This window comes from Stenotrophomonas sp. JAI102 (genome assembly GCF_013409105.1).
GTDB lineage: Bacteria > Pseudomonadota > Gammaproteobacteria > Xanthomonadales > Xanthomonadaceae > Stenotrophomonas > Stenotrophomonas maltophilia_AA.
On sequence record NZ_JACCCI010000001.1, the window covers coordinates 1,765,364 to 1,822,244 of the forward strand.

Annotated in this window: 53 protein-coding genes and 1 tRNA gene (2 of these 54 cut by a window edge); 30 read left to right on the plus strand and 24 right to left on the minus strand. The window is 66.6% G+C overall.

Features of this window, described 5'->3' with window-relative positions; translation table 11 throughout:
• On the minus strand, nt 1-453 hold the beginning of the coding sequence (locus HDC96_RS08175; RefSeq protein WP_179459478.1) for a 2-hydroxyacid dehydrogenase. 552 nt of this gene lie to the left of the window's left edge; the window shows 453 of its 1,005 coding nt (coding positions 1-453); it begins with the start codon at nt 451-453; its stop codon lies beyond the left edge, outside the window.
• A gap of 70 nt (nt 454-523) precedes the next feature.
• Between HDC96_RS08175 and HDC96_RS08180 the strand changes: the two genes are divergently transcribed.
• The 7 genes from HDC96_RS08180 to HDC96_RS08210 all read left to right on the plus strand — a co-directional run bounded on the left by HDC96_RS08180 (nt 524) and on the right by HDC96_RS08210 (nt 9,190).
• Nucleotides 524-856, plus strand: a complete 333-nt coding sequence (locus tag HDC96_RS08180) for a hypothetical protein (protein WP_179459655.1) — start codon at nt 524-526, stop codon at nt 854-856.
• Nucleotides 857-891: 35 nt separating this feature from the next.
• On the plus strand, nt 892-1,698 hold the full coding sequence (locus tag HDC96_RS08185) for an alpha/beta hydrolase (protein WP_179459479.1): 807 nt from the start codon (nt 892-894) through the stop codon (nt 1,696-1,698).
• The gene (locus tag HDC96_RS08190) at nt 1,695-3,029 is read left to right on the plus strand and encodes a sensor domain-containing diguanylate cyclase (RefSeq protein ID WP_179459480.1); all 1,335 of its coding nucleotides are present in this window, start codon (nt 1,695-1,697) and stop codon (nt 3,027-3,029) included. Before HDC96_RS08185 ends, HDC96_RS08190 begins: the two co-directional genes overlap by 4 nt.
• Before the next feature lie 77 nt (nt 3,030-3,106).
• A complete protein-coding gene (locus tag HDC96_RS08195; RefSeq protein WP_176990047.1) occupies nt 3,107-3,739 on the plus strand; it encodes a TetR/AcrR family transcriptional regulator C-terminal domain-containing protein in 633 nt (210 codons plus the stop codon).
• A 48-nt stretch (nt 3,740-3,787) separates the two neighbouring features.
• The gene (locus HDC96_RS08200) at nt 3,788-4,888 is read left to right on the plus strand and encodes an efflux RND transporter periplasmic adaptor subunit (protein WP_179459481.1); all 1,101 of its coding nucleotides are present in this window, start codon (nt 3,788-3,790) and stop codon (nt 4,886-4,888) included.
• The gene (locus HDC96_RS08205) at nt 4,885-7,962 is read left to right on the plus strand and encodes an efflux RND transporter permease subunit (protein WP_179459482.1); all 3,078 of its coding nucleotides are present in this window, start codon (nt 4,885-4,887) and stop codon (nt 7,960-7,962) included. Before HDC96_RS08200 ends, HDC96_RS08205 begins: the two co-directional genes overlap by 4 nt.
• Before the next feature lie 688 nt (nt 7,963-8,650).
• On the plus strand, nt 8,651-9,190 hold the full coding sequence (locus tag HDC96_RS08210) for a hypothetical protein (RefSeq protein WP_179459483.1): 540 nt from the start codon (nt 8,651-8,653) through the stop codon (nt 9,188-9,190).
• Nucleotides 9,191-9,754: 564 nt separating this feature from the next.
• Here the strand turns inward: HDC96_RS08210 and HDC96_RS18370 are convergent.
• Nucleotides 9,755-10,750, minus strand: a complete 996-nt coding sequence (locus tag HDC96_RS18370) for an RHS repeat-associated core domain-containing protein (protein ID WP_257018614.1) — start codon at nt 10,748-10,750, stop codon at nt 9,755-9,757.
• Between the two features lie 303 nt (nt 10,751-11,053).
• Nucleotides 11,054-11,129 (minus strand) — tRNA-Thr (locus HDC96_RS08220).
• Nucleotides 11,130-11,291: 162 nt separating this feature from the next.
• On the opposite strand from HDC96_RS08220, the gene treA reads away from it, so the two are divergent.
• Nucleotides 11,292-12,920 carry an alpha,alpha-trehalase TreA gene (treA, locus tag HDC96_RS08225; protein ID WP_179459484.1) on the plus strand — a complete coding sequence of 543 codons (1,629 nt, stop codon included), beginning with the start codon at nt 11,292-11,294 and terminating at the stop codon, nt 12,918-12,920.
• Nucleotides 12,921-12,953: 33 nt separating this feature from the next.
• Here treA and HDC96_RS08230 read toward each other — a convergent pair whose 3' ends face one another.
• From HDC96_RS08230 to murJ, 7 genes are all read right to left on the minus strand, one after another.
• Nucleotides 12,954-13,940, minus strand: a complete 987-nt coding sequence (locus HDC96_RS08230) for a sel1 repeat family protein (protein WP_179459485.1) — start codon at nt 13,938-13,940, stop codon at nt 12,954-12,956.
• A 4-nt stretch (nt 13,941-13,944) separates the two neighbouring features.
• Entirely contained in the window at nt 13,945-15,825 is a 1,881-nt protein-coding gene (locus HDC96_RS08235; RefSeq protein ID WP_179459486.1) for a M61 family metallopeptidase, read from the minus strand.
• A 218-nt stretch (nt 15,826-16,043) separates the two neighbouring features.
• Nucleotides 16,044-16,994, minus strand: a complete 951-nt coding sequence (gene ispH, locus HDC96_RS08240) for a 4-hydroxy-3-methylbut-2-enyl diphosphate reductase (protein WP_019184510.1) — start codon at nt 16,992-16,994, stop codon at nt 16,044-16,046.
• A gap of 53 nt (nt 16,995-17,047) precedes the next feature.
• Nucleotides 17,048-17,554 (minus strand): signal peptidase II, encoded by a 507-nt coding sequence (lspA, locus tag HDC96_RS08245; RefSeq protein ID WP_179459487.1) that lies wholly within the window; start codon nt 17,552-17,554, stop codon nt 17,048-17,050.
• The gene (gene ileS, locus HDC96_RS08250) at nt 17,554-20,385 is read right to left on the minus strand and encodes an isoleucine--tRNA ligase (protein ID WP_179459488.1); all 2,832 of its coding nucleotides are present in this window, start codon (nt 20,383-20,385) and stop codon (nt 17,554-17,556) included. Before ileS ends, lspA begins: the two co-directional genes overlap by 1 nt.
• Complete coding sequence (locus HDC96_RS08255; RefSeq protein WP_179459489.1) at nt 20,382-21,329, minus strand: bifunctional riboflavin kinase/FAD synthetase; 948 nt, start codon at nt 21,327-21,329, stop codon at nt 20,382-20,384. The genes ileS and HDC96_RS08255 overlap by 4 nt, the downstream gene beginning before the upstream one ends.
• A 75-nt stretch (nt 21,330-21,404) precedes the next feature.
• Nucleotides 21,405-23,009 (minus strand): murein biosynthesis integral membrane protein MurJ, encoded by a 1,605-nt coding sequence (gene murJ, locus HDC96_RS08260; RefSeq protein WP_179459656.1) that lies wholly within the window; start codon nt 23,007-23,009, stop codon nt 21,405-21,407.
• A gap of 116 nt (nt 23,010-23,125) precedes the next feature.
• Between murJ and rpsT the strand changes: the two genes are divergently transcribed.
• Entirely contained in the window at nt 23,126-23,395 is a 270-nt protein-coding gene (gene rpsT, locus HDC96_RS08265; RefSeq protein ID WP_019184515.1) for a 30S ribosomal protein S20, read from the plus strand.
• A gap of 184 nt (nt 23,396-23,579) precedes the next feature.
• On the opposite strand, the gene obgE is transcribed toward rpsT, so the two are convergent.
• The 3 genes from obgE to rplU all read right to left on the minus strand — a co-directional run bounded on the left by obgE (nt 23,580) and on the right by rplU (nt 25,422).
• Nucleotides 23,580-24,632, minus strand: a complete 1,053-nt coding sequence (gene obgE, locus HDC96_RS08270; RefSeq protein ID WP_176990057.1) for a GTPase ObgE — start codon at nt 24,630-24,632, stop codon at nt 23,580-23,582.
• 196 nt (nt 24,633-24,828) lie between these two features.
• Entirely contained in the window at nt 24,829-25,089 is a 261-nt protein-coding gene (gene rpmA / locus HDC96_RS08275; RefSeq protein ID WP_019184517.1) for a 50S ribosomal protein L27, read from the minus strand.
• A 15-nt stretch (nt 25,090-25,104) separates the two neighbouring features.
• The gene (rplU, locus tag HDC96_RS08280) at nt 25,105-25,422 is read right to left on the minus strand and encodes a 50S ribosomal protein L21 (protein ID WP_019184518.1); all 318 of its coding nucleotides are present in this window, start codon (nt 25,420-25,422) and stop codon (nt 25,105-25,107) included.
• A gap of 295 nt (nt 25,423-25,717) precedes the next feature.
• On the opposite strand from rplU, the gene uvrA reads away from it, so the two are divergent.
• Together uvrA and HDC96_RS08290 are read left to right on the plus strand one after the other, a co-directional pair.
• Nucleotides 25,718-28,723: an excinuclease ABC subunit UvrA gene (gene uvrA, locus HDC96_RS08285; protein ID WP_179459490.1), complete on the plus strand. Its 3,006-nt coding sequence runs from the start codon at nt 25,718-25,720 to the stop codon at nt 28,721-28,723.
• Nucleotides 28,723-29,130: a thioesterase family protein gene (locus HDC96_RS08290; protein WP_179459491.1), complete on the plus strand. Its 408-nt coding sequence runs from the start codon at nt 28,723-28,725 to the stop codon at nt 29,128-29,130. The genes uvrA and HDC96_RS08290 overlap by 1 nt, the downstream gene beginning before the upstream one ends.
• A gap of 138 nt (nt 29,131-29,268) precedes the next feature.
• Here HDC96_RS08290 and HDC96_RS08295 read toward each other — a convergent pair whose 3' ends face one another.
• Nucleotides 29,269-29,718: a copper chaperone PCu(A)C gene (locus HDC96_RS08295; protein ID WP_179459657.1), complete on the minus strand. Its 450-nt coding sequence runs from the start codon at nt 29,716-29,718 to the stop codon at nt 29,269-29,271.
• 34 nt (nt 29,719-29,752) lie between these two features.
• Here HDC96_RS08295 and HDC96_RS08300 point away from each other — a divergent pair, with 34 nt between their 5' ends.
• The 4 genes from HDC96_RS08300 to HDC96_RS08315 all read left to right on the plus strand — a co-directional run bounded on the left by HDC96_RS08300 (nt 29,753) and on the right by HDC96_RS08315 (nt 33,478).
• A complete protein-coding gene (locus HDC96_RS08300) occupies nt 29,753-30,532 on the plus strand; it encodes an enoyl-CoA hydratase/isomerase family protein (protein ID WP_179459492.1) in 780 nt (259 codons plus the stop codon).
• A gap of 190 nt (nt 30,533-30,722) precedes the next feature.
• Nucleotides 30,723-31,631, plus strand: coding sequence for an acyl-CoA thioesterase II (tesB, locus tag HDC96_RS08305; RefSeq protein WP_176990062.1), 909 nt, complete (start codon nt 30,723-30,725; stop codon nt 31,629-31,631).
• Nucleotide 31,632: 1 nt separating this feature from the next.
• Nucleotides 31,633-32,142 carry a DUF2007 domain-containing protein gene (locus HDC96_RS08310; protein WP_179459493.1) on the plus strand — a complete coding sequence of 170 codons (510 nt, stop codon included), beginning with the start codon at nt 31,633-31,635 and terminating at the stop codon, nt 32,140-32,142.
• Between the two features lie 130 nt (nt 32,143-32,272).
• Nucleotides 32,273-33,478: an RNA polymerase sigma factor gene (locus HDC96_RS08315; protein ID WP_179459494.1), complete on the plus strand. Its 1,206-nt coding sequence runs from the start codon at nt 32,273-32,275 to the stop codon at nt 33,476-33,478.
• A 57-nt stretch (nt 33,479-33,535) separates the two neighbouring features.
• Here the strand turns inward: HDC96_RS08315 and HDC96_RS08320 are convergent, their stop codons facing one another.
• Nucleotides 33,536-34,141 carry an EF-hand domain-containing protein gene (locus HDC96_RS08320; protein WP_179459495.1) on the minus strand — a complete coding sequence of 202 codons (606 nt, stop codon included), beginning with the start codon at nt 34,139-34,141 and terminating at the stop codon, nt 33,536-33,538.
• 154 nt (nt 34,142-34,295) lie between these two features.
• On the opposite strand from HDC96_RS08320, the gene HDC96_RS08325 reads away from it, so the two are divergent.
• Together HDC96_RS08325 and HDC96_RS08330 are read left to right on the plus strand one after the other, a co-directional pair.
• Nucleotides 34,296-35,051: an arginyltransferase gene (locus HDC96_RS08325; RefSeq protein ID WP_179459496.1), complete on the plus strand. Its 756-nt coding sequence runs from the start codon at nt 34,296-34,298 to the stop codon at nt 35,049-35,051.
• A 37-nt stretch (nt 35,052-35,088) separates the two neighbouring features.
• Nucleotides 35,089-36,294, plus strand: coding sequence for an endonuclease/exonuclease/phosphatase family protein (locus HDC96_RS08330; protein ID WP_179459497.1), 1,206 nt, complete (start codon nt 35,089-35,091; stop codon nt 36,292-36,294).
• A 256-nt stretch (nt 36,295-36,550) separates the two neighbouring features.
• Here HDC96_RS08330 and purT read toward each other — a convergent pair whose 3' ends face one another.
• A complete protein-coding gene (gene purT / locus HDC96_RS08335; protein WP_179459498.1) occupies nt 36,551-37,738 on the minus strand; it encodes a formate-dependent phosphoribosylglycinamide formyltransferase in 1,188 nt (395 codons plus the stop codon).
• Between the two features lie 131 nt (nt 37,739-37,869).
• Here purT and HDC96_RS08340 point away from each other — a divergent pair, with 131 nt between their 5' ends.
• The 6 genes from HDC96_RS08340 to HDC96_RS08365 all read left to right on the plus strand — a co-directional run bounded on the left by HDC96_RS08340 (nt 37,870) and on the right by HDC96_RS08365 (nt 41,855).
• Complete coding sequence (locus tag HDC96_RS08340) at nt 37,870-38,739, plus strand: SPFH domain-containing protein (protein WP_179459499.1); 870 nt, start codon at nt 37,870-37,872, stop codon at nt 38,737-38,739.
• Between the two features lie 87 nt (nt 38,740-38,826).
• Nucleotides 38,827-39,006, plus strand: a complete 180-nt coding sequence (locus tag HDC96_RS08345; RefSeq protein WP_046272204.1) for a hypothetical protein — start codon at nt 38,827-38,829, stop codon at nt 39,004-39,006.
• Nucleotides 39,003-39,182 carry a DUF4177 domain-containing protein gene (locus HDC96_RS08350; protein ID WP_179459500.1) on the plus strand — a complete coding sequence of 60 codons (180 nt, stop codon included), beginning with the start codon at nt 39,003-39,005 and terminating at the stop codon, nt 39,180-39,182. The genes HDC96_RS08345 and HDC96_RS08350 overlap by 4 nt, the downstream gene beginning before the upstream one ends.
• Nucleotide 39,183: 1 nt before the next feature.
• The gene (locus tag HDC96_RS08355; protein ID WP_343203001.1) at nt 39,184-40,482 is read left to right on the plus strand and encodes an alpha/beta fold hydrolase; all 1,299 of its coding nucleotides are present in this window, start codon (nt 39,184-39,186) and stop codon (nt 40,480-40,482) included.
• Nucleotides 40,483-40,490: 8 nt separating this feature from the next.
• Complete coding sequence (locus HDC96_RS08360; protein WP_257018615.1) at nt 40,491-41,036, plus strand: PH domain-containing protein; 546 nt, start codon at nt 40,491-40,493, stop codon at nt 41,034-41,036.
• 9 nt (nt 41,037-41,045) lie between these two features.
• Nucleotides 41,046-41,855, plus strand: coding sequence for a M15 family metallopeptidase (locus HDC96_RS08365; protein ID WP_179459502.1), 810 nt, complete (start codon nt 41,046-41,048; stop codon nt 41,853-41,855).
• 12 nt (nt 41,856-41,867) lie between these two features.
• On the opposite strand, the gene HDC96_RS08370 is transcribed toward HDC96_RS08365, so the two are convergent.
• The 5 genes from HDC96_RS08370 to HDC96_RS08390 all read right to left on the minus strand — a co-directional run bounded on the left by HDC96_RS08370 (nt 41,868) and on the right by HDC96_RS08390 (nt 46,248).
• A complete protein-coding gene (locus HDC96_RS08370) occupies nt 41,868-42,542 on the minus strand; it encodes a DNA-3-methyladenine glycosylase (protein ID WP_179459503.1) in 675 nt (224 codons plus the stop codon).
• Nucleotide 42,543: 1 nt separating this feature from the next.
• Nucleotides 42,544-42,915 carry a DUF423 domain-containing protein gene (locus tag HDC96_RS08375; RefSeq protein WP_019184537.1) on the minus strand — a complete coding sequence of 124 codons (372 nt, stop codon included), beginning with the start codon at nt 42,913-42,915 and terminating at the stop codon, nt 42,544-42,546.
• A gap of 103 nt (nt 42,916-43,018) precedes the next feature.
• Entirely contained in the window at nt 43,019-44,098 is a 1,080-nt protein-coding gene (locus tag HDC96_RS08380) for an SRPBCC family protein (RefSeq protein ID WP_179459504.1), read from the minus strand.
• A gap of 312 nt (nt 44,099-44,410) precedes the next feature.
• Entirely contained in the window at nt 44,411-45,052 is a 642-nt protein-coding gene (locus tag HDC96_RS08385) for a response regulator transcription factor (RefSeq protein ID WP_019184539.1), read from the minus strand.
• Nucleotides 45,052-46,248 (minus strand): sensor histidine kinase, encoded by a 1,197-nt coding sequence (locus HDC96_RS08390; RefSeq protein ID WP_179459505.1) that lies wholly within the window; start codon nt 46,246-46,248, stop codon nt 45,052-45,054. The genes HDC96_RS08385 and HDC96_RS08390 overlap by 1 nt, the downstream gene beginning before the upstream one ends.
• Nucleotides 46,249-46,386: 138 nt before the next feature.
• Here HDC96_RS08390 and HDC96_RS08395 point away from each other — a divergent pair, with 138 nt between their 5' ends.
• The 5 genes from HDC96_RS08395 to HDC96_RS08415 are packed head-to-tail and all read left to right on the plus strand — an operon-like array spanning nt 46,387 to nt 49,434.
• Nucleotides 46,387-46,983: a GNAT family N-acetyltransferase gene (locus HDC96_RS08395; RefSeq protein ID WP_179459506.1), complete on the plus strand. Its 597-nt coding sequence runs from the start codon at nt 46,387-46,389 to the stop codon at nt 46,981-46,983.
• A 15-nt stretch (nt 46,984-46,998) separates the two neighbouring features.
• On the plus strand, nt 46,999-47,793 hold the full coding sequence (gene minC / locus HDC96_RS08400) for a septum site-determining protein MinC (RefSeq protein WP_179459507.1): 795 nt from the start codon (nt 46,999-47,001) through the stop codon (nt 47,791-47,793).
• Between the two features lie 35 nt (nt 47,794-47,828).
• Nucleotides 47,829-48,638 (plus strand): septum site-determining protein MinD, encoded by an 810-nt coding sequence (gene minD, locus HDC96_RS08405; RefSeq protein ID WP_088432112.1) that lies wholly within the window; start codon nt 47,829-47,831, stop codon nt 48,636-48,638.
• Between the two features lie 2 nt (nt 48,639-48,640).
• Nucleotides 48,641-48,901, plus strand: a complete 261-nt coding sequence (minE, locus tag HDC96_RS08410; RefSeq protein WP_017355894.1) for a cell division topological specificity factor MinE — start codon at nt 48,641-48,643, stop codon at nt 48,899-48,901.
• Nucleotides 48,902-48,948: 47 nt separating this feature from the next.
• Nucleotides 48,949-49,434, plus strand: coding sequence for a hypothetical protein (locus tag HDC96_RS08415; RefSeq protein WP_179459508.1), 486 nt, complete (start codon nt 48,949-48,951; stop codon nt 49,432-49,434).
• A 132-nt stretch (nt 49,435-49,566) separates the two neighbouring features.
• Here HDC96_RS08415 and HDC96_RS08420 read toward each other — a convergent pair whose 3' ends face one another.
• From HDC96_RS08420 to HDC96_RS08430, 3 genes are all read right to left on the minus strand, one after another.
• Entirely contained in the window at nt 49,567-50,811 is a 1,245-nt protein-coding gene (locus HDC96_RS08420) for a DUF819 family protein (RefSeq protein ID WP_179459509.1), read from the minus strand.
• 149 nt (nt 50,812-50,960) lie between these two features.
• Nucleotides 50,961-53,024 (minus strand): S9 family peptidase, encoded by a 2,064-nt coding sequence (locus HDC96_RS08425; RefSeq protein ID WP_179459510.1) that lies wholly within the window; start codon nt 53,022-53,024, stop codon nt 50,961-50,963.
• Nucleotides 53,025-53,170: 146 nt separating this feature from the next.
• Nucleotides 53,171-55,141: an oligopeptide transporter, OPT family gene (locus HDC96_RS08430; RefSeq protein ID WP_179459511.1), complete on the minus strand. Its 1,971-nt coding sequence runs from the start codon at nt 55,139-55,141 to the stop codon at nt 53,171-53,173.
• Nucleotides 55,142-55,364: 223 nt separating this feature from the next.
• Here HDC96_RS08430 and HDC96_RS08435 point away from each other — a divergent pair, with 223 nt between their 5' ends.
• Together HDC96_RS08435 and HDC96_RS08440 are read left to right on the plus strand one after the other, a co-directional pair.
• Nucleotides 55,365-56,516, plus strand: a complete 1,152-nt coding sequence (locus HDC96_RS08435; RefSeq protein WP_179459512.1) for a heparan-alpha-glucosaminide N-acetyltransferase domain-containing protein — start codon at nt 55,365-55,367, stop codon at nt 56,514-56,516.
• A gap of 151 nt (nt 56,517-56,667) precedes the next feature.
• Nucleotides 56,668-56,881: the start of an oligopeptide:H+ symporter gene (locus HDC96_RS08440; RefSeq protein WP_179459513.1), read on the plus strand. It continues 1,562 nt past the right edge of the window; 214 of the gene's 1,776 nt are visible here — the first part of the coding sequence; the start codon lies at nt 56,668-56,670; its stop codon lies beyond the right edge, outside the window.

Genomic DNA, 56,881 nt, shown 5'->3' on the forward strand with positions numbered 1-56,881 from the left:
CACGGTTTTGCCGAGCAGGGTGCGGCCCAGCAGGCCATCGAGCATGAAGTTGCCCTCGCGCACCCGGTTGTAGGCGCGGTGGGTGTGCCGGTTGAGCGTCATCACCAGCGCCAGCGCATGTTCGGCCACGGCCTCGGGCGAATAGGCGGGCACGCGCGCTACGAACAGGCCCAGCTGGCCGGCGGCGGCCAGGTCGACATTATTGAAGCCTGCACAACGCAGGAGCACCGCGCGCACGCCCAGTGCATGCAGCGCGTGCAGGACCGGCGCATCCAGCCGGTCATTGACGAATACGCAGACCGCCTCGCAGTCCTGCGCGAGTGCCGCGGTATGTACCTCCAGCGCGGCATCGAAATACAGAAACTCGAAGGACTGCCCTGCCCCGCGGCGTTGAATGGCTTCCTCGAGAAACCGCTGGTCATACGGGCGGGCGCTGAATACTGCGATCTTCATGAGGCGGATTCCCTGGAGTTCGAGCATGACGATACCGCAGTACACTGCGGCCAGCTGCCTGGAGACCGCCGTGTCCCTGACTACCCGCCTGCTCCGCTGGACCGCCACGCCGATGGGCCGGCGCGCCCTGTTCGTGCTTACTGCCGCGATCGTGACCCTGATGGCCTGCAACCCACTGCTGGTGCCACTGCTGCCCGTGGTGGATGCGCTGGGGCTGGATGTCCTGCTCCTGCTGATCGGTGCGCAGGCGATGGCGCTGTTGCCGTGGGTGCGGCTGCATGCCAGCCGTATCGCCCGCGTCGCCGCCCGTTTACTGCTTGGTGCGCTCGCAGGTTTCATCGGCGGCTATCTGCGGCAACTGGTCTTCGGCAATGGCGCGCGTTGGACCCGCACGCGCGCGTGACCTAGTATTCGGCACTTGCCGGACGCCATGGGTGGATGTGCGTGGAGAGTTTTGAGCGGTTCAACGGGCGCCGTAGCGGTGCAGGCAAGGACGTCGCGATCCTGTCACACGGCTTTGGTACCGATCAGACCGCATGGAACGCACTGCGTCCCTGGTGTGAAGCGCGCTTTGATGTGATTTCCTTCGATCTTGCCGGCTGCGGCCCGCACGGTGCACAGACATACGATTTCGAACGACACGGCGCGCTGTTCGGGTATGCCGACGATCTGATCGACATCCTCGACGAACTGGACGTGCGTGACTGCACCTACATCGGCCACTCGATGAGCGGCATGATCGGCGCGGCCGCTGCCGTCGCGCGGCCGGACCTGTTCGAGCGCCTGGTCATCATCGGCGCATCGCCGCGTTATCTCGACGATGACGGGTACACCGGCGGCTTCAGGCCGCAGGACCTGGACCAGTTGTTCGACAGCATGCGCGCCAACTACCAGGCCTGGATTGCCGGCTTCGCCCCGATGGTCGTCGGCGTGGAGGACAGCGCGGTCGTCGCCGATTTCTCCAATACCCTGTTCCAGATGCGCCCGGATATCGCCCTCAATACCTCGCGCACGATTTTCACCTCCGATCTGCGCAGCCTGGCCGCGCGGGTCTCAAGGCCGGTCCACCTCATCCAGACCGCACACGACGTAGCGGTACCGGTCGCGGTCGGCCACTGGCTGGCCAACGCGATCGAGGGCGCCACCCTGGATGTGATCGATGCCTCGGGTCATCTTCCGCACATGACCGCGCCCGATGACGTCATGCGCATTCTCGAACAGCGACTGGCAGGCACCGCATTGTGACGACGTCCGACAGTGACGCCCTGGCCGCGCTGTGTCAGTTCGCCCGCCTCGCCTCCCACGCCGACCTGGTAATAGCGGTGGAAGTGGACGCCGGCGGCAGGGCGACGTGGGCGGTCGCGGCGCCGGCGCTGCCCTCCTCGAGTTTCAACCTGGCGCGCAGCGGTCTCTTCGAACACACCTGGAGCGGTGAAGCCGTCGACGCAACGGGGTTCCGGCTGCCGACGGCGATCATCCATGCACTGGAAGGCCTCCCCACCCACCTGCTCTACGTCCCGGCCCCGTCGCACGGGGCGCCGCTGAGCGGCCTGCTGCTGCTGTGGCGAAGCGCGCCTGCCCCTGCAGCGTTGACGGCGCAGGTGCCGCTGCTGGCGACGAGCGTGGCCCGCCTGCTGTCCGCACGGCGGGAGGCCGCACGCGGCGCGATCGTCCGCAATCAGTTCCTCGATCTGTTTGAAAGCGTGCCGGCGGGCATCGTCCTGATCGATGGCGATGGCGTGGGCGCCGCCGTCAACGAGCACGCTGCGGAGCTGCTGGGGTGCGCGGCGGGCAATCACCGCGCGGTGGACCTCGCCGGCCCGATGCGCGCCCTGCGCCAGCGCTGCGACAACCATGCCGACCTGGAGCTCGCCTACAGCGCCCAGATGAACAACGATCAGTTCGCCGCGAAGCAGAACTGGACGCTGGGCGAGCGGACCTTCGAGGTGGATACCCATCCGGTACGCGGCAACGGCGCCCATGGGCGCATCTGGCTGTTCACCGACGTCACCGCCGATCTGCTGATGGCGGCGGAACTGCGCCGCCTCGCCTCCTCCGATCCCTTGACCGGCGTGCCCAATCGCCGTCATTTCGAGGAATGCTCTGCGCAGATCATCGCCGCCCGTGAAGCGAATGGCCGTGCGGTCGCGGTGCTGATGGTGGACGTGGATCACTTCAAGAAGATCAACGACACCTACGGCCATCCGGTCGGCGATGAAGTCCTCAAAGTGGTCGCCAGGCGTTGCCGGGATGCCCTGCGGGAACGCGATCTGTTCGCCCGCTTCGGTGGCGAGGAATTCATCGCGCTGCTGGCCGCCTCCGCCGTGGATGAGATTCCCGCAGCCGCCGAGCGACTGCGCAGCGCGGTCGCCGCCGAACCCATCCTCGTAGGCGGCGAACGTATCGCCGTCTCCGTCAGCATCGGTGGCGCGATCGGCGAGGCGTTACCGGGCGGCGACCAGAAACTGCTGGAAGAGCTGATCTCCCGCGCGGATGAGGCGCTGTATGAGGCCAAGACCAGCGGGCGGAATCGGGTCCGGATGGCCGACCTGCGGCCGGACCTGTTCGCCCCCTGAGGCACGCGGGCGGCACTTGTCCGCGCCAGCCTAACGCTGTTAGATTCGCTGCCTAACATCGTTAGGCAGGCCCAGCAGTGCGTCAACCCATCGCGCGGGAAAACATCGTCGAGGCGGCCTTCCGGATCCTCGACGAGGCCGGTCTGGAGGGGATCACCCTGCGCAAAGTCGCCTGCTCGCTGGGCATCCGCGCGCCGTCGCTGTACTGGCACTTCAAGAGCAAGCAGGCGCTGATCGATGCCATGGCCGATGCCATGATCTGCGACGTCGCCCGTGACATTCCCGTCGGGCAGCCATGGCGGCAGACCCTGCTGCAGATCGGGCGCGAGTTCCGCCTGGCGTTCAAGGCCCGCCGCGATGGTGCGCGGGTCTATGCCGGTACCTTCCTGGCCACCGAGAACGTGCTGCGGGTGGGTGAGGCGAGCATCGCCGCGCTGATCGGGGCGGGCGCCTCGGCACGCTTCGCGGCCACCACCTCGATGGACCTGGTGTATTACACGATGGGCTTCGTCATCGAGGAGCAGTCCTGGCCCGGCGACGGCAGCATGGAGGCACTGGGCGAGGCGTTCATGGCCCTGGCCGAAGCGCGTTTCCCGCATTGCTGGCAGGCCCGTGATGTGTGGAGCGAAGTCGATTTCGACGCCCGCTTCGAGCAGGGGCTGGGCCTGATGCTGGATGGCATCGCACTGCGCCTGTCCCGCGAATCCTGATTCCCCCACTCCTTTTTCTCCCGCTGTTCCGACCCGGAAAGCCCCTCAATGCGTGCACCCTCCTTCCGCAGTATTTCCCTGATCCTGGTCGCCGCGCTGCTGTCCGCGTGTGGCGGCAAGGACGACAAGGCTTCGGCCGACGCCACGGCCGCCAGTTCGGCGCTGCCGGTCTCGCTGGCGCCCGCACAGCAGCAGACCATGGCGCGCACGGTGCTGGTCTCCGGGCCGGTGACCGCCTACGAGGAAATGCAGCTGGGCGTGGAGATCAGCGGCCAGCGGGTGACCGCACTGCTGGTGGACGTGGGCCAATGGGTCAAGCAGGGCCAGGTGCTGCTGCAGGTGGACCATCGCACCCTGGACAGCGAGCTGGCGCAGGCCGACGCCTCGCTGCGGCAGGCGCAGGCCTCGCAGGAACTGGCGCGGATGAACTACGAGCGCAGCGCCAAGCTGGCCGCCCAGCAGCTGATCAGCGAAAGCAGCCTGGATGAGCTGCGTGCCTCGCGCATCAATGCCGAAGCACAGACCTCCACCGCACGCGCCGCACGCGACGCGGCCAAGCTGCGCCGCGATTTCGCCGACCTGCGCGCACCGGCCGACGGCCTGATCTCCAAACGGCTGGTGCAGCCGGGCCAGGTGGTTTCCGCCGGTACCGAGCTGCTGCGCCTGATCCGCGATGGCCGCCTGGAGTGGCGCGCGGAACTGCCGGAAAACCAGCTGGCCGATGTGGCGGTAGGCAACACCGTGGAGCTGCCGTATGCCGGCCAGGTGGTCAGCGGCCGCATCCGCGCGGTCACCCCGGGTGTCGATGGGCAGACCCGCACCGGCACGATCTACGCCGACCTGCCCACGCCCGGCCCGCTCAAGCAGGGCATCTACGTGGATGGCCGCATCGTCACCGGCGACGGCCCGGTACTGACCATCCCGACCGCGGCGATCGTGCAGCGCGATGGCCACAACTACGTGTTCACCGTGAACGACAAGCAGCAGGCCACCCGCCACCGGGTCAGCACCGGCCAGGCCGTGCAGGGCCGCACCGCGATCCTGGAAGGTCTGAAGGCCGGTGACCAGGTCGTGGTGGATGGGTCCGGCTTCCTCGGTGAGGGCGACCGCGTGCGCGTGGTAGCCGCGACCCAGGCCGCCGCACGATGAACATCTCTGCCTGGGCGATCAAACGCCCGTTGCCTGCGCTGCTGATCTTCTTTGTGCTGTGCGTGGCCGGCCTGTGGGGTTTCCATCAGCTGCCGGTGGCGCGCTTCCCGGACATCGCCTTCCCGATGACCACGGTCACCGTCACCCAGCCCGGTGCCTCGCCGAGCCAGCTGGAAGCCGAAGTGACCCGCAAGGTCGAGGACTCGGTGGCGACGGTCAACAACGTCAAGCGCGTGATCTCCTCGGTCAGCGAAGGCGTCAGCACCACCACCATCGAATTCCAGCTGGAGGCCGACCTGGCCACCGCACTGGATGACACCCGCGATGCCGTTACGCGCATTCGTACCGATCTGCCGCAGGACATCCAGGAGCCGGTGATCTCCAAGGTCGATATCGGCGGTTCGCTGATGACCTATGCGCTGGTCGCCCCGCACATGACCACCGATGAGGCCAGCTGGTTCGTCGACCGCGACATCTCGCGTGCGATGTACGGCGTGCCCGGTGTCGCGCGCGTCACCCGCGTGGGCGGCGTGCAGCGCCAGGTGCGGGTGGATCTGGATCCCAATGCGCTGATCGCGATGGGTATCACCGCTGGCGATGTCTCCCAGCGGCTGGCCCGCATCCAGGTGGAGCGTGCCGGCGGCAAGACCGAGGTCGAGGGCGCGCAGCAGACCATCCGCACGCTGGGCACCGTCGGTGACGCGCAGGCGTTGCGCGACTACTCCATCGCGCTGCCGGACGGGCGCGCGGTGCGGCTCTCCACGCTGGCCACGGTGACCGATGGCGCCGCCGACCCGACCGAAGCGGCCCTGCTGGACGGCAAGGGCGTGGTCGCCTTCTCGATGTCGCGCACCCGCGGCTCCAGCGAGGTCAAGGTCGAAGCCGGCGTGCACGACGCGCTGGACACGATCAAGGCCGAGCATCCGGGCATCGACTTCCGCCTGGTCACCACGGCGATCGATGAGACCCACCGCTCCTACGATTCCTCGATGACCATGCTCTGGGAAGGCGCGCTGCTGGCGCTGCTGGTGGTGTGGCTGTTCCTGCGCGACTGGCGGGCGACGTGGGTGTCCGCGCTGGCGCTGCCGCTGTCGATCATCCCGACGTTCGCGGTGATGTACTTCTTCGGCTTCACCCTCAACATCATCACGCTGCTGGCGCTGTCCGTGGTGGTCGGCATCCTGGTGGACGATGCGATCGTGGAGATCGAGAACATCGTGCGCCACCTGCGCATGGGCAAGCCCCCGCTGGAAGCCGCGCGCGAGGCGGCCGGCGAGATCGGCAACGCGGTGATCGCCACCTCGCTCACCCTGGCCGCCGTGTTCGTGCCGGTGGCCTTCATGCCCGGCATCGCCGGCAAGTTCTTCCGCGAGTTCGGCTGGACCGCCGCCACCGCCGTGCTGTTCTCGCTGCTGGTGGCGCGCCTGCTCACGCCGATGATGGCGGCCTACCTGCTCAAGCCGCATGGCGAGGAGAAGCCGGAATCGAAGCTGATGACCTGGTACCTGGGCTGGGTGGACGCCGCGCTGCGCCATCGCGGCCGCACGCTGTGGCTGGCCACCGGGTTGTTCGTCGCGTCGCTGGCGCTGGTGCCGTTCATCCCCGCCACCTTCATCCCGCAGTCCGATCTGGGCCGCAGCAACCTCAGCCTCGAACTGCCGCCGGGCACGCGCCTGCAGGAAACCGTGGCCGTCGCCGAGCACGCGCGTGCGCTGCTCGAGGACATGCCCGAACTCAAGCAGGTCTACACCGCGGTCGGCGCCGTGCTCGACCTCGGCGACCCCAGCGCAACCGGCGTCGGTGAGCCGCGCAAGGCCACCCTCGTGCTCGACTGGGGCAGCGCCGACGGGCGGGAGCGCGACCAGCGCGTGCTGGAGCGCGAGGCCCGCCAGCGCCTGGCCGACCTGCCCGGCGTGCGCGTCAGCTACGTCAGCTCCGAGCCGGGCAACCTGCTGCAGCTGGTGCTCTCCGGTGACGACCCGCAGCGCCTGCAGGATGCCGCCACCGCGCTGGAGCGCGACCTGCGCGGCATCCAAGGGTTGGGCAGTGTCACGTCCACCGCCTCGCTGCTGCGCCCGGAACTGCAGATCGTGCCGAACCCCGCCCGCGCGGCGGACCTGGGCGTGGCCACCGCCGATATCGCCGAGGCCGCCCGCATCGCCACGGCGGGCGATTACGAGCAGCGACTGGCCAAACTCAACCTGCCCGACCGGCAGGTGCCGATCCGGGTCGGCTTTGCCGAAGCCACGCTGGCCAACCCGGGTCTGATCAGCCAGCTGCGCGTGCCCGGCCGCAACGGCCCGGTACCGCTAGCGGCGGTCGCCGACATCCAGCAGGGCAGCGGCCCGTCGCAGATTTCGCGCTACCAGCGCCAGCGCAACGTGACCCTCACCGCCGAACTCAACGGCCGCCCGCTGGGCGACGTGATGACCGAGGTACAGGCCCTGCCGAGCGTCAAGCAGCTGCCGCCGGGCGTGACCTTCCTCAACACCGGCGATGCGGAAGTGTTCGTCGAACTGTTCATCGGCTTCATGCTGGCGATGGCGGCGGGGTTGATCTGCATCTACATGGTGCTGTTGCTGCTCTTCAACCACGCCCTGATGCCGATCACCATCCTCGCCGCGGTGCCGCTGTGCGCCGGCGGTGCGTTCGGCGCCCTGCTGATCACCCAGAACATGCTCTCGCTGCCGGCACTGATCGGCCTGCTGATGCTGATCGGCATCGCCACCAAGAACTCCATCCTGCTGGTGGATTACGCGGTGATGGCCGAAGACGAACACGGCATGAGCCAGCACGATGCGCTGATCGATGCCTGCCGCAAGCGCGCACAGCCGATCATCATGACCACCCTGGCGATGGGCGCGGGCATGATGCCGATCGCGCTGGGCTTTGCGGGGGACTCCAGCTTCCGTGCACCGATGGCGATCGCCGTGATCGGCGGATTGATCACCTCCACGCTTCTGAGCCTGATCGTGATTCCCGCGGCCTTCACCGTGGTGGATGATGCGGGCGACTGGCTGTCGCGGAAGTTCCGGCGGCGGTCTTCGCATCCCGCTGTCGGCGGTGCGGAGTGAGCTGACCCGCCACGCCGCCACAAACAAAAAGCCCCGACCAAGGCCGGGGCTTTTTGCTGTATCTGGTGCCGGAAACAGGAATCGAACCTACGACCTACGCATTACGAATGCGGCTCCAGATCAACCACTTAGAATGCGCTATGCATCAAAAGAGCTGCGGACGACATCGCGCCACTACTCCGCCCGATCTTGCCGGCTAGTGCCAGTTCGACACATCTGCCTACGTCCGGCCCCTGAGACACGTCACACGCGAACGCGATGAACGCTAGGGACAGACTCATCGGACTCATGTAAGCGCCTCTGAAGCCGGAATCTCCCAGCGTTCGGATCGCCAACCAGGATGCGGCACTCTCATACGCACTCATCACGGTGAGAAGCAGAACCAGCCCAAGGAGCACGTATGGTGTATGGAAGGCAGACACGACACACGATCCCTCCAGGATAGCTGACTAGCCGAACCATTAAGGCCGCCTAGTAGACGGCAAACCGGGAACGGCGGCTTCAAATAAACATCCTCATATCTCGAGTTTGACAGAGCCCTTGTTCAGCCTGATGATCCAGCACAAACCCTGAGCCCCGGGGAACACTTTAGTGGCAGCGCAAACGGAAGACACGATCACAGACCGTCGCTTGGTATTCCATCGTATGGCCGTGCCCCCCCAGCCCCCCTCCCCACGAGCGCACCACCGTGGCGAAGAAGACCCCTGAACAGATCGCCGACGAAGAAGAGCGCACGTCCTCCCTTGGCCTGCTGCGGTACGCCCACGAGTACCAACGTGCCGCCGAAATGGTGAAGCAGCAGGACGACCGGTCCGTGGTCCCGTATATGCTCATTGCCCATTCGTTGGAGCTTGGCTTGAAGGCATTTCTAAGAAGCCGTGGGGCCACCTTGGATGCCCTGCTAGAGCTGCGTCACGGCCTCCCCCGCATCCATGAAAGAGCGATGGGCAAGCGCCTTGACCGCCTCTGGCCGAGCGCCGCTGAGCTGTTGCCGACGCTGGAGCTACTGGAGGCGGCAAACCATCGGCAAGCCCTACGCTACATCGTCAACGGCACGAAGACTTACCCGGACTGGAATGTGGTCAACCTGTATGCACAGGGGATGATCGTGGCTCTCACTGAGCATTGCCTACGCGACAAGTTCGGGGGCAAGGCCGGCGCAGCAGAGGTCAAGAAAAACCGAGGGCCAAGGAACGTGTTCCCGAAGCCGGTGCCGAGGAAGACTTGAGGAGAGCTGACGGTGCGCCTGAGTCGTCACCTGACGGCCCCTGCGGTGGGCATCGGGTGGAACCTCGTGTGGAACCGGGAACCGTGGCGGGAAAATGCCGACAAAGGCAAATCCTTCGAACGCTGCCTCACTCTTGCTGGTTCTATCCGGCCCGAATCAGTACATCGCAGTTCCCACATCTAGGCGCTTCGGTGCGGGAAAAATACACTCCGCGGCCGGAACATCCTAAGCAGCACGCGCCGGAACGCAAGATACATGCACTCAACCGTGCCTATCCTGAAAAAAGTAAAGCCCAGGTCACGCCCTTCGAATTCAAACATCCTCTCTTCAGCAACTTCCCAAACGTCACGTACGGAGAAATATGTCCTGAAGACCCCCGTCTCAACAGTCGCTACGAAATGTGCGCTCATACGATCCGAAAGCATCCTCCGCATGCGATCAACCGCAGTCGCAACATTCGATGACTTGATGAAGAACGTCGCTTGAAATCCGCCGACATCAGCCCCGAGCCCAGACGCTCGAATAAAGACCCCTTCAACCATGAATTCATAGAATCTCACGAGCCTATCTCCCATTGCTCAACTCTTGATCCAGCCTTTTTGAATCAAGCCTTCCGCCAACTCGAAAATAGCCCTGAAATCCTCCATCCTGTCCCATCTTTACACCAGGCATAGGCAGGCCAGTCTTCTCGCTGATCGCCCCCATCGTGCCATTCCATCTCGCGATATCAGACTGCTCAGCGGGTCTAGGAACCAGATCAGGGATGTACTCTGCCGCATCAGCAACTTGCTCAAGCGTACCGGCTACAGCTAGTGCGCCGACGCTGACCTTACCCCAGAAGGAGTGCCCCCTTACGCTCTCTGTCTGGTAATGCGGAAGCCCTTTGCCGCCCCCCTCCAGTTCATGGCCCACGTGTTTGAGCTGCCCCTCAGCCCCGTGTGCGGATGTCTCAATCTGCCTCGCCACTTGTCTTCTGTCCGCTATGACGTTCTGCTGGGCCCGGCGCGCACTGACGGCCTGCTCCTGAGTCAGTCGTGCAACCTTATGGGCCTGGTTTGCGGTGAGTCTGACGAGCCATGCAACTTTACCGGCTTCTCCATCAGGATCTACGTAGGTGTAAGGATTTCCGTTCGCATACCGATACCGATTGAACTGCCCCACGGGCTGGTCATAAGCCGTTGCCGGGTCCACCGACAGGAATATCCCCAACTGCGGATCCATGTACCGCTGCTGCATGTAGCTCAGCCCGGTAGCCGAGTCGCTCACATGCCCGGCGTATCCCGGCCCATCCGTGACCTGACCACCGACAACGGCCCCGTAGGGTTCGTAGTCATAGCGCTTGATCACATTGCCATTGGCATCGCTCTCGGCCACAACCGAGCCAAGGGCGTCGGTGTGAATGTACGTGACCGCCTGTGCGATTGCGGCTGGTGCCATGCCGAAGCCAATCACCAGCACGCAGCATAGCCAGGCGCCTACGGCACCCAGCTTTCGAATTCGATCTTCCAATCCCCTGAAGCGGGTCGACACACCGCCTGCATTTCCCTTGAACCTGCACATCCTTCAAACCCCTGAAAGAGCCTTCCAGTAAGGCATCGAATTCATAGCACAGGATGGGCGATCGGGATGCTGAATCGCGATACTCAGGCCTAACGCGCCATTTCACGTCGAACTCTGCCCGAAACGCGAAGCGCCAGGTAAGCCGAAGGCGACGTACGAGCGAGAAGAGGGGTTCAATTGTTCTGGGCTGCCAGCCAGGGGCTGGCACTACCTGATCGGGTGTCGCGCCTTCTCACATCCATCGGCCGCCGCTACAGAAGTACAAACAAAAAGCCCCGACCAAGGCCGGGGCTTTGCTGTATCTGGTGCCGGAAATAGGAATCGAACCTACGACCTACGCATTACGAATGCGCCGCTCTACCAACTGAGCTATTCCGGCGAGGTCGTGAATTCTAGGGGGTCTGGGCCACTTTGGTCAATCGGGGAAGCGCTCATCGTGGAACGGCCCGCGCGCCCAATGGCCCGGCAAGACGCGCTCCTGCCGCACCAGCCCTTGACGCACCAGCCTCTACAGTGAATCCCCCACTTCCGGAGGCATCCCATGCGCCCCTGTCCCCGCCTGGCCGGCCTGCTGCTGTCGTCCCTGCTGCTGAGTGCCACTGCGCTGGCACGCGACAGGACACCGACGCCGCAGACACCGGACCAGCAGTGGCAGCCCCTGTTCCAGCAGGTCCAGGGGGCGCACCTGTTCAAGGATCAGAAGACCTTCGCCGACGCGGTGCCCCGCCAAGCGGCGGCGACCGTCCTGACCGAGTGGCAGCGCGCCAGGACGCAGCCCGGGTTCGACCTCGCCGGTTTCGTCTCCGAGCACTTCACCGTGCCCGGCGACGCCCCGCCGTACGTGCCGCCTGCCGGGGAGACGCTGCGTGCCCATATCGAGGGGCTGTGGCCGGTACTGACCCGCACCACCGACACGGTGGATCCGAACGGTTCGCTGCTGCCGTTGCCCAGGCCCTACGTGGTGCCCGGCGGACGCTTCCGCGAGGTGTATTACTGGGACAGCTATTTCACTCTGCTCGGGCTGGCCTCTACTGGCCGCTGGCAGCAGGTACGCGACATGGTGGACAACTTCGCGTTCCAGCTCGACAGCTACGGCCACATTCCCAACGGCAACCGCAGCTACTACCTGAGCCGCTCGCAACCGCCCTTCTTCAGTCTGATGGTGGATCTGCTCGCCACTCACGAAGGCGATGACGCCTACCGCCGCTATCTCCCACAGCTGCGCATCGAGCATGCGTTCTGGATGCGCGGTGCAGAAACGCTGGCATCGGGCGAGGCACGCGAGCGGGTGGTCCGGCTGGCGGATGGCCAGCTGCTCAACCGTTACTGGGACGACCGCGCCGTGCCGCGCACCGAGTCCTGGATGGACGATCTGGCCACCGTCGCGCAGGCGCCGCAGCGCGCGCCCTCGCAGGTGTATCGCGACCTGCGCGCCGGCGCGGAGTCGGGCTGGGATTTCAGCTCGCGCTGGTTGGCAGAGCCATCCGCGTTGGCGAGCATCCGCACCACCGCGATCGTACCGGTCGATCTGAACAGCCTGCTGTTCCATCTGGAAACGACCGTGGCCCGCGCCAGCAAAGCAACCGGTGATCGCGCCGCTGCGCGCACCTTCGCCCAGCTGGCGAAGGCACGTCAGCACGCCATCAACCAACTGCTCTGGGATGATGAGCACGGCTGGTACGTCGACCGCGATCTGGAGCGCGGCCAGACCCGTCCTGCCCTGACCGCGGCCGCCCTGTTCCCCTTGTGGCTGGACGTGGCTGATCGCGCGCAGGCGCGCCGTACCGCGCAGGCGGTGGAGACACAGTTGCTGCGCGACGGCGGTTTGCTGACCACCACCGTGGCAACCGGCCAGCAATGGGATGCCCCGAATGGCTGGGCGCCGCTGCAGTGGGTCGCGGTGGACGGGCTGCAGCGCTATGGGCAGAACACCCTCGCCCGCCGGATCGGCACGCGCTTCCTGCGCACTGTGCAGACGGTGTACGACCGCGAGGGCAAGCTGGTGGAGAAGTATATGGTGGACGGTTCGGCTACCGGCGGCGGCGGTGGCGAGTACCCGCTGCAGGATGGCTTCGGCTGGAGCAACGGGGTCACGCTGGCCCTGCTGGATCGCCTGTGTGCGCCGAAGCGTGCGTGCGAGAGCGCCCAGGATGTGGACGCCGCGGACTGATCCACCACCCGCGCCGCGCGAACGTGATGCGCGCTATGGCACGCAACATGCCCCGTGGACAGTGTTGGCCAGCAGCCGTGCGCGTGCCCGCTGGTCTGCGCTCAATTCGGCATCCAGCGATTGCATGACCAGCGGAGAGACGTAGTTGGGATTCACCTGCTGCAAGGCCAGGTTGTAGGCATAGGCGGCAACCGGATCGCGCGGCACGATGCCGCCGTGTTCGTAATCCCGGGCCAGCTTGGCGACCGCATCGATACTGCCACTGCGGGCCAGCGTTTCCAGGTATTGCCCTGCGGTGTGCTTCCACGCCACGGCCCGCTCCGGATCCGCCAGGATATCCGCGTAGGTGCCCAGCACATCCTCGGGCGAGCGTGCATAGCCCAGTTGACCCTCGACAGAGCCCTGCAGCGCCGCCTTTTCCAGCCAGTTGCCGGGGTACAGATCGCGATCAAGCGCCAGTGCGCCGCACTCGCGAAGCAGACGCTCGGAGCGCTCCAGGAACGCCTTCTCTGCGCCCACCAGTGCCGCAGACTGGGCGAGCTGATCCACGCGGTCGGAAGTAAATGTGCGGCACTCAAGCACGGTGAGATAGATGTCGTAGCTGGCAGTACCGTCGCCAGCCTCCGAGCGCGGCAGCAACTGCTGGACGTAGGCCAGCGCATCGCCCGGTGGACGGCTCGAGCCTTGGCGCGACAGCTCGTAGGCTTTGGGCCCCAACGAACGGAACGTGCCCGGTGCCGGCGGTAGCGCAGTGACCGAGGCCGGCACGCGCATCCCATTGAGGGCCACCGGAGAAGCAGCTTCACTGGTAGTGCTCCGCACGTGTTGGCCAATAGGAATGCTGTCCTGACTGCATAGTGCCACCGCTCCTACGAAGATGCCGCCCGCAGCGACGAGCACCACTGCCAATTGTGCCTTCCCGTGTTTTCCAAGCATGAGCGTCCGTGCCACCATCGCATCCAGTCCAACGTGTTTGATAACGCATCCACCATGAATCCTCGCCGCCTCGGGCGAGGACACGGCATCACCGCGCCTTCCACAACTCCGCCAACCGATCCGGCTTGCCCGCGATCCGCTCCAGCGCCGGGTACTTCAGCCCGTCGTGGTAATCCAGCGTCACCGTATCGATGCGATCGACGTTTTTCACCAGCAGCGTCAGCGGTGCCTTGTCGGTCTTGGCCGCGGTGATCGCCTCCTTGAACTGCTCGGCCTTGAAGACCCGGCCATTGAGCGCGACCACGCTCATCCCGGGAATCAGCCCGGCATTGAACGCCGGGCTGTCCCACAGCACGTCGCCGATGTGGCCGGACTCGCTCACGGACAGGCCGATGGAGTACAGCAGGTTGCTGTTCTTGCCGCGCGTCTCCTGCGCCTTGAACGCCTCGTTCGGCGTATCGGTGTAGACCAGTTTCCAGCCGGCCGCTTCCAGGCCCGCTGTGAGCGGACCGTGCCCGTCCAGGCGCTCGCGCAGGAAGCTGGCCCAGTCGAACGGCGCCACGCCGTTGAGCGTGTTCACCACCTCGTCGAAGGTATACGGATGGACGTTCCAGTCGCCGTCGTTCATGCCGAAGAACGCCTTGGCGAAGTCGTCCAAGCCGCGCTTGTTGGCGGTCAGCGCACGCAGCTTGCCGTCCACCTCCAGCCACACCATCTGGCCGCCGGAGTAGTAGTCCTCGCTCATCTGGTAGTTGCGGAACGCCAGCGCGCGGCGCTGGGCGATGGTCGGGTCGTTGGTGGTGTCCTGCAGGTTGCGCCAGGCCAGGCCAGGGCGGCCGCGGTCGTAGGTGCCGGCGACATTGGCGAGCACATCGCGGGTCTGCTGCGCGGTCCACAGCCCGGAGCGCGCGGCCAGCACCTGGCCCCAGAACTGGGTCTGGCCTTCGTACAGCCACAGCAGGCTGTCGCCCATCGGCACGTTGAAGTTGGCCGTGGTCAGATCGGCGCCCCGACGGTACTTGCCGTTCCAGGAGTGATTGAACTCGTGCGGCAGCAGATCACGGCCGAGCCAGGTCTTGTCCCACTCGGTGAAGTAGCCGGTGTCGCCGCTGTTCTCGCTGGAGCGCTGGTGCTCCAGGCCGATGCCGCCGAGCCTGTCGGTCAGCGCGAGCAGGAACTCGTAGCGGTCGAAGTGGCGTGCGCCGTAGAGCTTGTACATCTGCTGCACCAGCGCGCGATGCGCCTGGATCTGCTCGGGCTTGGCCGCCAGCGACTTGGCGTCATCGGCGAAGACATTCAGGTGCACCGGCACCTTTGCGCCGGGGTCCAGATCGAAGCGCTGGAAGTGGCGGCCGGCGAACAGCGGCGAGTCGACCAGGTGGTCGTAGCTGATCGGCTTGAACACCACGGTGTCGCCGTCGCGGCGCTCGGTATCCAGCGCGGTGGCGTACGACCAGCCCGGCGGCAGAGTGACCGTGGCCTGCGCCTGGATGTTGCGGGTGATCACCCCGGCCGGGTACAGCGAATTGGCATTCCACTGCAGGTTGAGCATGTCCGGCGTCATCACCACGCGGCCCTGCGCGCCCTGGGAGGACAGGAACTTGAACTCGGCCACGACTTCACTGGCGCCCTGCGGCACCTCCACGGTGAAGGCGTAGACGTCGTACGGATCCCGCTTCCACTGCAGCGGCGTGCCGTTGGCGGTGACGACCAGGCCGGCGAGCTTGTCGATCGGCCCGCTCGGCGAATGCGCACCGGGCAACCACTGCGGGTACAGCAGGGTCAGCGGGCCGGGCTTGGCCGGCACCGTGGCCTTGACCTTGAAGATGCGTCGCCCGATATCGCGCGCGTCCACGTCGATGCGCAGCAGACCCGGGAAGGCCACGTCCTGCGGCGGCGGTGTCTGCGCCTGCACGCCGGTGGCGGACACGGCCAGCAACACGGACAGGGCAACGGCACGCATCTTCATCAGGCAGGCTCCAGCGGGGGAAGCCTCGATCCTAGCCCTGCGTTACCGCCCTGCCCCATGGCCAAAGGTCATGCGTCGCGTTGCGGCCATGATTGGCACAGGTGAGTGCGGTGATGTTCTGTCTGCCGGACGCGATCAGGACCCACCGGGGTGAGCTGCCGGCCAGCGGCCGGCACTACCGGGCAGCGCCACGGCATGCGTGGCGTCACGATGTCGGGTCAGTCGACCAGCCGCAGCCGCAGTTCTTTCGGCAGCGCGAACACCATCGATTCCGGCTCGCCGTCCAGCTCGCCGACGCCGGTGGCGCCAAGTTCCTTCAGGCGCGCGATTACCCCATCCACCAGCACCTGCGGCGCGGAGGCGCCGGCGGTCAGGCCGATGTGCTTCTTGCCGGCCACCCATGCCGGGTCGATCTCGTCGGCCCCGTCGATCAGGTAGGACTCCACCCCATCACGGCGCGCCAGTTCACTCAGGCGATTGGAGTTGGAGCTGTTCGGCGAACCGACCACCAGCACCAGGTCGCAGCGCTTGGCCAGGTCGCGCACGGCATCCTGGCGGTTCTGCGTGGCGTAGCAGATGTCATCGTTCTTCGGGCCCTGCATCGCCGGGAAGCGGGTGCGCAGGGCGTCGATGATGCTGCGCGTGTCATCTACCGAGAGGGTGGTCTGGGTGGTGTAGGCGAAGTTCTCCGGCTGGTCGATGACCAGCGTGGCGACGTCCTCCACATCCTCCACCAGGTAGATCTGGCCGGTGCCGCGCTCGCGGCTCCACTGGCCCATCGTGCCTTCCACTTCCGGGTGCCCGGCGTGGCCGATCAGCACCACGTCGCGGCCGGCGCGGCAGTGGCGGGCCACTTCCAGGTGCACCTTGGTAACCAGCGGGCAGGTGGCGTCGAACACTTTCAGGCCACGGCGGTCGGCTTCCTGCCGCACGGCCTGGGAGACGCCGTGGGCGCTGAAGATCACCGTATTGTCGTCCGGCACCTCGTCCAGTTCTTCGACGAAGATCGCGCCGCGGGCCTTGAGGTCATCGACCACGAACCGGTTGTGCACGACCTCGTGGCGCACGTAGATCGGCGCACCCAGGGTCTCGATCGCGCGCTTGACGATCTCGATCGCACGATCGACACCGGCACAGAAACCACGCGGATTGGCGAGCAACACATCCATCGGTCAGATACTCCGGCCGGCGTGAGCCGGGTCGTTACGGATACAGGAGGGAATTATCCCGCTTTTTTGGCAGGCTTGCCGTCGAACAGGCCGAACAGGGCGATACCCACCGCGCCGACCACGATCGCCGAATCGGCGATGTTGAACGACGGCCAGGCATGGTCACCGATATACCACTGGATGAAGTCGACCACATGGCCGTGCATCAGCCGGTCGATCACGTTGCCGATCGCCCCGCCGATCACCAGGGCGTACGGCACGGCGCTGCGCCAGGCACCGCGCGCGGTGCCCCACATCCAGTAGGCCATCAGGCCGCTGATGCCCACCGCCAGCGCGGTGAAGAACCACAGCTGCCAGCCACCGGCATCGCTCAGGAAACTGAACGCGGCGCCGGTGTTATAGGTGCGGTACCAGTTCCAGAAGCCCTCGATGACCACCACCGGCTCGTACTCGGGCAGGCTGGACAGCACCCAGGCCTTGCTCCACTGGTCGGCGATGATGATCGCCGCCGACAGCAGCAGCCAGATCAGCGCGTTCGGACGCGGACGGGCGGCGGCCATCAGAACCACCGCCGGTCTTCGCCGGCACCGTCGATGTTGGTGACGCAGCGGCCACACAGTTCCGGATGCGCAGCGACCGAGCCCACATCGGCGCGGTAATGCCAGCAGCGCACGCACTTCTGCTTCGTGGTCGGCTGGGCGCTGACGAACACCTCGTCGGTGGTCGCCGGGCGCACCTGCACGTCACCGCTGATCAGCAGGAAGCGCAGCTCCTCGGCCAGCGGCTGCCAGCGCGCGGCGGTTTCTTCGTTGGCCGCGACGGTGATCTCCGCTTCCAGCGCTGCACCGATCGCACCATTGGCGCGCATCGGCTCGAGCACCTTGGCAACCTGCTCGCGCAGCGCCAGCAGCTGGTCGAAATCGGCCGCGTTGAGCGGTGCATCCACCGGCAACGGAGCCAGGCCGTCGTACCAGGTGGCGAACAGCACGTTCTCCTTGCGCTCGCCCGGCAGGTAGCCCCACAGCTCATCGGCGGTGAAGCTCAGGATCGGCGCGATCCAGCGCGTGAACGCTTCGGCGATGTGATACATCGCGGTCTGCGCCGAACGGCGGCCGCGCGAGTCCACCGGCATGGTGTACAAGCGGTCCTTGGTGACGTCCAGATACACCGAGCCCAGGTCGACGCTGCAGAAGTTCAGCAGCAGCTGCACGATCTCGGCCATGTTGTAGCCGGTGTAGGCCGCCTTGATCTTCTCCTGCACCTCGAACGCGCGATGCACGATCCAGCGGTCCAGCGCGACCATGTCGGCCGGGGCCACCAGGTGCTGGGCCGGATCGAAGCCGTCCAGGTTGCCGAGCAGGAAGCGCGCGGTGTTGCGCAGGCGCCGGTAGGCATCCGCGTTGCGCTTGAGGATTTCCTGCGACAGCGACATTTCATTGCTGTAATCGGCCGAGGCGATCCACAGGCGCAGGATGTCCGCGCCCAGGGTCTTCATGATGTCCTGCGGCTCGATGCCGTTGCCCAGCGACTTGGACATCTTGCGGCCCTTCTCATCCACGGTGAAGCCGTGGGTGAGGCACTGCTTGTACGGCGCCTGCCTGTCGATCGCCACGCCGGTCAGCAGCGAGGACTGGAACCAGCCGCGGTGCTGGTCCGAGCCTTCCAGGTACAGATCGGCCGGCTTGCCGAAGCCACGCGCCAGCAGCACGCCTTCGTGGGTCACGCCCGAGTCGAACCAGACATCGAGGATGTCGGTGACCTTCTCGTACTGCGGCGCTTCTTCGCCCAGCAGTTCGGCGCTGTCCAGCGAATACCACACGTCGATGCCCTCGGCCTGCACGCGGTCGGCGACCTGCTGCATCAGCTCGACGGTGCGCGGGTGCGGCTCACCGGTTTCGCGGTGGGTGAACAGCGCGATCGGCACGCCCCAGGTGCGCTGGCGGCTGATGCACCAGTCCGGGCGGCCATCGACCATCGAGCCGATGCGCGCCTTGCCCCAGCTCGGGAACCAGCCGACGTTGTCGATCGCGGCCATCGCATCACGGCGCAGGTTGGCCTTGTCCATCGAGATGAACCACTGCGGGGTAGCACGGAACACGACCGGGGTCTTGTGGCGCCAGCAGTGCGGGTAGCTGTGCACGATCTCGACATGGGCCAGCAGCGCACCGGAGGCGCGCAGCACATCGATGATCAGCGGCTGCGCCTTCCACAGGTGCACGCCTGCCAGCTCGACGTCGCCGGCGGGCGGGGTCGAGGACAGGTACACGCCACGGCCGTCGACCGGGTTGATCTGGCCGGCGTTGTACTTGTCCATCAGCCCGTACTGCTGGCTGACCACGAAGTCTTCCTGGCCGTGGCCCGGGGCGGTATGCACCGCGCCGGTACCGTCTTCATCGGAGACGTGCGCGCCATTGAGCAGCGGGATGTCGCGCTGCGGGTAGAACGGATGGGCCAGCAGCAGGTCCTCCAGCGCCGCACCCGGCGTACGGCCGTGCACCACCAGCTCATCCACGCCGTAGCGCTGCAGCGAACGTTCGGCCAGCGCGGCGGCCAGCACCAGCCAGCGGCGCTTGCCGTGGTGGGCCGGCCCTTCGGCCAGCACGTACTCGATGTCCGCGCCCAGCGACACCGCCAGCGAGGCCGGCAGGGTCCACGGCGTGGTGGTCCAGATCGGCACGGCCACCTCGACGTCACCCGGCAGTGCCACGCCGAAGCGCGCAGCCAGGTGCTGCGCATCGCGCGCGACGTAGGCCACGTCGATCGCCGGCGAGGTCTTGTCCTGGTATTCGATCTCGGCCTCGGCCAGCGCCGAGCCACAGTCGAAGCACCAGTGCACCGGCTTGGCGCCGCGCACGATGTGACCGTTGGCGAAGACCTTGGACAGCGCGCGGATCTCGTTGGCCTCGAAATCGAAGCTCAGCGTCTTGTACGGGTTGTCCCAATCGCCGATCACGCCCAGGCGCTTGAAGTCGCGGCGCTGCAGTTCGATCTGCTCGTCGGCGAACTCGCGGCACTTCTGGCGGAACGCGACCGCATCGAGCTTGACGCCGACCTTGCCCCACTTCTTCTCGACCGCGATCTCGATCGGCAGGCCATGGCAATCCCAGCCCGGCACGTAGGGCGCATCGAAGCCGGCCAGGTAGCGCGACTTGACGATGATGTCCTTGAGGATCTTGTTGACCGCGTGGCCCAGGTGGATCTGGCCATTGGCGTAGGGCGGGCCGTCGTGCAGCACGAACAGCGGGCGGCCCTGCGCGTTGTCGCGCAGGCGGGCGTAAAGGCCCTCGTCCTCCCAGCGCGACAGAATGCCCGGCTCGCGCTTGGGCAGGTCGCCGCGCATCGGGAATTCGGTTGCCGGCAGATGAAGGGTGGCTTTGTAGTCCTGGCTCACGCAGTGGCTCGCAATCTGTGTTCGGAAAGGATGTGACGGGCCTGTTCGGCGTCACGGTGCATCTGGTCGGTCAACGCAGCCAGATCTTGGAACTTTTCTTCGTCACGCAGCTTGGCGACGAACTCGACATCGATGTGGCGACCGTACAGGTCACCCTGGAAATCAAACAGGTGCGCTTCCAGCAGCGGCTCGACGCCGTCCACGGTGGGGCGCGTGCCGAAGCTGGAGACCGAGGGCCAAGGCTGGTCGAACACGCCATGGACCCAGGTCGCGTAGATCCCCGACAGCGCCGGCGTCTTCGGGAAGCGCAGGTTGGCGGTCGGGAACCCCAGCGTACGGCCCAACTGGCGGCCGCGCACTACCCTGCCCCCAATCGTATACGGCCTGCCCAGCAGATCGCCGGCATGCCTGAAGTCACCGGCGCGCAGCAGCTGGCGGATGCGGGTGCTGGAGATGCGCTCGCCGTGCAGGTCGACCGGCTCGATCTCCCCCGCACTGAAACCCCGCTCGCGGCCCATCGCCTGCAGCAGGGCCAGATCGCCCTTGCGGCGGTTGCCGAAGCAGAACTCCGGCCCGATCCACACCTCGCGCGCGCTCAGCCGGTGCACCAGCAGCTGCTCGACGAACGCCTCGGCCTGCATCGCGGCCATGCGCGCATCGAAGCGCAGCAGGCCGATCGCATCCACGCCGAGTTCGCGCAGCATCGCGACCTTGTCGCGCGCCAGGGTCAATCGCGGCGGCGGCTCGCCCTGGGCGAAGTACTCGCGCGGCAGCGGCTCGAAGGCCACCGCCACGGCGGCCACGCCCAGCGCGCGCGCGCGCGAAACGGCGTGGCGCACCAACGCACGATGACCCAGGTGCAGGCCGTCGAATGCGCCGATGCAGACCACGCTTCCGTGCGGGAACAACTGCCCGCCTTCGACGTTTCTAAACAGCCTGCTCATCTACGTGGAATGCGGCCCACCAGGGCCGATGCTTTGCAAGAGATAGCCATGAAGTATAGCCGGGCTGTCCACGTATCAATGCTCCCTCAGGTGGCGCGGGCGGAAGCCCATGGCGACCAGCGCCACCAGATAGGTCAGACCACCGCCGCCGACCAGCAGCGCGAGGTTCCCGATCCGGTGCCATTTGTCCATGCTGGTGAACGCCGGCATCCCGTACAGCAGGGCCAGCAGCACCGCGACCATCGCCAGACAGGCCAGCCCCAGCTTGGTCACATAGCCGCCCCAGCCGGGCTTGGGCTGATAGACATCGGTCTTGCCCAGCCAGTACCAGAGCAGGCCGAGGTTCAGGTAACTGGACAGTGCGCTGGCGATGCCCAGCGCCAGATGCAGGCCCGGCTGCTTGCCCAGCGCGACCCACACGCCCTGCGCCTTGAGCGCCTCCGGCACCATCACGTGGTACAGCACGGCCAGCAGAATGAAGTTGAACACCATGTTGGCCACCAGCGCGGCCACGCCGGCGCGGACCGGGGTGCGCGTGTCCTGGCGGGCGTAGAAGGCCGGCAGCACCACCTTGAGCAGCGCGAACGCCGGCAGGGCGAAGCTCAGCCCGTAGACCGACAGCGCGGTCATGCGGGTATCGAACGCGGTGAAGCGCCCGTACTGGAACACCGTGGCGATCAGCGGCTCGGCCAGCAGCAGCAGGCCCAGCATGGCCGGGATCGCGATCAGCAGCGTCGTGCGCAGGCCCCAGTCCAGCGCACTGGAGAAGCCGGCCTTGTCGGTGCTCACGTGGTGGCGGGCCAGCGCCGGCAGGATCACGGTGCCCAGCGCCACCCCGAACACGCCCAGCGGCAGTTCCAGGAAGCGGTCGGCCAGCGACAGCCAGGACTGCGAGCCATCGGTCAGCTTGGCGGCGATCACCGTATCCAGCAGCAGGTTGATCTGCGCGATCGAGGAACCGAACAGGGTCGGCACCATCAGGGTCAGCACCTTGCGCACCCCGGGATGCCGCCAGCCCCAGCGCGGCAGGGTCAGCAGGTTGATGCCCTTCAGCGATGGCAGCTGGAACAGCAGCTGCAGCAGCCCGGCCGCCAGCACCGCCCAGCCCAGGGCCAGGATCTGCTTCTCCGGGGTGCCGCCCAGCCGTGGGGCCAGCCACAGCGCGCCGGCGATCATGCACAGGTTGAGGATCACCGGGGTCAGCGCCGGCATCGCGAACTTCTGGAAACTGTTGAGCGCCCCGCCGGCCAGCGCCGTCAGCGAGACGAACAGCAGGAACGGGAAGGTCAACCGGAACAGGTCCACCAGCAGGCCATGCTTGGCCGGGTCGGTATCCACCCCGCTGGAGAACAGGGTCGCCAACTGCGGCGCGAAGATCAGCGCCAGCGCCGTGACCAGCAGCAGCACCCCGCCCAGCGTGCCGGCCACCCGCGACATCAGCTCGCGCAGTTCGGCATGCGAGCGGGTTTCCTTCACTTCCGTGAACACCGGGACGAAGGCCGTGGCGAACGAGCCTTCGGCGAACAGCCGGCGCAGGAAATTGGGCACCCGGAAGGCGACCCAGAAGGCGTCGGTCACCGCATTGGTGCCGAACGTGGTGGTGATGACCAGGTCGCGAACCAGCCCCAACACCCGCGAAATCATGGTCATGCTGCTGAAAGACAGCAGGCCCCGCAACATCCTTGGTGAACTCACCCGTGTTCCCTCTTGACAATTGACTTGACGTACATTTTTCGAGCCATCATACTTTCCAGCTTGCTGTTCCCATTACACCGATTTTTCAGGAAACCACCACTGTGGCCAATATCAAGTCCGCCAAGAAGCGCGCCAAGCAGACCGTCGTGCGCAACGCGCGCAATACGGCTCAGCGTTCGATGCTGCGCACCGCTGTCAAGAAGGTGATCAAGGCTCTGGATGCCAATGACGCCGCCGGCGCCGAGGCAGCCTTCGCTGTTGCCCAGCCGATCCTCGACCGTTTCAGCTCGCGTGGTCTGATCCACAAGAACAAGGCTGCTCGTCACAAGAGCCGCCTGACCGCGCGCATCAAGGCCATCAAGGCCGCCTGATACGGCGCTGCGGGTGTCGTAGAGCCACGCCATGCGTGGCTTCGATCCAGCCGCAGAGAAAAGCCCGGCCCCGGCCGGGTTTTTTGTTGCCTGCGATCTGCGACGGCCCGCCCGGTCGGCGGTTACGGCGACACCACAGAAAAACCCGGCCGGAGCCGGGTTTCTCAGGGGCGCGTGGCTGCGCTCAGTACGCATCGCGCGCTTGCGCCTCGTCTTCCTTCTGGCGATCGAAGAAGGCCATGATGTTGTTCATGATCGGCCAGGTGCCTTCACGGCCGAGGGCCGAGACCAGGTACCACGGCTCGGTCCAGCCCAGCTCGGCGACGATCTTCTCGGCGGCGGCCTTGGCCTCGTCCTCGAACATCAGGTCGGCCTTGTTCAGCACCAGCCAGCGCGGCTTGTCCAGCAGCTCCGGGTCGTGCTTTTCCAGCTCGCGCTCGATCGCCCGGACCTGCTCGATCGGCGACACGCCTTCCACGCCACCTTCCATCGGGGAGATATCCACGAGGTGCAGCAGCAGGCGGGTGCGCTGCAGGTGGCGCAGGAACTGCGCGCCCAGCCCGGCGCCGTCGGCCGCACCCTCGATCAGGCCGGGAATGTCGGCGATCACGAAGCTGCGGTAGTTCTCCACGCGCACGACGCCCAGATTGGGGTACAGCGTGGTGAACGGGTAATCGGCCACCTTCGGGGTAGCCGCGGACACGGCGCGGATCAGGGTGCTCTTGCCGGCATTCGGGAAGCCCAGCAGGCCCACGTCGGCCAGCAGCTTCAGCTCGAGCTTGATCAGGCGCTCTTCACCCTCTTCGCCCGGCAGCGCCTGGCGCGGCGAGCGGTTGGTGGAGCTCTTGAAATGCATGTTGCCCAGGCCGCCGCGGCCGCCCTTGGCCACCAGCAGGCGGTCGCCATGCGCGGTCAGATCGCCGATCACTTCGTCGGTGCTGACGTTCATGATCACGGTGCCGATCGGCACGGTGATGACCAGGTCTTCGCCGCCCTTGCCATAGGCCTGCCGGCCCATGCCGTTCTCGCCGCGCTGCGCCTTGAAGATGCGGTCATGGCGGAAATCGACCAGGGTGTTGAGGTTCTCGTCGGCGCGGATCCACACGCTGCCGCCATTACCGCCGTCGCCACCGTCCGGCCCGCCCAGCGGAATGAACTTCTCGCGACGGAAACCGATGCAGCCGTTGCCGCCGTTGCCGGCGATCACCTGGATTTCTGCTTCGTCTACAAGTTTCATGATTCTGGATGCCAATCTGGAGGCGGCGGGCGCGAGGTGCACCCCACCGCAGAGTCTAACGGCCCCGGTACGATCCAGGGCCGGCGGCGGGAAATGTCCCGCCTGATGTAGTGGATACCAACGAAAAACCCCGCCGAAGCGGGGCTTTCGTCAGCGACCCCACGCCGTGGCGTGGGCGCCTGCGTACCGCTGAAGATCAGGCTTCGGCGACGACGCTGACGGTACGACGCTTCTTCGGGCCCTTGACCGAGAACTCCACCTTGCCGTCGACGAGCGCGAACAGGGTGTGGTCACGGCCGAGGCCAACGCCGGTACCCGGATGGAACTGGGTGCCGCGCTGACGCACGATGATGTTGCCGGCGTCGATGGCCTGGCCACCGAAGATCTTGACGCCGAGGTATTTCGGGTTGGAGTCGCGACCGTTGCGCGATGAGCCTACGCCCTTCTTATGTGCCATGACTGCTTCTCCTTATTACTTGCTGCCACCGGCAATGCCGGTGATCTCGATTTCGGTGTAGTACTGACGGTGACCCTGACGCTTCATGTGGTGCTTACGGCGACGGAACTTGATGATCCGGACCTTGTCGGCACGACCCTGGGACACGACCTTGGCAGTGACCGAAGCGCCGCTCAGCGCGTCGCCCAGCTTGATGCCATCGCTGTCGCCCAGCATCAGGATGTTGTCGAACTTGATCTCGTTGCCGACTTCGACTTCGAGCTTTTCAACGCGGAGCGTTTCGCCCTGCGCCACGCGGTATTGCTTACCGCCGGTTACCAGTACTGCGTACATGACCAGACTTCCTCTGTAGTTATTGTGGTCTATGGACTGCCGCCATCGAGGGCGGACAGAAGCGGAATTTTAATGACTTCAACCACTTCGGGTCAACCCACCCCCTGCTCGGACCCTGATTTGGCTGAATACGGTTCAGGAAACCGGCTGGCGGGGTCTCAGGGAATGAGACATGGGGGTGGCAAAGTCCGCGATTGCCCCCAAATCCCAAGCTCGGTAGGCTGACCGATTGCCGTTTCCGATTGCCCCACCCGCTTGCCGGCTCCCTGAGCCGAAGCCCCACAACGGATCCCCCATGGCGATGGATTTCATCCGCATCCGCGGCGCGCGGACGCACAATCTCAAGAACATCGATCTCGACCTGCCCCGCGACAAGCTGATTGTCATCACCGGCCTGTCCGGCTCGGGCAAGTCCTCGTTGGCGTTCGACACCATCTACGCGGAAGGCCAGCGTCGTTACGTGGAGTCGCTGTCGGCCTATGCCCGCCAGTTCCTCAGCGTGATGGAAAAGCCGGACCTGGACCACATCGAGGGCCTGTCCCCGGCGATCTCGATCGAGCAGAAGTCGACCTCGCACAACCCGCGCTCGACCGTCGGCACGATCACCGAGATCTACGACTACCTGCGCCTGCTGTACGCCCGCGTCGGCAGCCCGCGCTGCCCGGACCACGGCTACCCGCTGGAAGCGCAGACGGTCAGCCAGATGGTCGACCACGTGCTGACCCTGGATGCCGAGCAGCGCTACATGCTGCTGGCCCCGGTGATCCGCGAGCGCAAGGGCGAACACGCCCAGGTCTTCGACCAGCTGCGCGCGCAGGGCTATGTGCGCGTGCGCGTGGACGGCCAACTGCATGAAATCGATGCGGTGCCGCCGCTGGCGCTGCGCCAGAAGCACACCATCGAGGCGGTGATCGACCGCTTCCGCCCGCGCGAGGACATCAAGCAACGCCTGGCCGAGAGCTTTGAAACCGCGCTGAAGCTGGGCGACGGCATGGTCTCGGTGCAGTCGCTGGATGTGGAGGATGCGCCTGCGCACCTGTTCTCGTCCAAGTACAGCTGCCCGGTCTGCGATTACTCGCTGCCGGAGCTGGAACCGCGCCTGTTCTCGTTCAACTCGCCGGTCGGCGCCTGCCCGGGCTGCGATGGCCTGGGCATGGCCGAGTTCTTCGATCCCTCGCGCGTGGTGGTGCACCCGGAGCTCTCGCTCTCGGCCGGTGCCGTGCGCGGCTGGGACCGCCGTAACGCCTACTACTTCCAGCTGATCGCCTCGCTGGCCAAGCACTATAAGTTCGACACCGACGCCCCGTGGCAGAGCCTGCCCGAGGACGTGCGCCAGGCCGTGCTGTACGGCAGCGGCGACGAGACGATCACCTTCACCTACTTCACCGAAGCCGGTGGCCGCACCCAGCGCAAGCATCGCTTCGAGGGCATCATTCCCAACCTCGAGCGCCGCTACAAGGAGACCGAGTCCTCGGCGGTGCGCGAAGAGCTGGCCAAGTACATCAGCGAACGCAACTGCCCCGAGTGCCAGGGCCAGCGCCTGAACAAGGCCGCGCGCAACGTGTTCGTGGCCGACCGTGCGCTGCCGGAACTGGTGGTGATGCCGATCGACGATGCGCTGAAGTTCTTCAGCGGCATGACCCTGCCCGGCTGGCGCGGCGAGATCGCCGGCAAGATCGTCAAGGAGATCGGCGAACGCCTGGGCTTCCTGGTCGATGTCGGCCTGGATTACCTGACCCTGGAACGCAAGGCCGACACCCTGTCCGGTGGCGAAGCCCAGCGCATCCGGCTGGCCTCGCAGATCGGTGCCGGCCTGGTCGGCGTGATGTACGTGCTGGACGAGCCGTCGATCGGCCTGCACCAGCGCGACAACGAGCGCCTGCTCGGCACCCTGACCCGCCTGCGCGACCTCGGCAACACGGTGATCGTGGTCGAGCATGACGAAGATGCGATCCGCCTGGCGGACTACGTGCTGGACATCGGTCCGGGCGCGGGCGTGCACGGCGGCGAGATCGTCGGCCAGGGCACGCTGCAGGACATCCTGGATGCGCCGCGTTCGCTGACCGGCCAGTACCTGTCGGGCAAGCGCGCCATCGAGATCCCGGCGCGCCGGCACAAGCCGAACCCGAAGATGACGCTGCACCTGCGCGGTGCCAGTGGCAACAACCTCAAGGGCGTGGACCTGGACATTCCGTCGGGCCTGCTGACCTGCATCACCGGCGTGTCCGGCTCGGGCAAGTCGACCCTGATCAACGACACCCTGTTCTCGCTGGCCGCCAACGAGATCAACGGCTCCTCGCACCCGATCGCCCCGTACAAGGAAGTCGACGGCCTGGATCTGTTCGACAAGGTGGTGGACATCGACCAGTCGCCGATCGGCCGCACCCCGCGCTCGAACCCGGCCACCTACACCGGCCTGTTCACGCCGCTGCGCGAGCTGTACGCGCAGGTGCCCGAAGCGCGTGCACGCGGCTATTCGCCGGGGCGTTTCAGCTTCAACGTACGCGGTGGCCGCTGCGAGGCCTGCCAGGGCGATGGCCTGATCAAGGTGGAAATGCACTTCCTGCCGGACGTGTACGTGCCCTGCGATGTCTGCCACGGCAAGCGCTACAACCGCGAAACGCTGGAGATCCTGTACAAGGGCTACAACATCAACGACGTGCTGCAGATGACCGTCGAAGATGCGCTGAAGCTGTTCGAGCCGGTGCCGAGCATCGCGCGCAAGCTGGAAACGCTGGTCGACGTGGGCCTGAGCTACATCAAGCTGGGCCAGAGCGCGACCACGCTGTCCGGTGGTGAAGCGCAGCGCGTGAAGCTGTCCAAGGAACTGTCGCGCCGCGATACCGGGCGCACGCTGTACATCCTGGATGAGCCGACCACCGGCCTGCACTTCCACGACATCGAGGCGCTGCTCGGCGTGCTGCACAAGCTGCGCGACGAAGGCAACACGGTGGTGGTGATCGAGCACAACCTGGACGTGATCAAGACCGCCGACTGGATCGTCGATCTGGGTCCGGAAGGCGGCCACCGCGGTGGCACCATCCTGGTCACCGGTACGCCGGAAGACGTGGCGGCCTGCCCGACCTCGTACACCGGCCAGTTCCTGGCCAAGATGCTGCCCTCCACCAGCGCGCGCCCGGAACAGCCGGCGGCCGTGGCCAACAAGCCCGACGCCCGCCCGCCGCGCAAGGCCAAGCCGGAAAAGCCGGCCAAGGTGGCCAAGAAGGCGGTGGCCGCCACGCGTGCGGCAACCCCCAGCAAAACCAGCCCTGCCAAGACCACGAAGGCGAAGAAGAAGTAATGAGCAGCGAACACAGGATCCTCGCCCGCGTACCGATCAGCGTCCGCTGGCGCGACATGGACAGCATGGGCCACGTCAACAACGCCAAGTACATCTCCTACCTGGAAGAGGCGCGCGTGCGCTGGATGCTGGGCGTGGAGGGCGTTTCGATGACCGACCGCATCGCACCGGTGGTGGCGGCGACCAACGTCAACTATCGCCTGCCGATCGTGTGGCCCAACGACATCGTGGTGGAGCTGTTCGTCGAGCGTCTCGGCAACAGCAGCGTGACCATCGGCCACCGCATCGTGGACGAGAAGAACGACAGCACGCTGTATTCGGACGGCAACGTGGTGGTGGTGTGGATGGATACCCAGACCGGCAAGAGCGCGCCGTTGCCCGAGGCGATCCGCACCGCGTCCACCTGAGTAGTGCCGGCCGCTGGCCGGCAACCTCATGACGCCGGATCGATGTGCATGGGTGCCGGCCAGCGGCCGGCACTACCGTCTGTTGGCGCGGATCGTGATTGCTCCTGACCGGCACCTACGCCGACGCCGACGCCCTTCTCACGGCGCGGCCTTGCGGACCTTCAGCATGCCATCCACCTTGCGGCCGTCTTCCAGGCTCAGCCGCAGCGGCAACACCTTGCCCTCGCTGAGCGCCACCTCCGGCTGCATCAGCATCAGGTGCAAGCCCCCCGGCTTCAGCTCGACCGTCACACCGGCCGCGATCGGCAACCGCTCCACCGCGCGCATCCGGCTGACCCCGTCGACCAGCGTGGTTTCGTGCAGCGAGACATCACCGAACGCCTTGCTGCCGGCGGCGATCACCACGACCGTCTCGCGACAGTCATTGCGGATCCGCCCGTAACCGGCGGCCATCGGCATCGCGCCCGGCGGCAACCGTACCCAGCCGTCGCGCAGTGACACGCAGGCAGGCGCATCGGCCACCGCCGACGCCGATGCTGCGAACGCACACAGTCCCAACAATACGCACACGAATGGTTTGGTTATCATCGGCTTCGTTCCCTGTCCGCAACGAGACTGCAGCATGACGACGCTCATCGAGGTGATCAACCATGGCCCCATCCGCGAACTGCGGCTGGCGCGTCCCCCGGTCAATGCGTTGGACACCGAGCTGTGCCGGCACCTGATCCAGGCGATCAACCTGGCCATGTCCGAGGATGTGCACGGCATCGTGCTGTCCGGGAGCGAGCGCATCTTCAGCGCCGGCATGGACGTGCCGCACCTGCTCGGCCATGGCGATGACAAGCACAGGCTGCTGGACAGCTGGCAGGCCTTCTTCGGCGCCGTGCGCACCCTGGCCGAATGCCGCGTGCCGGTGGTGGCGGCCATGACCGGGCACGCCCCGGCCGGCGGCTGCGTGCTGGCGCTGTGCTGCGACTACCGGATCATCGCGCGCAGCCCCGATGCCGCCCATCCCACGGTGATCGGCCTGAACGAAGTGCAGGTCGGGCTGGTCGCGCCGGAAGGCATCCAGCGCCTGATGCGCCGCGTGGTCGGCCACCATCGGGCCACCACCCTGCTGGTCGGCGGCGAGATGGTGCCGGCCGAGCGTGCACTGCAGATCGGGCTGGTCGATGAGGTAGTCGAGGCGGATCGGGTCGTCGCCCGCGCCGTGGCGTGGCTGCAGAGCCTGCTGAAGCTGCCGCGCCAGCCGATGCTGCTGACCCGTGCCATCGCCCGCGCCGACCTGCACGAGGCACTGCACGCCGACCTCATCCAGCTCGACCGCTTCGTGGACGCCTGGTACGCCCCGGACGCCCAGCAGGCGCTGCACGGGCTGGTCGCAAGGCTGGGCAAGGGGTGATCCGCGAAGGCGGACACCCTCGCACCACCGGTAGGGCTGGCCGCTGGCCGGCTCCCGCTGGCCTGGACATGACGAGGAGCCGGCCAGCGGCCGGCACTACCCCGTGCTGCGTGCCGCTGCGCCTGCAGGCCAGCGGCCGGCACTACCGGACCCCGTATAATCGGCGCCAGTCCAACCCAGGTTGCCGCCTTTGTCCGCCACGCACGAACCCGTCGTTTCCGAGCTGATCGACCTGCTCTCGCTCGAACGCCTGGAAGACAATCTGTTCCGCGGCCAGAGCCGCGATATCGGCACCAAGTACGTCTTTGGCGGCCAGGTGCTGGGCCAGGCGCTGTCCGCCGCCCAGAAGACGGTCGAGAATGGCCGTCACGTGCATTCGCTGCACGCCTACTTCCTGCGCGCCGGCAACATCGACCATCCCATCGTCTATGACGTGGACCGTACCCGCGATGGCGGCAGCTTCTCCGTGCGCCGGGTCACCGCGATCCAGCACGGCAAGGTGATCTTCTTCTGCGCGGCCTCGTTCCAGCAGGCCGAGACCGGCGCCGAGCACCAGCACAAAATGCCGGAAGTACCGCAGCCGGAAGACATCGAGCCGAACCAGCCGTTGCCGCAGGCCGTGCTCGATCGCCTGCCGATCAAGGTGCAGCGCTGGCTCTCGCGCGGCGGCCCGTTCGAGTTCCGTCATGTCTACCCGCGCGACGAACTCCATCCGCCCAAGCGCCCGCCGTACCACCAGGTGTGGCTGCGCCTGAACGAGACCGTGGGCGATGCCCCCGAACTGCATCAGGCCCTGCTCGCCTACGCGTCGGATTTCCACCTGCTCGGCACCGCGACCTTCCCGCACGGCATCAGCTATTACCAGCCGCACGTGCAGATGGCCTCGCTCGACCATGCGATCTGGTTCCATCGCCCGTTCCGTGCCGACGACTGGCTGCTGTATTCGCTGGACAGCCCCAGCGCGCAGGATTCGCGCGGCCTGGCGCGTGGCCAGTTCTTCACCCGCAACGGCATCCTGGTCGCCAGCACGGCGCAGGAAGGCCTGATCCGCGTGGTCGACGACAGTGCCGCGGCCGCCGCCGTACCGGCCAAGGACTGACATGAGACAGATCTTCAACAGCCAGCGCGTGGAGACCGTCGAAGGCGTGGCCCAACTGCTGCGCGACGCCGGCATCGAAGTGCGCATCACCAACGGGCGCTCGTACCACAGCAAGCGCGGCAGCCAGTTCAGCTATCTGGACAAGGAAAAGGCCACCACCCACCCGACCCTGTGGGTGGTGCATGCCGACGACCAGCCGCGCGCCCGCGAGATCCTGCGTGATGCGCGCCTGCTGGAAACCACCCGCCGCGATCACCCGACCGCGCAGTTCGCGTTCCGCGACGAGGTCGCCCAGAACGACGCACCGCGCAACTGGGCCTGGCGCATCCGCATCGGCCTGCTGCTGGTGATCGCTGCCGTGGCGATGGTGGTGGTCATGCGCCACCGCGGCGCCCCCACCGTGGCGCCAGCGCCGGCCCCGGCGGTACAGCCGGCCGCGTCGCCGACCGCACCGGCGGCCACCCCACCGGAAGAAGAGGAAGTGCGGGTCCGGATCCAGCCAACTGAATAACGGGTAGTGCCGGCCGCTGGCCGGCTCCTCGTACGGTTGGAATCCTGCAGAGCCGGCCAGCGGCCGGCACTACCCGGTCACATTCCGGTTGAGGCATCGTCATACTCGGATCACCGCCGGGGAACGTGCCATGACGCATCCGCTGACCACTACGCTCGAACGCGAACTGCCCGCCGCCGCGGGCGGCTGCCAGCAGTCCTACGGGCGCATCGTGCTGGCCTGCCAGAACACGGTCACCGCGATCGCGCTGGCGATCACCCGCGACGTGCACGCCAGCGAGGACATCGCGCAGGAAGCCTTCATCAAGGCCTGGCAGCAGCTCAACCAGCTGCACAGCCATGCCAGCTTCCTGCCGTGGCTGCGCCAGATCACCCGCAACCTCGCCCGTGACTGGCTGCGCGCCAACCGCGGCCGGCCGCTGTCCGGCGAGGCCGCCGAGATCGCCATCAACATGGCCGCCGACCCCCGCCCGAGCGCCCCGGAGCACCTGCAGCGGGTGGAAGAGGAGCTGGCGGCGGAAGAGATCATCTCGGCGCTGCCCGAAGACAGCCGCGAGACGCTGCTGCTGTATTACCGCGAAGGCCAGAGCTCACAGCAGGTCGCCGATCTGCTCGGCCTCAGTGACGCCGCCGTGCGCAAGCGACTGTCACGCGCTCGCGCCACCGTGCGCGAAGAGATGATGCGCCGGTTCAGCGAGTTCGCGCGCAGCAGCGCGCCGAGCGCGGCGTTCGCCACGACGGTGGTTTCGATGGTGCTGGTCGCCGCGCCCGGCACCGCCAGTGCCGCGATCCTGCTCGGCACCGGGTTGGGCACCAGCAAGCTCGGGCTGGGCGGTGCCAGTGTCTCCGGCGGTGCGGCCCTGGGCTCGTTGAGTGCAGCGGCCAGCCAGAGTCATGTCCTGCCGCCGGATTTCGCGTGGGGCGCCATCGCCGGCGGCGTGGTCGGAGGCGTGCTGGGCAGCTATCTCGGGGGTCGTTACCTGCTCTCGTACGCCGAGAACGAGGGCGAGCGAACCGCCATCCGCGGGTTCGTGCACTACAGCACCTTCACCGCGTTGGTGACCTGCGTGGCCGTGTTCGCCTTGAGCTTCCTGCCGCTGGCCTGGTACTGGCCCGTGGTGGCGTTGGCGGTCGGCCTGTCCATGATCAACTATCAGTGTCTCGTTCCGCTGCAGCGGATCATGGCCCCGATGATCGCGCGCGATGCGGCGCGCCATGGACGCACCGGCCCGAACTGGAAATACGAGTCGCTGTACGGCCGCAAGGCGCTGTGGGTGATGAACCTGTTCGTGGTCGGCACCATCGTCTGGGCGATGTACAAGAACGGACGGATCTGAAACAGAAAAGCGCCGGTCGATGACCGGCGCTTTTCTCGTGCAACACCTTCGTACCGCTTACTTCGCGGCCGGTGCCTTCGGCGGCATCGGCGGCTTGCCGTCGCGGTGCTTGCCATCGCGATGATCGCCACGCGGGCCACCGAACGGGCCCTTGGCCGCATCGAACTCGGCCTTGCTCAGCTGGCCGTCCTTGTTGGTGTCGGCTGCGGCGAACCAGGCATCGCGATGCTGCTTCATGCGCAGCTCGCGATCGGCCTTGTCCAGGTAGCCATCCTTGTTGACGTCCATGGCATCGAAGCGCGCGGCCAGGCGCGGATCGGCCTTGGCTTCCTCGCGGCTGATGCGGCCGTCCTTGTTGGTGTCCAGCTTGGCCATCCAATCGCCATGGCCCCCCGGGCCACGCCCGTGGCGCTTGCCGTGCCAGCGCGGCAGTTCCTCGCGGGAGAGCTTGCCGTCCTTGTTGGCATCCAGCGTGTCGAACTGCGCGGCCAGACGCGGCGCCTTCGACGCTTCGGTGCGGTCGATGAAGCCATCGCCGTTGGTATCCAGCTTGGCGCGGGCGGGCTTGTCGCCGGCGGCGGGGGTATCGGCAGCGACCGCCAGGCCGGCAGCACCGGTGGACAGCAGCAGGGCCAGCAGCAGGAGGGATGTGCGGTTGCGCATGGGTAACTCCGGTTAGTGAGGGAAACTGCGTGCGGTGCGTGGCACCCACACCGGTAACAACGCGTGGGCGCCAGCACCGTTGACAGCCCGGCCGGCCGTGTTCATTTGGCAGACAGTCGCGGCGGCTGCGACGGCACGGGGCTATGCTGTGGGCATGGCAATACACGGCGACGGCGACGACGAGCTGCGACTGTTCCAGACCGGCGACCACCCCTGTGGCTACTGGCCGGAACGGGCCGCGCGCGATCTGGTGCTCGATCCCAACGATCCGCGCCTGGGCACGCTGTACCCGATGGCGCTCGGCTGGGGCTTCCGCCGCTCCGGCGATCTGGTCTACCGCCCGCACTGCGCCGACTGCCATGCCTGCGTGGCCGTGCGCATCCCCGTGGCCCGCTTCGCACCGGACCGCAGCCAGCGCCGCTGCCTGGCCCGCAATGCCGATCTGGAAGTACGGATCGTCGCGGCCGAGCAGACCGAAGAGCAGTTCGCGCTGTACCACCGCTACCTCACCCACCGCCACGCGCAGGGCGGCATGGACGAGCACGGCCCGCACGAGTTCGACCAGTTCCTGATCGGGCGCTGGTCGCAGGGCCGTTTCATCGAAATCCGCGGCCCGGCCGAGGATGGCCATCGCGGACCGCTGCTCGGGGTCGCCGTGACCGACGTGACCCCGCAGGGGCTCTCGGCGGTCTACACCTTCTTCGATCCGGACCAGGCCCATCGCGGCCTGGGCACCTTCGCGATCCTGCAGCAGATCGCCTGGGCCCAGCGCGAGCAGCTGCCGCACCTGTACCTGGGCTACTGGATCCGCGGCCACCGCAAGATGGACTACAAGCGCCGGTTCCGCCCGCTGGAGGCCTATGACGGTCGCCGCTGGCACGCGTTCGACGACGAATCGGACGGCCGCTGACGCATCACTGACACCGCGACGGGTGCAGAATAGGCGGATGAAAGCCCATCCCCTGATCCTTGCCCTGGCCCTGCTCTGCGGCGCCTGCGCACAGACCCCTGCCAAGACCGCCGCCATGCCGGATTCCACTTCCGCACCGCTGCGGATCGCCACCTACAACACCTCCCTGTACAGCGACGAGACCGGCGGCCTGATCGCCGAGCTTGAGGGCGACAGCGAACACGCACGCAAGATCGCCGCCGTCCTGCAGCAGGTCCGCCCGGATCTGGTCCTGCTCAACGAGTTCGATTACGACGATGCGCACCGCGCCGCCGACCTGTTCCAGAAGCGCTACCTGGAATCCGCCCAGCCGGGCGGCGGCGAGCCGCTGCACTACGCCTACCGCTACCTCGCCCCGGTCAACACCGGCGTGCAGAGCGGCCTGGACCTGGACAACAACGGCGAGATCGGCGGCGAAGGCCGCGCCCGTGGCAACGATGCCTGGGGCTACGGCCTGCACCCGGGCCAGTACGGCATGCTGGTGCTGTCGCGCTACCCGATCGATGACGCCAAGGTCCGCAGCTTCCAGCTGCTGAAGTGGAGCACGATGCCCGGCGCCCTGCGCCCGATCGACCCGCGCACCGGGAAATCCTTCTACAACGACCACGTCTGGTCACAGCTGCGCCTGTCGTCCAAATCGCATTGGGATGTTCCGGTGAACACCCCGAACGGCACCGTGCACGCCCTGGTCTCGCACCCGACCCCGCCGGTCTTCGACGGTCCGGAAAAGCGCAACGCCGCCCGCAACCACGACGAACTGCGCCTCTGGCAGGACTACCTCAAGGACCGTGACACGTCGTGGCTGTGCGATGACCGCGGCCACTGCGGCGGCCTCCCGCAGGACGCACGCTTCGTCATCCTTGGCGACCTCAACAACGATCCGGCCGACGGCGACGGCCGCCACGAAGCGATCGTCGAACTGATCGAAAACGCCCGCGTCCTGCGCTACCCCACCCCGCGCAGCGTCGGCGCCGAGCAGACCAGCCTGGCCTATGCCGAGAAAGGCATCGTCCGCAAAGGCGCCCCCTTCCACGCCACCGGCGACTTCGGCCCCAAGTCCGGCACCATGCGCCTGGACTACGTCCTGCCCTCTGTCGGCTTCAGCTACATCGGCAGCGGCGTGTTCTGGCCCGCCAATGACAGCCCGGAAGCCAAGATTGCCGACGGCAGCGACCACCATCTGGTGTGGGTGGACGTGAAGTAAAGCCCGCGTCGCTCTCAACGAAAAACGGCGAGCCAAGGCTCGCCGTTTTTCGTTTGCTCCGCTGTTCGAACCGCGCAACCGACCTTCCACGAGGAGGTGATCGGGCAGCCCGATGAAGGACCGTGTGCGGCATGGATGCCGCACTACGAGCCCCCAGGGATGGGTTTACGGCGTGTCCTGCATCGGGCTTCCCGAACGCCTCACACCGACAGCAACCAAGGCGCCAGCTTTGGCTTCTGCGTCGGCCAAACCCGGCTCACGACCGCAACTCGATCCCGATGGCCTCCGCCGCCTCACGCGCAATCTTCCGCGCCTCGTCGATATCCGCCCCCCGCGCCAACGTCACGCCCACCCGCCGATGCCCGTGCACGCTCGGCTTGCCGAACAGACGCAGCGCCGAATCCGGATGCACCAATGCTTCGGCCACATTGCTGAAGAACGGCACGCCCTCGCCATGCGCCAGCATCGCGCACGACGCCGACGGACCGCTCTGGCGGATCACCGGAATCGGCAACCCCAGAATCGCCCGCGCATGCAGCGCGAACTCACTCAACTCCTGCGATGCCAACGTCACCAGGCCGGTGTCGTGCGGACGCGGCGATACCTCGCTGAACCACACCTCGTCGCCCTTCACGAACAACTCGACCCCGAACAGGCCCCAGCCACCCAGCTCATCGGTGATCGCCTGCGAAATCTCCTCCGCCCGCGCCAGCGCACGCGGCGACATCGGCTGCGGCTGCCAGCTCTCGCGGTAGTCCCCGTCCTTCTGCCAATGCCCGATCGGCGCACAGAACGACGTCCCGCCCGCGTGGCGCACGGTCAGCAGAGTGATCTCGTACTCGAAATCGATGAAGCCCTCGACGATGCAGCGCCCGGCACCGGCACGGCCACCGGTCTGCGCGTATTCCCAGGCGGGCGCGATGTCCGCGTCCTGGCGCAGCGTGCTCTGGCCTTTGCCCGAGGAGGACATCACCGGCTTGACCACGCACGGCAGCCCGATCGCCGCCACGGCTGCACGGTACTCGGCGTCGGTATCGACGAAGCGGTACGGCGAGGTCGGCAGGCCCAGGGTCTCGGCGGCAAGCCGACGGATGCCCTCGCGGTCCATCGTCAGGCGTGCCGCGCGTGCGGTCGGCACCACCCGCAGGCCTTGCTCCTGTTCCAGCTGGACCAGCGTTTCGGTATGGATCGCCTCGATCTCCGGCACCACCAGGTGCGGCTTCTCCAGCGCGATCAACGCGCGCAGCGCCATCGCGTCGAGCATGTCGATCACGTGCGAACGGTGTGCCACCTGCATGGCCGGTGCATCGGCATAGCGATCGGCGGCGATCACCTCCACGCCCAGGCGCTGCAGCTCAATGGCGACTTCCTTGCCGAGTTCGCCGGAGCCCAGCAGCAGCACACGGGTGGCGGAAGGAGACAGCGGCGTACCGAGCGTGGACATGGCGGTGTTCCGGGCAACAGGGGCGGGAGGGCATTCTAGCCGCTGCGGCGGCCCCATGGCCGACCGGCCAGGCACTTGCAGCCTGATATCAATTTGATATCTTCAACTCAATCACCCAAGGACGCCCTGCCATGAAAGAGAAGTCGATCCGCTCGCTGTCCGGCCTGCCCTTCCTGCTGCTGGTCCTGGCCCTGACCGCCGTGGCCGTGTGGATGTTCGTGGTGGGTGTGGAGCGCGGCAACCGCAATCCGGCGCTGATCGTCGGCAGCCTGGTGCTGGCCACCACTGCCCTGCTCAGCCTGGTCGGCCTGTACACCGTGCAGCCCAACCAGGCCGTCGTGGTCAGTCTGTTCGGCAAGTACGTCGGCACCGTGAAGGAGAACGGCCTGCGCTGGAACAACCCGTTCTTCACCAAGGTCAAGGTGAGCCAGCGCGTGCGCAACTTCGAAAGCGGCAAGCTCAAGGTCAACGAACTCGATGGCAGTCCGATCGAGATCGCCGCGGTGATCGTGTGGCAGGTGGTGGATGCGTCCGAGGCCGTCTACAACGTGGACGATTACGAGAGCTTCGTGCACATCCAGTCCGAGTCGGCGCTGCGCGCGATGGCCACCAGCTACCCCTACGACCAGCATGAGGAAGGCCAGCTGTCGCTGCGCAGCCATGCGACTGAAATCTCCCAGCACCTCAAGGACGAACTGGCCGAGCGCCTGGCCGATGCCGGCGTGCAGGTGATCGATGCGCGCATCAGCCACCTCGCGTATGCCCCGGAAATCGCCCAGGCGATGCTGCAGCGCCAGCAGGCCAACGCGGTCATCGCCGCGCGTACCCGCATCGTGGCCGGCGCGGTCGGCATGGTCGAGATGGCCTTGGCCGAACTGCAGAAGAACGGCGTGGTCCAGCTCGATGAGGAGCGCAAGGCACACATGGTGAGCAACCTGTTGACCGTGCTGTGCTCGGACCGTGGCACCCAGCCGGTGGTCAACGCCGGTTCGCTGTATTGATGCACCAGCGTGCCGACCCAGGGTCGGCACCTACCAACGCAACGCGGCGCCGAGGGGACGGCACGCGCTGTTGATAAAGGACCCCGCATGACCGAAAAGAAAGCGTACCCGCTGCGTATCAATGCCGATGTCCTGGCGGCGGCGCAGCGTTGGGCCGACGACGAGCTGCGCAGCCTCAATGCGCAGATCGAATACGTGCTGCGTGATGCACTGCGCAAGGCCGGACGCCTTCCCAGACCCACCACCGACAAGGAGAGCAAGTCATGAGCAAACGCTGGAGCTACCTGACCGTTGAAGTGAAAGCGGGCATGCTGGGCATCGTGAAGCCCCAGGATATCCAGGACGCGCTGACCCGGCACGGCGCCCTGGGCTGGGAACTGGTCAACCTCGTCTTCGCACCGCCGATCAACACGCCGATGCTGATCTTCAAGAAGGAGGAGTGAAGTGGACGCGCTGACACGCTGGGGATCGACCCTCCTGATGTTGTGCGCAGGCAGCATCGCCAACGCCGCGTCACCGGAACAGACGGCGGGCGCATTGCTGGATCACCTCCAGGCAGACAAGACCGCCGCCGCCGAGGCGATGTTCACGCCAGAGATGGCCAAGGCCGTTCCGGCCGCGCAACTCCGGTCCATCTGGCAGTCGCTGGGCGACCTTCGCCAGCGCGGCGCAGCGCGGTCTTCCGCGCACGAGGGCATGACCATCGTGGTGGTGCCCCTGACGTTCGCCAAGGGCACGCTTGATGCACAGATCGTGGTGGACGCGCAGCAGCGCGTGGCGGGCCTGATGTTCAAACCTGCGGCGGCGCCAGCCGCGCCCGCACCCGCGCCGCCGGCCGATGCACCCTATCGCGAATCCTCGTTCGAGGTCCCCACCGCGACCGGCGCACTGCCGGGCACACTGGCGATGCCGACCGGCCGCGGCCCGTTCCCCGCTGTCGTTCTGGTGCACGGCTCCGGCCCACAGGATCGCGATGAAACCACCGGCCCCAATCGCCCGTTCCTGGACGTGGCGCGCGGCCTGGCTGCGCAGGGCATCGCGGTGCTGCGCTACGACAAGCGTACGAAGGTGCGCCCGCAGGACTTCGTCGACCGTAACTTCACCATGGACGATGAGACCACTGACGATGCCGTTGCCGCGCTCACTGCATTGGCCGGCGCACCCGACATCGACCCGGATCACCTGTACGTCATGGGCCACAGCCAGGGCGGCATGCTGGCGCCGCGCATTGCACAGCATTCGGACAAAGTGGCCGGTCTGATCCTGTGGTCCGCACCGGCGCGTTCACTGCTGACGATACTGCCGGAGCAGAACCGCTATCTGCTGGGGCTGCGAGGCGGGATCAGCGCAGAGGAACAGGCCTTCCTGGACAAGCTCGAAACACAGATCGCGGCCGCACGCGGCACTGCCGATGTGCCGGCCAAGGACCTGCCCCTGGGCCTGCCGGCCAGCTACTGGCGCGCCTTCGAACAGGTTGATCCGGTTGCCGATGCGCGCGCCTTGAAGCAACCGATCATGCTGTTGCAGGGCGGCCGTGACATCCAAGTGATCGATACGGACTGGCAACTGTGGACACGCGGCCTGTCGCGCGAGCGATCGGTGAGCTTCCGCGACTACCCCAGCCTCAACCACCTCGGCATCCCCGGGCAGGGGCCGGGCACCGTAGAGGAGTACGCCAGCCCTGGCCACGTACTGCCACAGCTGATCGACGACGTTGCCCACTGGATCAAGGAGCAATCATGAGTCCAGACATGTCTGCCGCACCACACCCCTTCGAGGTCGCCCGGGCACCAGCCTGGCGGTTGCTCTGGCTGTGGATTCCGCTGCTGCTCGTCGCCGGCCTGATGGTCGGCACCGCGCTGGACGCGCCGGAGCGTTCACACACCGAGCTGTTCATCACCCTGCCCTTCCTGGCGGTGCTGGCGGCCGCGCTGACCTGGGCGTACACCCGCCGCCGCATCGTGCTGCACGAGGACACGCTGGAGGTGCAGTCGACCTTCTACCGGAAGCGCGTGCCGGTCCGTGACATGCGGTTGGACGAGGCGCGCATCGTCGATCTCGCCGAGCATGGCCGTTACAAGCCCGCGATCAAGACCAACGGCTACGGCGTGCCCGGCTTCCAGTCCGGGCACTACCGGATGGTCGACCGCAGCAAGGCGTTCTGCCTGATCACCGACAGCAGCCGGGTGCTGTACCTGCCGTTGCGCGATGGCAGCGCCTTGGTGATCAGCCCGGAGCGTCCCCGCGTTCTGCTGGAGGCGCTGCAGGCGCTGGCCGGACCGCCGGGCGCGCACTAAGCTGGCGGCATGCGTAGATCCCCTGCCCTGCTGATCAACACCGCCGAGATCGAACTCTGGCCCGGCGGCCTGCTGCGTGCGCGCAGCTCCGCCGACGCGCGCGCCCTGGCCCGTGCGCAGTGGGTGCTGCGGCGCAAGCGCGATGGCCGCTACCTCGCCGTCGCCACTTCCCACGGCGTCCTGCCGCTGGTGCCGCGCCTGATGCGCGAGCCGGGCATCGAGGAGGCGCTGGATGCACTGGACCGCCAGTTGCTGGATCGCCGCCGCGGCAGCGCGCCCGACGCGACGCTGCCCCTGAGTGGCCTGCAGCATCGCCTGGAGACCCTGGGTATCGATGCCGAGGCCTACGAAGCCGCTACCGGGCTGGCGCTGGAAGCCGAACCGACCCAGCTCCACCTGGCCGGTTTCGACCGCTACCGTCGCCCCATGTGGCTGCAGCGTGAGGCCGCGCGTGGCTGGCAACGCCTGCGCCAGCAGGCGGCCAGCGATGGCATCGCGCTGGATGCGATCTCCGGGTACCGCAGCCACGATTACCAGCTCGGCATCTTCGCGCGCAAACGCGACCGTGGGCTGGGCGTGGAGGACATCCTGAAGGTCAATGCCGCGCCGGGGTACAGCGAACATCACAGCGGTTACGCGCTGGATATCGGCACGCCGGGCGAACCGCCGGCCGAAGAATCGTTCGAATCCACGGCCGCCTTCGCCTGGCTGAGCGAGCATGCAGGGCGCTTCGGGTTCCAGCTGAGCTACCCGCGCGACAACCCGCACGGCATCGTCTACGAACCGTGGCACTGGTGCTGGCGGCGGCCTCGCGGGTGACTCCGTCCTGCCTCAGTCCTGCGAGCGGTTGGTCGTCGCCTTCGGATCCACGGTGAAATCGGCGATCCGCCACAGATACAGGCTGGCGTAGGTCCGGAACGGACCCCACTTCTCGCCGCGCGCAAGCAGCTCCTTCGGGCTCGGCATCCGCTCGGCCTTGTCCACACGCTGCGCGCCCTTGCGGACCCCCAGGTCGTCGACCGGCAGGATGTCCGGGCGGCCGAGCCGGAACATCAGCATCATCTCCACCGTCCAGCGGCCGATGCCGCGGATCGGCACCAGGGCGTCGATGATCGCGTCGTGGTCCATCACCGACATCCGGCGCAGGTCGGGGATCTCGCCGGCCGCCTCGCGCCGCGCGAGGTCGCGCAGCGCCAGCGCCTTGTTGCCCGAGACACCGCACACCCGCAGCCCCGGATCGTCGATGCGCGACAGCGTATCGGCATGCAGCCGGCTGCTCCCGATCGCGGTTTCCACCCGTCCCACGATGGTCGAGGCGGCCTTGCCGCTGAGCTGCTGGAACAGGATCGCCCGCGCCAGCGCATCGACCGGGTCGAAGCTCTTCGCCCAGCCCGGCTGTGCCTGGATCGGGCCGAGCCGCTTCATCCACGTGCCCAGCCGGCGGTCGCGCCGGCTCAGCCAGTCGTGGGCTTCATCGACATCGAAGCCCCGGCGGTAACGGGGCATGTCAGCGCCTCAGGGCATTCAGGCCGTAGGCCAGCCAGCCCACCATCAGGGCGGTGCCACCGACCGGAGCCAGTTGGGTGCTGAGCTTCCACAGCGCGCCGGCCACCAGGCTGCCGGAGAACAGCAGCGTGCCGATCAGCAGGACATACAGGGCCAGCCGGCCCAGGGTGTTCTGCTGGGTCGGGCCAAGCACGGCCAGCGCCACGCCATGCCCGAACGCGTACAGCGCCGCGGTGGTGACATGCGACTGCGCCAGTGGATCGGCGATGCCATGCGAAGCGTAAGCGGACAGGCCGACCGCGGTGGCCGCCAGCAGGCCGCCCAGGCCGGCCAGCAGGGAGGGTTTGCGCGTGCGTCGTTCCAGGTTGAGCATGCTTGCGTCCTTCAGACAGTGCCCCGCTGCCGGAGCCAAAAAAAAACGCGCCGCAGGAAGCGGCGCGTTTCAGGTCGTGCGTTACATCACGGCAACCGTCGGATTACTTGACGGCCCAGTAGATGTCGTACGTGCCTTCCGGAGTGAACGACTTTTCCACGCCGTCCTTCCAGGACTCGTACGGACGGTCGATCACTTCGTTGCCGCCGGTCACCGACCACGCACGCAGGGCGTTGCGGGCGATGTCCAGGCCGGCCATGTGGCCGGTGTAGGCCGCGTGGGCCGAACGGTGCGGAGCAACATGCACGTACTTGACCGGTGCACCACCGTCGATCTTCACCGTCAGGGCTTCGGCAGTCGCGCCTTCAGCACCCTTCTTCTTGACCGGCTGGGCCACGTCGAAGGCGTACTTCTCGGCGCCGAAATCGGTGGTGATGATGCGGAACGGACCGGCGGCTTCGAGGTTGTTGGCCTCCATGACGCGCTTGATCCACTCCTGGTTGTCCTTGATGGACTTGGTGATGGTCTCCTGGCCGCGGTCCACGTTGCCGGCGGTGACGACCAGCAGGTCCTCGGCCGGGACGTCCACGATGGCCAGATCGGTCAGCGGGGCTTCGGCGGTGCGGTAGTCCACGTTCGGCACGGTGGCCAGCATGTTGGCCATGCGCGACAGACCCAGCTTCAGGTCGTCACCGGCGTGACGGCTGACGTACAGGCCCGCGTAACGACCGAACAGGTTGAAACCGTACTTGACGCTGTAGTCCTGCGTGATCTTGACGTTGCGGCCACCCTTGCCGGTCGGCTCCAGGGTGAAGTTGGTCACCTTGTCGTGACCCTTGCTCTCGTCTTCGATGGCGATCGCAACGTGCTTGTTCTGCTCGGACTCGGTGATCACCCAGCTACCCTGGCCCAAGGAAGCTTCCTTGGAGGTGTAGTCCAGGCGTGCGCCGACGCCGGCAGCCGGGCCGGAGTGCTTCAGTTCAACGGCGGGATCGCGCAGCAAGAGCGGGTTCCAGTCCTTGAAGCGGCGCAGGCTGTTGACCGTGTCGAACACGATCGTCATCTTGCGGTTGGTCTCGATGCTTTCGGAAATATGGCGCTCGCCCGGCAGACATACGCCAATGATGACGAACAGGCCAGCCACGATCCCCAAGGCGATCAGGAACTCGATAATACGGGTCATTCAGGAGTCTCCGGGGCCGATCCCACGGCCGGGTTGATTGAAGCGAAGCGCCAATCCTAGCAGGCTTCGCCGGTGTTGTTGATCAGGGTTGGCACACCGGTTTCCATGTCGGCAGCGGTTTTGCATAGACAAGGAGCGGAAAGATAACGCATCGCGCGTGTCAGCACGTAGCGGATGGAGAATATTTCTTTGCCGGATTCGGCCGCCGGACCCGAAAACACCTCTGCATCGCTTGCGCTGCAAGGGTTTCACGGATTTCAGAAAATACCCGGCAGCGGCGGCCACCCGAAGGTCTACGCCGGCCCGCCAGGCTCAGACCAGCTGCAGCTCGAAGGCCTTGAGCACCGCCCGGGTGCGGTCGCGCACGCCCAGCTTGGAGAGGATGTTGGACACGTGGTTCTTGATGGTGCCCTCGGCCACGCCCAGTGAATTGGCGATCTCCTTGTTCGAGAAGCCGCTGGCCATCAGCCGCAGGATCTCGGTCTCCCGGTCGGTCAACGGGTCCGGCCGGTCCAGGCTCACGAACTCGTTGCGCATGTGCTCCAGGCCCGACAGCAGGCGCTGGGTGACCGCCGGCTGCACCAGCGAGCCGCCGTCGGCCACGGTCCGGATCGCGCCCACCAGCTGGTCCAGGGTCACGTCCTTGAGGAGGTAGCCCTTGGCGCCGGCCTTGAGCCCGGCCAGCACCAGCTGGTCGTCATCGAAGGTGGTCAGGATGATGGTCGGCGGCAGCTGGTTCAGCCGCGACAGCATCTGCAGCGCTTCCAGGCCGGACATCACCGGCATGCGCATGTCCATCAGCACAACGTCCGGGCGGACCTGCGGAACCACCTCGACGGCCTGGCGGCCATCGGCGGCCTCGGCGACCACCTCGATGCCGTCATCGAGCGCGAGCAGCGAGCGGATTCCCTGCCGCACCAGGGTTTGGTCGTCGACCAGGCAGACGCGAATCATCAACGCACTCCTTCAATGACAGCGGTCAGCATCAATACTGGCACGCCGGGTACCGAGGCACGAAGGCGGAAGCCCTGTCCCCGGCGGGTTTCGATCTGCAGCTCACCACCGCATTGTTGCAGGCGCTCGCGCATCCCGCGCAACCCGTTGCCGACCACGATCCCGTCGGCGCCCACCCCGTCATCATGCGCTTCCAGCACCACGACGCCCGGCGGCTCGCGCCGGACCTTGATCCACAGGTTGCGCGCGCCGGCATGGCGCACCGCATTGGTGATGATTTCCTGGGTGCAGCGCAGCAGCACGTGGGCGCGCTCGGGGTCTTCCACGCTCAGCGGCTCGTCGATGTCCAGGTGGATCTCCAGCGAGGGCACCTGCTCGGTCAGCGGCCGCAGGGCGGCAGCCAGGTCGATCGCCCCACTATCGCGCAGTTGGCTGACCGCCTCGCGCACATCGGTCAGCAGCAGCTTGGCCAGGGTGTGGGCTTGATGCACGTGTTCCTGGGCCTGGCCCTCGGTGATGTGGCCGGCCACTTCCAGATTCAGGCTGAGGGCGGTCAGGTGGTGGCCCAGCAGGTCGTGCAGCTCGCGCGAGATGCGCGTGCGTTCGTTGACCCGGGCGCTCTCGGCCAGCAGCACGCGGGTGGCGCGCAGTTCCGTGTTGAGCCGCCGCTGCTCTTCCCGGGCATCGGTCTGCTGGCGCGCGACCAGGCTGGTCACGAAGATGAACATGGAGAAGCCGCCATACAGCAGCGACTGCATCACCGCCTCGAACAGCGAGAAGTTCAGGATCAGGTAGTAGACCGGCAGCACCGCCAGCTGGCTGAGCAGCAGCCAGATCACGCCGCCGCGCACCGGCAGCATCCACGGGATGACGCCGGCGGCGACCATCATCAGGATGCTGCCCAGGCCCGAGCCGCTCAGGTAGCTCACGCCCAGCGCCGAGGTGGTGAGCAGCACCAGCATCACCCGGTCGTACCAGCGCGAGTGACCGCCGTTGCGCAGCCCGCGGGTCAGCCAGAAGTAGCCGGCGCCGAACGCCAGGTAGGCGGCGAACAGCCACAGCGCCCAGGCATCGACGCCACCGCCGCGGCGCAGCAGTGCTTCGTACTGTGAATAAACCAGAGGGAGTCCGACCATGACCCAGGTGAACAGGCCGGCCAGTCGCAGTACTCGGGTGTGGCTGAGGTATCCCAACATGGACGCATAGTAGGCTGAACCTGTTCCCCTGCACTCCCACAGAAGTCATGCCTGTCGGCTCGCGGGGGGAAGCCACCCATGCAATAATCGGACCGAGGGCCCCTCGATGGGCCAACCGCGTTACCCCACGGAGTCACAATGTCGATTGTCATCCGCGACGTGCGCGAGCACGAGCTCGATTCCGTCCTGGCCCTGAACAACAATGCCGGCCTGGCCATCCTGCCGTTGGATGCCGCCCGCCTGCGTCTGTTCTATGAAAGCGCTGAGTATTTCCGCGTCGCCGAGCGCGACGGCAACCTGGCCGGTTTCCTGATCGGCTTCGGCAGCGACAGCCAGCACGACAGCAGCAACTTCGCTTGGTTCAAGCAGCAACTGGGCAGCAAATTCTTCTATATCGACCGCATCGTGGTCGCCAGCCGCCGTCGCGGCGGTGGCGTCGGCCGTGCGTTCTATGCCGATGCACAGAGCTACGCCGAGCTGCGCTACCCGCAGCTGACCTGCGAGGTCTTCCTCGACCACGGCGCCGATGCCGCCCTGCTCTTCCACGGCAGCTTCGGCTTCCGCGAGGTCGGCCAGAACAACATGGCCCACGTCGATGTGCGCGCCAGCATGCTGCTCAAGGACCTGTGCAGTTACCAGTGGGTCCACGATACCTACGGCGACCAGTTGCCGGATGTGCCCTGGGTGGGCCATCGCCGCGAGCCGCTGCGCGTCCAGCAGCAGACGGGGACCTGATCGGTGGCGGCGAACATGGATTTTGAACAGGCCGGTGAACTGAAGATCGGCCAGGTCGGCATCGCCAACCTGCGCATCCGCACCCTTGACGTCGAACGCCTCACCCGTGAAATGCAGGAACGCGTCGCGCGTGCCCCGAAGCTGTTCGGGCGGGCCGCGGTCATTCTGGATTTCGGCGGGCTCAGCAGGATGCCGGACGTGGCCACCGCCAAGGCGCTGCTGGATGGCCTGCGCAAGGCCGGCGTGCTGCCGGTCGCGCTCGCCTACGGCACCACCGAAACCGACCTGCTCTCCCAGCAGCTCGGCCTGCCGCTGCTGGCCAAGTTCCGCGCCCAGTACGAACGCGCCGAGGCCGAGCCGGCCGCCGCGCCTGCCCGGGCGCCTGCGCCGGTGGCCGAGCCGCCGCGCCGCGCGCGTGCCGCCGCTGCCGCCGTACCTGCGGCGCCCGCGCCCAGCGCCGTCGCCACCGGTGGCGCGCCCAAGCCCGGCCGCATGCAGACCAGCAACGTCCGTTCGGGGCAGCAGCTGTATGCGGAAAACTGCGACCTGACCGTCATGGCCACCGTCGGCGCGGGCGCCGAAGTGATCGCCGATGGCAGCATCCACATCTACGGTACGTTGCGGGGCCGTGCCCTGGCAGGTGCCCAAGGCAACACCACGGCGCGCATTTTCTGCCGTGAATTCCACGCTGAACTGGTCGCCATTGCCGGCCACTACAAGGTACTGGACGATGTCCCGGACTCCCTGCGCGGCAAGGCCGTGCAGGTGTGGCTGGAACAGGACCAGATCAAGATCGCTGCGCTGGACTGACGCAGCCCCCAAACAGAAGAATCAGGAGAAATCCTTTGGCTGAAATCATCGTAGTCACCTCCGGCAAGGGCGGCGTCGGCAAAACCACCAGCAGCGCCAGCCTGGCCTGTGGGTTGGCGCGTCGTGGAAAAAAGGTGGCGGTGATCGACTTCGACGTCGGCCTGCGCAACCTGGACCTGATCATGGGCTGCGAGCGCCGCGTGGTGTACGACTTCGTCAATGTCGTGCACGGCGAAGCGACTCTCAAGCAGGCCCTGATCAAGGACAAGCGCTTCGACAACCTGTACGTGCTGGCTGCTTCGCAGACCCGCGACAAGGACGCGCTGACCCAGGAAGGCGTGCGCAAGGTGCTCGACGATCTCATCGCCGACGGCTTTGAATACGTCATCTGCGACTCCCCGGCCGGCATCGAGAAGGGTGCGTTCCTGGCGATGTACTACGCCGACCGTGCGGTCGTGGTGGTGAATCCGGAAGTGTCCTCGGTACGCGACTCCGACCGCATCATCGGTCTGCTCGATTCGAAGACCCACAAGGCCGAATCCGGCAAGAACGTGCCGGCCTTCCTGCTGCTCACGCGCTACAGCCCGGTACGGGTGGAAAGCGGCGAGATGCTCAGCATCACCGACGTGGAAGAAGTGCTGGGCCTGAAGGCCATTGGCGTGGTGCCCGAGTCGGGCGACGTGCTCAATGCGTCCAACAAGGGTGAACCGGTCATTCTGGACCCCGAATCGGCGGCGGGGCAGGCATACGAAGATGCGGTGGGCCGCATCCTTGGCGAAGAGCGTCCGATGCGCTTCACCACCGTGGAGAAGAAAGGCTTCTTCAGCAAGCTGTTCGGAGGGTAAGCATGGGACTGTTCGATTTCCTGAACCGAAAGAAGACCACTGCCGAAACGGCCAAGAACCGCCTGCAGATCATCATCGCGCAGGAACGCAGCCACCGCGGCGGCCCGGACTACCTGCCGCTGCTGCAGCGCGAGCTGCTGGAAGTGATCAAGAAGTACGTCAACATCGACGCTGATGCGGTCAAGGTCGACCTGGTCAAGGACGGTGAGCACGACGTGCTCGATATCTCCGTCGCCTTGCCGGAAGGCCCGCAGCAGCCCTGATCGACATCGCCCCTTCCGGACCGGAAGGGGCGGTTGCGCGGTAACCCATGAACGACGCTGCCCCCACCGCCGAACCGCAGGTCACCCGCGTCGGCGATATCCGTTTCGACGATGCCCATGCCCTGCTCGCCACCCACGATCTGCACCTGCATCGTGTGGCCGAGGGCGCGCCGATTCCGGGCAGCTATTGGGGCGAACCCGAGGCCGGCATCATCGGCAGCGACGTGTATGTCCGCGATGACACGCCCGTGCACTCGATGCTGCACGAAGCCTGCCACCTGATCGTGCTGCCGCCGGAGCGGCGTGCGCTGGTGCATACCGATGCCACCGATTCGGTGCCCGAAGAAGACGCCACCTGTTATCTGCAGATCGTGCTGGCCGGCAGGCTTGCCGGTGTCGGCAGTGCGCGGTTGATGGCCGACATGGATGCGTGGGGGTATACGTATCGGTTGGGGTCTACGAAGGCGTGGTTTGAGCAGGATGCGGAAGATGCGAAGGCGTGGTTGGTCGAACGCGGTCTTCTTGCTGCGTAAAACCACGCTTTCCTTCGCTGACGCCTTCCGCGAAATGCATCCACGCATGGCGTGGATCTACCCGGGACATGCATCCACGCATGGCGTGGATTTACCCAGGACATGCATCCACGCATGGCGTGGATAGCGCGATCATCCCTGCCCGGCCATCGCGCGCAGGGTGATGCCCACGATGTAGGCCAGATACGTGCCCGTCGCGTAGCCCATCGTGCCCAGCAGCACGCCGACCGGGGCCAGCGAGGGATGGAACGCTGCGGCCACCACCGGGGCCGAGGCCGGCCCACCGATATTGGATTGCGAGCCGATCGCGAAGTAGAAGAACGGCACCTTCAGCGCGCGCGCCAGCGCCCACAGCAGCACGATGTGCACGGCGATCCAGATCAGGCCGAGCAGGAACAGCCACGGGCGGTCGAGCAGCGCGAGCAGGTCCATCTGCATGCCGATGCAGGCGATCAGGAAATACAGCAGCAGCGAGCCCAGCTTGGAGGCCCCCGCACCTTCGAGGTTGCGTGCACGGGTAAAGCTCAGCGCCAGGCCGCAGGTGGTGGAGATCACCACCACCCAGACGAACGGCGCGTCCAGGCTGAACTGCGGCGCCCAGACCACATGGCCCTTGAACCAGGCCGAGACCGGCCCGCCGATCGCATGCGACAGCCCCACCACGCCGAACGCCACGGCGACGATCAGCATCAGGTCGGTCAGGCTGGCCACGCGTTCGTGCTGCGCCTGGAAGGCCTGGATACGCAGCTTCAGCGCGTCGATGCCCGAGGTGTCGGCACCGCTGCGCGCATCGATCTTCGCCGAACGCCCGGCCATGAAGATCAGCACGGCCATCCACACGTAGCCCACGCCGACATCGACCACCGCGAACTGCCCGAAGGTGGTCGCGTTGACGTCGAACACTTCGCGCATGGCGAGCATGTTGGCGCCGCCGCCGATCCAGCTGCCGGCCAGCGCGGCCATGCCGGCCCAGGTATCGCCGGCGACGGTTGCTGGATGCAGCCACTTCATCAGCTGGAAGGCCGCCACCGCGCCGATCATGATGCTCAGCGAGGCGCCCAGGTACATCACGATCACTTTCGGGCCCAGCCGCAGGATGCCCTTGATGTCCACAGCCAACGTGAGCAGCACCAGCGCGGCGGGCAGCAGGATGTCGCGCGCGACCGGGTTGTAGAGATGGGTGTTCTGGCCGTCGATCAGGCCAACGGTGTTGTACACACCGGGAATCAGGTAACACAGCAGCAACGCGGGCACGTAGGTATAGAAGCGCTTCCACAGCCCCTGCTCGCGCGCGGCGGTCCAGAACACGGCACCGAGGGTGGCGGCGATCAGACCGAAGACGACGATGTCGTTCTGGATCAGGGGGGCGGTGGGCATGCGGACGTCCCGGGTAGAGCCGAGCCATGCTCGGCTGCTGTTGGCGGAAAGGGGGGGGCGCGAAGAGCATCCGAGCTTGGCTCGGCACTACCGGGCAGGGGTGGCGCAATGTCAAAGCGCCGCCCCTGGGGGCGGCGCTTGAATCGGGCTTATTCGCCGATGTGCTGCTTCAACCAGCCGTTGACGGTATCGTGCCACTGCACGCTGTTCTGCGGCTTGAGCACCCAGTGGTTCTCGTCCGGGAAGTACAGGAACTTGGACTCGATGCCCTGGCGCTGGGCGGCGGTGAACGCGGCCAGGCCCTGCTCCACCGGAATGCGGTAGTCGAGCTGGCCGTGCACGATCAGGATCGGCTTCTTCCAGTTCGATACGTGGTTGACCGGGTTGAACTTCTCGTAGCTGGCGGCCTTTTCGTACGGCGTGCCGCCCTGCTCCCACTCGGTGAACCACAGCTCTTCGGTGGCGTAGCCCATCATGCGCTGGTCGAACACGCCGTCATGGTTGACCAGGCACTTCCACGGCTCGTTCCAGTTGCCGGCGATCCAGTTGACCATGAAGCCGCCGTAGCTGGCGCCCAGCGCGCACGCCTTGTCGCCGTTGAGGAACGGGTACTGCTTCTGTGCCGCGGCCCAGCCCTTCTGCAGGTCTTCCAGCGGGCGGTCGCCCCAGTGCTGGCTGATCGCATCGGTGAAGGCCTGGCCGTAACCGGTAGAGCCATGGAAGTCGATCATGACCACCGCGTAGCCCTGGCCGGCGTAGGTCTGCGGATTCCAGCGGTAGCTCCAGCCATTGCCGAAGCTGCCCTGCGGGCCGCCGTGGATCAGGAACGCGACCGGGTAGCGCTTGCCTTCCTGGTAGTTGTACGGCTTGACCACGTAACCGTGCACGGTCTCGTTGTTCCAGCCCTTGAACTGGAACTGCTCGTAATCGCCGAAGGCGACATCGGGCAGCATCTCGCCGGCGCTCGGGGTGATCTCGCGCGGGTTGGCACCATCGAAGGCGGCCACGACGATCTGGTCGCCGCTCTTCAGGCTGTTCTTCGTATACGCCAGCGTGGTGCCGGCGATCACCGGCGAGCCGATGCTGCCGCCGTCGACCACGACTTCGGCCTCACCGGTGGCGATGTCGACGCCGAACAGGCGGTGCTCGCCCATGTCGTCGGCGCTGGTGTAGATCAGGGCGCCGTCACCGGACAGCACGATCTCGCCGGCCGAGCGGTCCCACTTCGGCGCGATCTCACGGGTCTTGCCGGTGGCCACGTCCATCGCCATCAGGCCGAAGCGGTCCGCTTCGAAGCCCGGGCGCTTCATGGCGCGGTAGTACAGGGTCTTGCCATCGGCGCTGAACACCGGGCCGGCATCCCAGGCCGGGTTGGACGCGGTCAGGTTGACCGGCGCCTGCTTGCCCTCGGCATCCAGGCGGTACAGGTCGAAGTTGGTCGACCACGGCTCCTGCTTGCCGGCCACGCGGATCGCAGCGACCACGGTCTTGCCGTCCGGCGACCAGGTGAAATCGTCATTGCCACCGAACGGCTTGGACGGCGCATCGCCGGCCAGCGTCGCGCTGATCGCCGAGGCACCCTTCACCGCGGCGCCCTTGGCGGCCGGCAGCGGTGCCACGAACAGCGTGTTGCGGCGGCCATCGGCCCAGGTGTCCCAATGGCGCACGAACAGGCTGTCGAACACCTCACCGGTGTTCTTGCGCGCCTTGTGCGCGTCCAGCTTCTTGCTGGTGCAGGCCAGGTCCGAACCGCAGTCCTGGAACACACCGCTGCTGAAGGCCACGCGGTCGCCCTGCGGCGAGACGTGGAAGCTGTCCACATCGACAGGGAAATCGGTCAGCTGGCGCGGGGCGCCGCCGGTGGTCGGCTGCGCGTACAGCTGCTGGCTGCCGTTCTTGGCGCTCAGGAAATACACGGTCTGGCCATCGGCCGACAGCGCGGCGGAATTGACGTTCCAGCCGGCCGGGGTGAGCGGCTTGGGCGGGGCCAGGTCACGCGTGCGCAGGTTGCGGATGAACAGGCCGGTGCTGGCCTTGCTGTCGGCACCGACCACGCGCTTGGCGAAGATCACGTTGCCGCCATCGGCGGTGAGCAGCGGGCTGGAGACCCGATCCAGCGCGATCATGTCGCGCACATCCAGGCCACGCGTGGCCGCCAGCGAAGGCATCGCGGTCAGCAGGCACAACGGCAGCAGGGCGTAACGAAGTTTCATCGGGGTCTCCGCGGAACGGCAAAACGCCGATGGTAGGGCCGCAGGGGCCGCACATGCAAAGGCCATCGGTCATGCCGGTGCCTTGCCTGGGAGCAGAAACGACAAACCCCGCCGGAGCGGGGCGTGTCGTGACGCAGACCGGGGCTTCAGACCGAACCGACCGCGCGCTTGCCGGTGCGGTAGATCAGCCAGCCGACCAGGAACAGCACGGCCAGACCGATCCACTGCGCGCCCGGCAGGTGGAACGGCAGCGCCAGCACGTCGGCACGGCTGCTGATCACGATCGGAACCGCGATGGCGATACCCATCAGGGCTTCACCGGTGATCAGGCCGGCGGCGAACAGCACGCCCGGCTTGTGCACGCGGTCGCGGCCTTCTTCGTCGTCGCCACGGATCTTGTGGAAACGCTCCACCAGATAGGCGATCAGGCCACCCAGGAAGATCGGCACCATCAGCTCCAGCGGCAGGTAGATACCGATGGCGGCCGCCAGCACCGGCACGCGGAAGCGTGCGTTGCGCGACTTCAGCCAGCTGTCGAAGGCGATGATCGCCGCGCCGACCACCGCGCCGATGCCGATGAAGGTCCACGGCAGCTCGCCACCGAACAGACCCTTGGCCACCGAGGCCATCAGGTTCGCCTGCGGCGCGGCCAACGCGTTGGGATGCAACTCGGACTTGACGCCGATGCCGTAGGCGGTCGCCAGCAGGTTCAGCACCGGGGCCATGATCAGCGCGCACGAGAACGCGCCGATGCCCAGCATCAGCTGCTGCTTCCACGGGGTGGCGCCGACGATGTAGCCGGCCTTGAGGTCTTGCAGATTGTCACCACCGACCGCGGCCGCACAGCACACCACCGCGCCGATCATGATCGCGGCCACGGCACCCAGCGGTGCACCGCCGACGCCGACCGGGGTCAGGCCATCCTTGCCGAGCAGCAGCACCAGCACCGCCGAGGCGAACAGGATGGTGGAGATGGTGATGCCCGAGACCGGGTTGTTGGAGGAGCCGATCAGACCGGCCAGGTAGGCCGAGACCGACACGAACAGGAAGCCGGCCACGATCATGATCAGCGTCATCGGGATCGACACGTGCCACTGGCCCACGATGGCCTGGTACAGCGCCAGCAGCGGCAGGGTGAAGACGACCAGTGCCACCAGCATCCACTTCATCGGCAGGTCGCGCTCAGTGTGCGCCAGCGCCGGGCCACCGCTCTTGCGGGCCGCGGCAAAGCCACTCTTGACGCCATTGAGCAGCGACTTGCGCAGCGAGATCAGCGTCCAGACACCACCGATCAGCATCGCGCCCACGCCCAGGTAACGCATCTTCGCGCCCCAGATGGCGAAGGCCGCCTCGGTGGAGGAGGCCGTGGCGATCGAAGCCGCCAGCGCCGGATCGGTGTTCATGAAGAACGCCTGGTACAGCGGAATGGCGATATGCCAGGTCAGGATCGAGCCGGACACCACCACGATGCCAACATTCAGGCCGACGATGTAGCCCACGCCCAGCAGCGCCGGGGACAGGTTGGTGCCGATGAAGGCGCTGATCTTCGAGCCGCCCACGTAGGCCGAGGTGGCCCAGGCATCCGGAATCAGGCGCAGGCCGCTTTCGGCCGCCAGCTTGACGAAGGCGCCGATCACCGCCGACACCGCCAGGATCTTCAGGCCCGGGCCGGGGTTCTCACCAGCCTTGAGCACTTCGGCGGCGGCTTTGCCTTCCGGGAACGGAAGCGGATCTTCCACGATCATCGAACGGCGCAGCGGCACCGAGAACAGCACGCCCAGCAGGCCACCCAGGCCGGCGATGCCCAGCACCCACCAGTACTTGAAGTCCGGCCAGTAGCCCATGATCACCAGCGCGGGGATCGTGAAGATCACGCCGGCGGCGATCGACGAGCCGGCCGAGGCGCCGGTCTGGACGATGTTGTTTTCCAGGATCGTGCCACCGCCGAGCAGGCGCAGCACCCCCATGGAAATGACCGCGGCGGGAATGGCGGTGGCGATGGTCAGGCCTGCGAACAGACCGAGGTAGGCGTTGGCGGCCGACAGAATCACCGCCAGCACGATGGCAAGCACCACCGCGCGGAAAGTGAGCTGGCGTGGCGCAGCGTCGTTGTTCATGGAAGCCCCTGCTGGCAAAAAATCCCTGCCACGCTAGCGTTCATGTACGGGCAAGTCCAGTAGTGCCGGCCGCTGGCCGGCAACCCTGCACCACCTGATCGAGGCCCCTGTTGACCTACGCGTGCCGACGCAGCCGCGACACGCCGGACTCGGCAAGGCCCAAGGCCGGGCCCATCCATTTTAGTTATGTTATATCCTATCGCACCGAACAACCGGCGCCGCTGTGACGTCTTCCCCCACCTCCCGCCTGACCTCCATCGACCAGCTGCGCGGCACCGTGATCGTGCTGATGCTGCTCGACCACGTGCGCGAAACCTTCCATATGCACCAGCAGGTGGGCGACCCGATGGCGGTCGATCAGGTCGAGCCGGCGCTGTTCGTCAGCCGGCTGCTGGCCCACCTGTGCGCCCCGGTGTTCGTGCTGCTGACCGGTCTGTCCGCCTGGCTGTACGCCAGCGGCAAGCCCGACGGGCGGCGGGCCGCGTCGGCCTTCCTGCTCAAGCGCGGCCTGTTCCTGGTCGTGCTGGAGCTGCTGGTGGTCAACTTCGCCTGGACCCTGCAGTTCCCGCCCAGCGTGGTGTACCTGCAGGTGATCTGGGCGATCGGGATCAGCATGATCGCGCTGGCCGGCCTGCTGTGGCTGCCACGCGGCGCGCTGGCGGTGCTGGCACTGGCCGTGATCGTCGGGCACAACCTGCTCGATGGCATCCGCGTGCAGGGCGACGGTGCACTGGCCGTGGTCTGGAAGGTGCTGCACCAGCGCGACTGGATCGCCGTTACCGACGGGTTGCGGCTGCGCACCTCCTACCCGGTGCTGCCGTGGATCGGCGTCATTGCGCTGGGCTGGGTGATCGGGCCGTGGTTCGCGCGTGGCGGTGATGCCCTTTTGCGCCAGCGCCGCCTGTGGATGACCGGCACCGGTGCGCTGCTGGTGTTCGTGCTGCTGCGGGCGGTGAACCTCTACGGTGACAGCCCGTGGCAGTCGTTCGCCAGCGCCGCCGGCACGGCGATGAGTTTCTTCAACGTCACCAAGTACCCGCCCTCGCTGCTGTTCCTGCTGCTGACCCTGGGCATCGGCCTGCTGTTGCTGCGCCTGTACGAGCAGCCGCGCGTGGCCCGGGCGCTGGCGCCGCTGGCCGACATCGGCGCGGCGCCGATGTTCTTTTACCTGCTGCACCTGTACGTGCTGAAGCTGCTCTACGTGCTGGCCGAGGCGCGCTGGGGCCAGACTCACGGGGGGTACTTCGCGGTCGACCACGTGGCGACGCTGTGGCTTGTCACCGCCGTGCTGGCGCTGGGGCTGTACTGGCCGACGCGGGCGTTCGCACGGTTCAAGGCACGGCGCCGGGATCTGGCTTGGCTTCGCTATCTGTAAGCGCGCGATGCCGGGCTGCTGAGGCTGCCGGCCAGCGGCCGGCACTACGACAGCGGCCGGCACTACCGCAGCGGAGCTGCCAGACCCGGCACGGCTGACCGTTCGCCCCGGGCCTATACTCGCCCCCTTGTCCGCCCTGCCCTATCCCTCGATGACCGCAGCCGCCCTGCCCGCCGCCTCGACCTCCTCCGCGACCGACGACTTCCTCGGCCATCCCAAGGGCGTTTACATCTGCTTCTTCACCGAGATGTGGGAGCGGTTCTCGTTCTACGGGATGAAGGCGCTGCTGCTGCTGTATCTCACCAAATACCACCTGTTCGGCGACAAGGCCGGCCTGGACCTGCTCGGTGCCTACGGTGGGCTGG

Bases quoted from the DNA above. Each gene is read 5' to 3' on its own strand.
- minE (WP_017355894.1), top strand. From the start codon at position 48,641: ATGGGACTGTTCGATTTCCTGAACCGAAAGAAGACCACTGCCGAAACG.
- HDC96_RS08325 (WP_179459496.1), top strand. From the start codon at position 34,296: ATGGCAATACACGGCGACGGCGACGACGAGCTGCGACTGTTCCAGACC.
- HDC96_RS18370 (WP_257018614.1), bottom strand. From the start codon at position 10,750: ATGTGCAGGTTCAAGGGAAATGCAGGCGGTGTGTCGACCCGCTTCAGG.
- rplU (WP_019184518.1), bottom strand. From the start codon at position 25,422: ATGTACGCAGTACTGGTAACCGGCGGTAAGCAATACCGCGTGGCGCAG.
- HDC96_RS08320 (WP_179459495.1), bottom strand. From the start codon at position 34,141: ATGCGCAACCGCACATCCCTCCTGCTGCTGGCCCTGCTGCTGTCCACC.
- HDC96_RS08425 (WP_179459510.1), bottom strand. From the start codon at position 53,024: ATGAAACTTCGTTACGCCCTGCTGCCGTTGTGCCTGCTGACCGCGATG.
- HDC96_RS08395 (WP_179459506.1), top strand. From the start codon at position 46,387: ATGTCGATTGTCATCCGCGACGTGCGCGAGCACGAGCTCGATTCCGTC.
- HDC96_RS08430 (WP_179459511.1), bottom strand. From the start codon at position 55,141: ATGAACAACGACGCTGCGCCACGCCAGCTCACTTTCCGCGCGGTGGTG.
- HDC96_RS08390 (WP_179459505.1), bottom strand. From the start codon at position 46,248: ATGTTGGGATACCTCAGCCACACCCGAGTACTGCGACTGGCCGGCCTG.
- HDC96_RS08290 (WP_179459491.1), top strand. From the start codon at position 28,723: ATGAGCAGCGAACACAGGATCCTCGCCCGCGTACCGATCAGCGTCCGC.
- HDC96_RS08315 (WP_179459494.1), top strand. From the start codon at position 32,273: ATGACGCATCCGCTGACCACTACGCTCGAACGCGAACTGCCCGCCGCC.
- ispH (WP_019184510.1), bottom strand. From the start codon at position 16,994: ATGGATGTGTTGCTCGCCAATCCGCGTGGTTTCTGTGCCGGTGTCGAT.
- HDC96_RS08255 (WP_179459489.1), bottom strand. From the start codon at position 21,329: ATGAGCAGGCTGTTTAGAAACGTCGAAGGCGGGCAGTTGTTCCCGCAC.
- HDC96_RS08415 (WP_179459508.1), top strand. From the start codon at position 48,949: ATGAACGACGCTGCCCCCACCGCCGAACCGCAGGTCACCCGCGTCGGC.
- HDC96_RS08365 (WP_179459502.1), top strand. From the start codon at position 41,046: ATGCGTAGATCCCCTGCCCTGCTGATCAACACCGCCGAGATCGAACTC.
- HDC96_RS08330 (WP_179459497.1), top strand. From the start codon at position 35,089: ATGAAAGCCCATCCCCTGATCCTTGCCCTGGCCCTGCTCTGCGGCGCC.
- obgE (WP_176990057.1), bottom strand. From the start codon at position 24,632: ATGAAACTTGTAGACGAAGCAGAAATCCAGGTGATCGCCGGCAACGGC.
- HDC96_RS08420 (WP_179459509.1), bottom strand. From the start codon at position 50,811: ATGCCCACCGCCCCCCTGATCCAGAACGACATCGTCGTCTTCGGTCTG.
- minC (WP_179459507.1), top strand. From the start codon at position 46,999: ATGGATTTTGAACAGGCCGGTGAACTGAAGATCGGCCAGGTCGGCATC.
- HDC96_RS08185 (WP_179459479.1), top strand. From the start codon at position 892: ATGTGCGTGGAGAGTTTTGAGCGGTTCAACGGGCGCCGTAGCGGTGCA.
- HDC96_RS08375 (WP_019184537.1), bottom strand. From the start codon at position 42,915: ATGCTCAACCTGGAACGACGCACGCGCAAACCCTCCCTGCTGGCCGGC.
- HDC96_RS08235 (WP_179459486.1), bottom strand. From the start codon at position 15,825: ATGAAGATGCGTGCCGTTGCCCTGTCCGTGTTGCTGGCCGTGTCCGCC.
- HDC96_RS08360 (WP_257018615.1), top strand. From the start codon at position 40,491: ATGTCTGCCGCACCACACCCCTTCGAGGTCGCCCGGGCACCAGCCTGG.
- lspA (WP_179459487.1), bottom strand. From the start codon at position 17,554: ATGGCCGCCGCCCGTCCGCGTCCGAACGCGCTGATCTGGCTGCTGCTG.
- murJ (WP_179459656.1), bottom strand. From the start codon at position 23,009: ATGTTGCGGGGCCTGCTGTCTTTCAGCAGCATGACCATGATTTCGCGG.
- HDC96_RS08300 (WP_179459492.1), top strand. From the start codon at position 29,753: ATGACGACGCTCATCGAGGTGATCAACCATGGCCCCATCCGCGAACTG.
- HDC96_RS08295 (WP_179459657.1), bottom strand. From the start codon at position 29,718: ATGATAACCAAACCATTCGTGTGCGTATTGTTGGGACTGTGTGCGTTC.
- HDC96_RS08340 (WP_179459499.1), top strand. From the start codon at position 37,870: ATGAAAGAGAAGTCGATCCGCTCGCTGTCCGGCCTGCCCTTCCTGCTG.
- HDC96_RS08380 (WP_179459504.1), bottom strand. From the start codon at position 44,098: ATGACCCGTATTATCGAGTTCCTGATCGCCTTGGGGATCGTGGCTGGC.
- HDC96_RS08345 (WP_046272204.1), top strand. From the start codon at position 38,827: ATGACCGAAAAGAAAGCGTACCCGCTGCGTATCAATGCCGATGTCCTG.
- rpmA (WP_019184517.1), bottom strand. From the start codon at position 25,089: ATGGCACATAAGAAGGGCGTAGGCTCATCGCGCAACGGTCGCGACTCC.
- purT (WP_179459498.1), bottom strand. From the start codon at position 37,738: ATGTCCACGCTCGGTACGCCGCTGTCTCCTTCCGCCACCCGTGTGCTG.
- HDC96_RS08385 (WP_019184539.1), bottom strand. From the start codon at position 45,052: ATGATTCGCGTCTGCCTGGTCGACGACCAAACCCTGGTGCGGCAGGGA.
- treA (WP_179459484.1), top strand. From the start codon at position 11,292: ATGCGCCCCTGTCCCCGCCTGGCCGGCCTGCTGCTGTCGTCCCTGCTG.
- HDC96_RS08310 (WP_179459493.1), top strand. From the start codon at position 31,633: ATGAGACAGATCTTCAACAGCCAGCGCGTGGAGACCGTCGAAGGCGTG.
- uvrA (WP_179459490.1), top strand. From the start codon at position 25,718: ATGGCGATGGATTTCATCCGCATCCGCGGCGCGCGGACGCACAATCTC.
- HDC96_RS08200 (WP_179459481.1), top strand. From the start codon at position 3,788: ATGCGTGCACCCTCCTTCCGCAGTATTTCCCTGATCCTGGTCGCCGCG.
- HDC96_RS08350 (WP_179459500.1), top strand. From the start codon at position 39,003: ATGAGCAAACGCTGGAGCTACCTGACCGTTGAAGTGAAAGCGGGCATG.
- HDC96_RS08205 (WP_179459482.1), top strand. From the start codon at position 4,885: ATGAACATCTCTGCCTGGGCGATCAAACGCCCGTTGCCTGCGCTGCTG.
- HDC96_RS08370 (WP_179459503.1), bottom strand. From the start codon at position 42,542: ATGCCCCGTTACCGCCGGGGCTTCGATGTCGATGAAGCCCACGACTGG.